The organism is Thalassobacillus devorans MSP14, assembly GCF_000496835.1.
GTDB lineage: Bacteria > Bacillota > Bacilli > Bacillales > Halobacillaceae > Thalassobacillus > Thalassobacillus devorans_B.
The window spans coordinates 1-42,683 of the sequence record NZ_KI543236.1 but is presented as its reverse complement, the minus strand read 5'-3'; the positions used below and the strand labels follow the sequence as shown (position 1 = coordinate 42,683).

Annotated in this window: 40 protein-coding genes, 19 tRNA genes and 1 pseudogene; 4 read left to right on the top strand and 56 right to left on the bottom strand. The window is 42.3% G+C overall.

The annotated features are described in order from the left end of the window. Positions 1-4 precede the first annotated feature (4 nt). From P855_RS0100980 to P855_RS0100795, 38 genes and pseudogenes are all read right to left on the bottom strand, one after another. The gene (locus P855_RS0100980) at positions 5-541 is read right to left on the bottom strand and encodes a methylated-DNA--[protein]-cysteine S-methyltransferase (RefSeq protein WP_028781843.1); all 537 of its coding nucleotides are present in this window, start codon (positions 539-541) and stop codon (positions 5-7) included. A gap of 73 nt (positions 542-614) precedes the next feature. Then, entirely contained in the window at positions 615-1,748 is a 1,134-nt protein-coding gene (gene queG, locus P855_RS0100975; RefSeq protein WP_028781842.1) for a tRNA epoxyqueuosine(34) reductase QueG, read from the bottom strand. A gap of 55 nt (positions 1,749-1,803) precedes the next feature. Further along, on the bottom strand, positions 1,804-3,510 hold the full coding sequence (locus P855_RS0100970) for an ABC-ATPase domain-containing protein (protein ID WP_028781841.1): 1,707 nt from the start codon (positions 3,508-3,510) through the stop codon (positions 1,804-1,806). A 161-nt stretch (positions 3,511-3,671) separates the two neighbouring features. Next, a tRNA-Gly gene (locus P855_RS0100965) sits at positions 3,672-3,742 on the bottom strand. A gap of 410 nt (positions 3,743-4,152) precedes the next feature. Continuing rightward, positions 4,153-4,770 carry a flavin reductase family protein gene (locus tag P855_RS0100960; RefSeq protein ID WP_028781840.1) on the bottom strand — a complete coding sequence of 206 codons (618 nt, stop codon included), beginning with the start codon at positions 4,768-4,770 and terminating at the stop codon, positions 4,153-4,155. Between the two features lie 86 nt (positions 4,771-4,856). Continuing rightward, on the bottom strand, positions 4,857-6,083 hold the full coding sequence (locus P855_RS0100955) for an ABC transporter substrate-binding protein (protein ID WP_028781839.1): 1,227 nt from the start codon (positions 6,081-6,083) through the stop codon (positions 4,857-4,859). 55 nt (positions 6,084-6,138) lie between these two features. Continuing rightward, positions 6,139-6,846, bottom strand: coding sequence for an ABC transporter ATP-binding protein (locus P855_RS0100950; protein ID WP_028781838.1), 708 nt, complete (start codon positions 6,844-6,846; stop codon positions 6,139-6,141). After that, positions 6,839-7,603, bottom strand: coding sequence for an ABC transporter ATP-binding protein (locus P855_RS0100945; protein ID WP_028781837.1), 765 nt, complete (start codon positions 7,601-7,603; stop codon positions 6,839-6,841). The genes P855_RS0100950 and P855_RS0100945 overlap by 8 nt, the downstream gene beginning before the upstream one ends. 3 nt (positions 7,604-7,606) lie before the next feature. After that, the gene (locus P855_RS20190) at positions 7,607-8,644 is read right to left on the bottom strand and encodes a branched-chain amino acid ABC transporter permease (protein ID WP_037985547.1); all 1,038 of its coding nucleotides are present in this window, start codon (positions 8,642-8,644) and stop codon (positions 7,607-7,609) included. After that, positions 8,644-9,507: a branched-chain amino acid ABC transporter permease gene (locus tag P855_RS0100935; protein WP_028781836.1), complete on the bottom strand. Its 864-nt coding sequence runs from the start codon at positions 9,505-9,507 to the stop codon at positions 8,644-8,646. Before P855_RS0100935 ends, P855_RS20190 begins: the two co-directional genes overlap by 1 nt. Positions 9,508-9,558: 51 nt before the next feature. After that, a complete protein-coding gene (locus tag P855_RS0100930) occupies positions 9,559-11,238 on the bottom strand; it encodes a long-chain-fatty-acid--CoA ligase (RefSeq protein WP_037985546.1) in 1,680 nt (559 codons plus the stop codon). A 103-nt stretch (positions 11,239-11,341) separates the two neighbouring features. Then, on the bottom strand, positions 11,342-12,079 hold the full coding sequence (locus P855_RS0100925; RefSeq protein WP_235062623.1) for an enoyl-CoA hydratase/isomerase family protein: 738 nt from the start codon (positions 12,077-12,079) through the stop codon (positions 11,342-11,344). Positions 12,080-12,159: 80 nt separating this feature from the next. Beyond that, positions 12,160-12,945, bottom strand: coding sequence for an SDR family NAD(P)-dependent oxidoreductase (locus tag P855_RS0100920; protein WP_028781833.1), 786 nt, complete (start codon positions 12,943-12,945; stop codon positions 12,160-12,162). 27 nt (positions 12,946-12,972) lie between these two features. Continuing rightward, positions 12,973-13,719: a 2-phosphosulfolactate phosphatase gene (locus P855_RS0100915; RefSeq protein ID WP_037985544.1), complete on the bottom strand. Its 747-nt coding sequence runs from the start codon at positions 13,717-13,719 to the stop codon at positions 12,973-12,975. Between the two features lie 29 nt (positions 13,720-13,748). Next, positions 13,749-14,804 (bottom strand): phosphotransferase family protein, encoded by a 1,056-nt coding sequence (locus P855_RS0100910; RefSeq protein ID WP_028781831.1) that lies wholly within the window; start codon positions 14,802-14,804, stop codon positions 13,749-13,751. A 28-nt stretch (positions 14,805-14,832) separates the two neighbouring features. Beyond that, entirely contained in the window at positions 14,833-15,237 is a 405-nt protein-coding gene (locus tag P855_RS0100905; protein WP_028781830.1) for an acyl-CoA thioesterase, read from the bottom strand. A gap of 87 nt (positions 15,238-15,324) precedes the next feature. Next, positions 15,325-15,894, bottom strand: a complete 570-nt coding sequence (locus tag P855_RS0100900; RefSeq protein WP_028781829.1) for a TetR family transcriptional regulator — start codon at positions 15,892-15,894, stop codon at positions 15,325-15,327. An 89-nt stretch (positions 15,895-15,983) separates the two neighbouring features. Further along, positions 15,984-17,156, bottom strand: a complete 1,173-nt coding sequence (locus P855_RS0100895; RefSeq protein ID WP_028781828.1) for a thiolase family protein — start codon at positions 17,154-17,156, stop codon at positions 15,984-15,986. A 14-nt stretch (positions 17,157-17,170) separates the two neighbouring features. Beyond that, the gene (locus P855_RS0100890; protein ID WP_028781827.1) at positions 17,171-17,944 is read right to left on the bottom strand and encodes an SDR family oxidoreductase; all 774 of its coding nucleotides are present in this window, start codon (positions 17,942-17,944) and stop codon (positions 17,171-17,173) included. A 17-nt stretch (positions 17,945-17,961) separates the two neighbouring features. Continuing rightward, the gene (locus P855_RS0100885) at positions 17,962-19,167 is read right to left on the bottom strand and encodes an acyl-CoA dehydrogenase (RefSeq protein ID WP_028781826.1); all 1,206 of its coding nucleotides are present in this window, start codon (positions 19,165-19,167) and stop codon (positions 17,962-17,964) included. A 12-nt stretch (positions 19,168-19,179) separates the two neighbouring features. After that, positions 19,180-19,584 carry a MaoC/PaaZ C-terminal domain-containing protein gene (locus P855_RS0100880; protein ID WP_028781825.1) on the bottom strand — a complete coding sequence of 135 codons (405 nt, stop codon included), beginning with the start codon at positions 19,582-19,584 and terminating at the stop codon, positions 19,180-19,182. Then, entirely contained in the window at positions 19,581-20,030 is a 450-nt protein-coding gene (locus tag P855_RS0100875; protein ID WP_028781824.1) for a MaoC family dehydratase N-terminal domain-containing protein, read from the bottom strand. The genes P855_RS0100880 and P855_RS0100875 overlap by 4 nt, the downstream gene beginning before the upstream one ends. Positions 20,031-20,047: 17 nt before the next feature. Beyond that, positions 20,048-20,812, bottom strand: a complete 765-nt coding sequence (fabG, locus tag P855_RS0100870; protein ID WP_028781823.1) for a 3-oxoacyl-ACP reductase FabG — start codon at positions 20,810-20,812, stop codon at positions 20,048-20,050. 146 nt (positions 20,813-20,958) lie between these two features. Next, positions 20,959-22,128, bottom strand: coding sequence for an acyl-CoA dehydrogenase family protein (locus P855_RS0100865; RefSeq protein ID WP_028781822.1), 1,170 nt, complete (start codon positions 22,126-22,128; stop codon positions 20,959-20,961). A 142-nt stretch (positions 22,129-22,270) separates the two neighbouring features. After that, on the bottom strand, positions 22,271-23,455 hold the full coding sequence (locus P855_RS0100860) for a thiolase family protein (RefSeq protein WP_028781821.1): 1,185 nt from the start codon (positions 23,453-23,455) through the stop codon (positions 22,271-22,273). Between the two features lie 13 nt (positions 23,456-23,468). Then, entirely contained in the window at positions 23,469-24,617 is a 1,149-nt protein-coding gene (locus tag P855_RS0100855; protein ID WP_028781820.1) for an acyl-CoA dehydrogenase family protein, read from the bottom strand. A 56-nt stretch (positions 24,618-24,673) separates the two neighbouring features. Beyond that, positions 24,674-25,651, bottom strand: coding sequence for an electron transfer flavoprotein subunit alpha/FixB family protein (locus P855_RS0100850; protein ID WP_028781819.1), 978 nt, complete (start codon positions 25,649-25,651; stop codon positions 24,674-24,676). Positions 25,652-25,663: 12 nt separating this feature from the next. Continuing rightward, positions 25,664-26,434, bottom strand: a complete 771-nt coding sequence (locus P855_RS0100845) for an electron transfer flavoprotein subunit beta/FixA family protein (protein ID WP_028781818.1) — start codon at positions 26,432-26,434, stop codon at positions 25,664-25,666. A gap of 24 nt (positions 26,435-26,458) precedes the next feature. After that, complete coding sequence (locus P855_RS0100840) at positions 26,459-26,875, bottom strand: PaaI family thioesterase (RefSeq protein ID WP_037985542.1); 417 nt, start codon at positions 26,873-26,875, stop codon at positions 26,459-26,461. Between the two features lie 9 nt (positions 26,876-26,884). Continuing rightward, on the bottom strand, positions 26,885-28,522 hold the full coding sequence (locus P855_RS0100835) for a long-chain-fatty-acid--CoA ligase (RefSeq protein WP_028781816.1): 1,638 nt from the start codon (positions 28,520-28,522) through the stop codon (positions 26,885-26,887). 56 nt (positions 28,523-28,578) lie between these two features. Then, positions 28,579-29,580 carry a TAXI family TRAP transporter solute-binding subunit gene (locus P855_RS0100830; RefSeq protein WP_028781815.1) on the bottom strand — a complete coding sequence of 334 codons (1,002 nt, stop codon included), beginning with the start codon at positions 29,578-29,580 and terminating at the stop codon, positions 28,579-28,581. Then, complete coding sequence (locus P855_RS20185) at positions 29,577-31,553, bottom strand: TRAP transporter permease (protein WP_051353025.1); 1,977 nt, start codon at positions 31,551-31,553, stop codon at positions 29,577-29,579. Before P855_RS20185 ends, P855_RS0100830 begins: the two co-directional genes overlap by 4 nt. A 94-nt stretch (positions 31,554-31,647) precedes the next feature. Then, positions 31,648-32,795: pseudogene (locus P855_RS20180) on the bottom strand (acyl-CoA dehydrogenase family protein). A 300-nt stretch (positions 32,796-33,095) separates the two neighbouring features. Continuing rightward, on the bottom strand, positions 33,096-33,200 hold the full coding sequence (locus P855_RS21970) for a hypothetical protein (protein WP_152526161.1): 105 nt from the start codon (positions 33,198-33,200) through the stop codon (positions 33,096-33,098). A gap of 141 nt (positions 33,201-33,341) precedes the next feature. Next, positions 33,342-35,003 carry a sigma-54 interaction domain-containing protein gene (locus P855_RS0100810; protein ID WP_235062595.1) on the bottom strand — a complete coding sequence of 554 codons (1,662 nt, stop codon included), beginning with the start codon at positions 35,001-35,003 and terminating at the stop codon, positions 33,342-33,344. 138 nt (positions 35,004-35,141) lie between these two features. Next, entirely contained in the window at positions 35,142-35,831 is a 690-nt protein-coding gene (locus P855_RS0100805; protein ID WP_028781813.1) for a Crp/Fnr family transcriptional regulator, read from the bottom strand. Positions 35,832-35,971: 140 nt separating this feature from the next. After that, a complete protein-coding gene (locus P855_RS0100800) occupies positions 35,972-36,388 on the bottom strand; it encodes a hypothetical protein (protein WP_028781812.1) in 417 nt (138 codons plus the stop codon). 67 nt (positions 36,389-36,455) lie between these two features. Further along, positions 36,456-36,827, bottom strand: coding sequence for a YidH family protein (locus tag P855_RS0100795; RefSeq protein WP_028781811.1), 372 nt, complete (start codon positions 36,825-36,827; stop codon positions 36,456-36,458). 196 nt (positions 36,828-37,023) lie between these two features. Between P855_RS0100795 and P855_RS0100790 the strand changes: the two genes are divergently transcribed. From P855_RS0100790 to P855_RS0100775, 4 genes are read left to right on the top strand one after another with little or no spacing between them, the layout of a single operon-like run. Beyond that, complete coding sequence (locus tag P855_RS0100790) at positions 37,024-37,959, top strand: ornithine cyclodeaminase family protein (protein ID WP_028781810.1); 936 nt, start codon at positions 37,024-37,026, stop codon at positions 37,957-37,959. Between the two features lie 15 nt (positions 37,960-37,974). Next, positions 37,975-38,199 (top strand): hypothetical protein, encoded by a 225-nt coding sequence (locus P855_RS0100785; RefSeq protein ID WP_028781809.1) that lies wholly within the window; start codon positions 37,975-37,977, stop codon positions 38,197-38,199. 14 nt (positions 38,200-38,213) lie between these two features. Next, on the top strand, positions 38,214-39,644 hold the full coding sequence (locus P855_RS0100780) for a sodium:solute symporter family protein (protein ID WP_028781808.1): 1,431 nt from the start codon (positions 38,214-38,216) through the stop codon (positions 39,642-39,644). Positions 39,645-39,657: 13 nt separating this feature from the next. Then, positions 39,658-40,224: a hypothetical protein gene (locus P855_RS0100775; protein ID WP_037985540.1), complete on the top strand. Its 567-nt coding sequence runs from the start codon at positions 39,658-39,660 to the stop codon at positions 40,222-40,224. Between the two features lie 93 nt (positions 40,225-40,317). Here P855_RS0100775 and P855_RS0100770 read toward each other — a convergent pair. From P855_RS0100770 to P855_RS0100685, 18 genes are all read right to left on the bottom strand, one after another. After that, positions 40,318-40,399, bottom strand: a tRNA-Leu gene (locus P855_RS0100770). Between the two features lie 9 nt (positions 40,400-40,408). Continuing rightward, positions 40,409-40,500 (bottom strand) — tRNA-Ser (locus tag P855_RS0100765). 10 nt (positions 40,501-40,510) lie between these two features. Then, positions 40,511-40,594: transfer RNA gene (locus P855_RS0100760), tRNA-Leu, on the bottom strand. A gap of 69 nt (positions 40,595-40,663) precedes the next feature. Then, a tRNA-Leu gene (locus tag P855_RS0100755) sits at positions 40,664-40,745 on the bottom strand. A gap of 9 nt (positions 40,746-40,754) precedes the next feature. Beyond that, positions 40,755-40,828: transfer RNA gene (locus P855_RS0100750), tRNA-Cys, on the bottom strand. A gap of 18 nt (positions 40,829-40,846) precedes the next feature. After that, a tRNA-Gly gene (locus P855_RS0100745) sits at positions 40,847-40,921 on the bottom strand. A 7-nt stretch (positions 40,922-40,928) separates the two neighbouring features. Continuing rightward, positions 40,929-41,003: transfer RNA gene (locus P855_RS0100740), tRNA-Gln, on the bottom strand. Between the two features lie 16 nt (positions 41,004-41,019). Beyond that, positions 41,020-41,095 (bottom strand) — tRNA-His (locus P855_RS0100735). A gap of 5 nt (positions 41,096-41,100) precedes the next feature. Beyond that, positions 41,101-41,174: transfer RNA gene (locus P855_RS0100730), tRNA-Trp, on the bottom strand. A 5-nt stretch (positions 41,175-41,179) separates the two neighbouring features. Beyond that, a tRNA-Tyr gene (locus P855_RS0100725) sits at positions 41,180-41,265 on the bottom strand. Between the two features lie 231 nt (positions 41,266-41,496). After that, positions 41,497-41,572 (bottom strand) — tRNA-Thr (locus tag P855_RS0100720). Between the two features lie 10 nt (positions 41,573-41,582). Then, positions 41,583-41,658, bottom strand: a tRNA-Phe gene (locus P855_RS0100715). 40 nt (positions 41,659-41,698) lie between these two features. Beyond that, positions 41,699-41,775, bottom strand: a tRNA-Asp gene (locus P855_RS0100710). Positions 41,776-41,996: 221 nt separating this feature from the next. Then, positions 41,997-42,073: transfer RNA gene (locus tag P855_RS0100705), tRNA-Met, on the bottom strand. 83 nt (positions 42,074-42,156) lie between these two features. Continuing rightward, a tRNA-Val gene (locus P855_RS0100700) sits at positions 42,157-42,232 on the bottom strand. An 8-nt stretch (positions 42,233-42,240) separates the two neighbouring features. Continuing rightward, a tRNA-Glu gene (locus tag P855_RS0100695) sits at positions 42,241-42,315 on the bottom strand. Positions 42,316-42,324: 9 nt separating this feature from the next. Continuing rightward, a tRNA-Ser gene (locus P855_RS0100690) sits at positions 42,325-42,417 on the bottom strand. A 1-nt stretch (position 42,418) separates the two neighbouring features. Continuing rightward, a tRNA-Asn gene (locus P855_RS0100685) sits at positions 42,419-42,493 on the bottom strand. Positions 42,494-42,683: the final 190 nt, after the last annotated feature.

Here is a 42,683-nt window from a genome sequence, read left to right as displayed (position 1 = left end):
CATATTAAAAGTTGAAAAGCATCTGGGGCATTTCTAATTCTAATAACTTTCTTTTCTTTTCTAATCCACCATTGTAACCCACTAATTTTCCGTTCGTGCCAATTACTCGGTGACATGGAACGATAATCGATAAAGGATTGCGATTTACCGCACCGCCTACAGCACGTATCGCTTTAGGCGCCTGAATCGCTTTTGCAATTTCTTTGTACGATCTTGTTTCCCCATAAGGAATTTCTTCGCACAACGCCTTCCACACTTTTTGCTGAAAAGGGGTTCCATATAATTGATAGTCAAAGGTGAATGCATGCCTGGTTCCCTGAAAGTACTCCTGGAACTCCTGCATGGCTGATTCTAACAACTCATCATCCTGCACAAACTTCGGACAAAGGAAATACTGTCTCGCCCAATTATTATGATGCGTTGCCAGCTCTTGATAGCTACCATAGTCGATCCGGCAGACACCGTCCTTATCTGCGACGAATGTTATCGGACCAAGCGGAGTTTCCAATTCACCATAATAAAGAAAGGAACGTTTAGCCATAAACAACCCCTTCTTTTTTAAAAAGTTTGTTTTATTATACTAGAGAAATGCAAAGATGGGAAGGAGTTTTCTGTCAATTCAACTGAAACCCAAGCCCTTTTTCCATTTCAAACAACACCCGTTCATCCGATTCCCTCTTCATCGCGGCTTCAATCGCTTCGTACACCCCAGGGGATCCAATTTTTCCCAGCGACCAGGCAGCCGTTCCACGGATGACCGGGCGAGGGTCTTCCTTCATCAAACGAATTAAATCGTCCACTGCCGTCTCATCTTTGTAGTGGCCTAAAGCCAGGATAGCATTACGTTGAATCGGCTTTTTGCCACGCCAGGATCCGGCAATCGGACCGAATTGCTCCTTAAACTCCCTGTTCGAAATCGAAAGGAGCGGCTTCAATCGCGGCTTGGTCACTTCTGGATCGGGTTCGAATTCTTCATGCAGATGAAAATCTTTCTTTTTATTTTTCGGACATACAGTCTGACAAGTGTCACAACCATATAGCCGGTTACCGATTTTTATCCGATATTCATCAGCAAGAAAGTCCTTCGTCTGCGTTAAAAATGCGATGCACTTATTGGCATCCAGCTGGCCGCCCTGGACAAGGGCTCCAGTCGGGCAGGCATCGACACAAATATTGCAATCACCGCAACTGTCCTCCACAGGTTCATCGGGTTCGAAAGGAATATTCGTAATCATTTCTCCAAGATATACATAAGAACCAAATTCAGGCGTGATGATGGCACAGTTTTTCCCACTGAAACCGATGCCTGCGCGTTCTGCCACTGCCCGGTCAGCCAGCTCTCCTGTATCCACCATCGACTTGATGCTTACCTCAGGGAATTTCTCTTTTAAGAATTCTCCCAGCTTCTGCAGGCGTTCACGCAGTACATCATGGTAATCCTGTCCCCAGGAAGCACGACAGAAGATACCGCGTCTGTCGCCTTTTTTACTTTTCGGTGCATCTTTCATTTTAGAGGGATAAGCTAAAGCAATCGAAATGATCGACTGTGCTTCAGGTAAGAGCCTGCCTGGTTCTGTACGTTCCTCAACCGTCCCTTTTTCAAAACCCGATTGGTACGCCAGCTCTTCCTGACGTTTCAGACGGGCTTTCAGTTCTCCAAACACATCTACCGAAGCAAATCCGATTTTGTCGATGCCGATTTCCTTACTGTATGCTATAACATCTTCCTTCAATTGCTTGTAATCCATCCTTACCCCTCCTTTCTCTTAAAATTATTGGTTCCCTTGCCCTTTTAAAATTTTTTTATAAAGGATTTACTTTTGCAGTTCGCATCCTGTTTAATGTCGCTGCGATTTCAAACCGTCTAGGCCGGGCCAGTTCGCCAGGGTGCTGGTTTTGGAATGGTGCAAAAGAAGCTAACCCTTGCTCATCCAGTTGATCTTCCACGGCATCAAGCAACTCTTTCATCGACCGGTTCTTTTCCAGCCAGCCTTTTTTATCCAAATGCAACAGCATATCTGCAATCATCCTTGTCTGAGATGCATCTACAAGCTGCTCAACATAGTCCAATGATATTTCTGTGTTTCCTTTTAAAATCAAAGTCTTGCTTTTTGATTGTACTTTAGCTTTCTTCCCCTTTTGAGTCTGCAGGCTGTTTGGAAGAAACCTGCGTGTTGTGATCTCACCAAAGGTGTTTTCCTTATCCGCTTTCCGTTGTTGCGGATATTTATCTGCAATCTCTTTTGCCTTTGAAGTAACATTATAAGGGAGGTACTGGTCCATCATGATAACATTCTCAGCTGCATCAAAATAATCACCGGATCCCCCCATGACGAGTACCGTTGAGACACCCAGTTCATCACTAAGCTGTTTGATTTTATCGATGAATGGAGTAATCGGCTCTTTCTCCTTCACGACAAGTTCCTGCATACGCTCATCTCGTATCATAAAGTTCGTTGCGCTGGTATCTTCATCAATCAACAGTGTAGCAGCGCCTGCTTCGAGAGACTCCACTACATTGGCAGCCTGTGATGTACTACCGCTTGCATTATCCGTCGTAAACGTGTTTGTATCTGTACCATGCGGGAGATTTTTTATGAACGGCGAGATATTTACGGTTGTGACTTTTCTTCCATCCTCCGCCCGGACTTTCACTGCTGCCGGATCAGTCAGGACATACTCACGGCCATCCCCTTTAATATGAGGATACACCCCTCGTTCCATCGCATTCAATAGGGTACTTTTACCATGGTACCCCCCGCCGACAATCAACGTGATCCCTTTTTTCACCGCCATACCTGTCAATGGCTCGTTGCGGTGAGGCAGTTCAATAGTCACACGGTTCTGTTCAGGACTTTCAAATGGAACCGCTCCTTCCATTGGCCGTTCACTGACACCGCTTTTCCGAGGCAATACTGCACCGTCCGCTACAAATGCAACCCAGTCATTCGCCTCCATTTCCCTGCGAATAGCTGCATGCTGATCAGCCAGTTGCACTGCACGTTCAATCTCCTCATCGCTGATACGAAAAACGGAGGTATCAATCAGTTCAGGAAGCACCTGGAAAAATAGCTTCTCAGCCTGCTTTCCATTAATGCGTCTACCATTGGCCGGTAAACCCACGCTTAAGCAGATAATCATATGATCACTATTCAAATATACAGCCGTACGTTCTAATATTTCCTGACCAGGGCGATCGATAGCTACCAGACCACTCTTACCTGATCCTTTCACATTAGGATTTAGCTTCATCAGTTTACGGGCAATATCTCTTGTAATTATATCTTCAGCATAGACCCGACGATTTTTGTCTGTCCGCCACTCGGATTTTATCGGACGCTTGGTGTAAGGTACTTGGATCCTTATTTTAGAAGGAGCCGCAAACGGATCTCCCTGCACATAATCAATCCAAAGCCGGTAGCGATCAAACTGATAGCTGCCTTGTAATTGTTTATAACCCTTATAACTTTTCCCATCTATTTGCTGTAATTGCTGTTGAAGTTTCTTCACACGAATCATCTCCAATCCAACTATCTACTTGGTTTATTTACAATGTTGCCATCTTTACAACATAAAAAACGCAATGCTTCGTTGTCACCTAGAACGAAACACTGCGTTGGTTAACTTGATTGGGGAAATACTAACTCTTGCCGGATGAAACCGGCAATAAGAGCGGGTGATGGGAATCGAACCCACATCATCAGCTTGGAAGGCTGAGGTTTTACCACTAAACTACACCCGCATAATAATAGATGATTGCTTTAAGTCAGGTTCACGAACAATCATGTCTCTTCCTCTGCCAGATAACTCAAGGAAGTAAGATCCGTCGAGACAACTCGTAGCTTATTCGGTGGATGCTTTGCTCGTGGCTGAGGTTTTACCACTAAACTACACCCGCATAATAATAGATGATTGCTTTAAGTCAGGTTCACGTACAATCATGTCTCTTCCTCTGCCAGATAACTCCAGGAAGTTAATCCGTCGAGACAACTCGTAGCTTATTCGGTGGATGCTTCGCTCGTGGCTGAGGTTTTACCACTAAACTACACCCGCATAATGAACATGCCTTTTTGAAATGACAATTATAATTATAACAAGGGTAGTTTAGTGGTGCAATGGAATTTTTAAATTTTTTGTCGAAATCCTTAAAAATTAATCGATTATCTTTTTGGAGTTGAAAGACTTCTCCAAACTAAAAAAGTCATTCAGTTTAGCATAGTTCGGTCCACTGACTCTTGCCAGTGGTTTCAGCTTTTCTACATTAATTTTGAAATTACCAGAATAATACTCGTCTTCAATATGAAAATGCACTACTCTTCCAAGTACCATATGGGAATGATCGCCGATAGGGATAACATTCTCTAATTCACACTCTAATTGGATAGGAGACTCTTTAACTCTCAGGCAATCTACCTTTCGAGCAGGTACTCCTGTCAGCCCTACTTCCTTGAACTCATCTACCTCCGACTTGAAATTTGCCGAGGAATCGTTCATTGGTGCTGCTATCTCTTCTGTTACCACATTGATAACAAACTCTCTCTGGCTTTCGATATTATTCAGAGTATCTTTCTTGGTACCGCCCCTCTCTCCAATTGCAAACATGATAATCGGAGGTGAACTGGTTATAGCGGTGTAAAAACTGAATGGTGCCAAATTATGTACGCCATTTTTATCCTTGGATGAAACAAAAGCTATCGGCCTAGGCACTACTATCCCGGTTAATAGTTTATAGACTTCCCTGGATTTACAGTTTTCTGGTTTAATATCCATTTTTTCACCACCTTTATTGTTATAATCATACAATATATAAGAGGTTGACCCAACAATAGAAGCCAACCTCTAACCACAAGTTACTATTATTCTCCTACCTTGATTGGTACAATTTCCCCGTCTTCAATTGCTGCAACACTTCTCTTGGCTTTAAACCCTCCGTCTTTACCAACTTCATCGATAACATATACTTGTTTTTCTTTAGGAAGCTGGTTTAATCCATCCTGTATATGTGCACGGATCGCTTCTGAATCATCTACTGTGCCTGCTGCTTTCATAGCTTCTACAAAAATATATAGAGATATATAGTGGAAACCTGCTTCCGAACCAGGATCGTTCTTATATTTTTCTTGATAATTTTCTACGAATTGTGGTGTCCCGGGATAGTCCGCATTCACTAACGGCATAACCCCAATCGCTCCTTCAAATAGTTCATAGGAATCTGATTTAGTTACCTTCTTCATCTCATCGAGCTTTGCCTGATCCATGATGATGAACCCACCTTCGAATCCTAGTTCTCTCGCTTGTTTAACTAGTTTTGCCGTAGGTTCAGAGGGACCTCCAATAAATAATACATCAGGGTCTTCTTTCAAAGCATTAGTTACCAGGGTGAAAAAGTCCGTCTCCTTAGAAAAATCAATAGAAGAATCATAGACTACCTCTCCCCCTTGCTCTTTCCAGTAAGGGAGCAAAGTTTCGGACCAATCTTTTCCGTACTGAGTGGATGTCGGCAAGGCAGCGAGTTTTTGGCCAAAACGCTCCATTGTATAGTTTGTAAAAGGCTCAATATAATTATCATATCGAGGAGGGATTCGGACAGTCAGGGAATTTCCTGCTTCCGTTACGTCCGGTTCACTGGTATAAGCGCCAATCAAGAATTTTTCCTGTTCATTGAATACCTGCATGGCCTTAACTCCCCCGCTATGAGGCGTGTAGACGATCGGAGTCTGGTGTTCTTGTACAAGCCTTTTGGCGTTTGCTGCAGCTTCATTTGGCAAGTATTTATCATCAAAAGAAATCAAATTAATTTTATAAGTCTGTCCATCTACTTCGAAACCACCATTTTTATTAATTTCTTCGGCTGCCATCTCCAATCCGCTGAATGACCTTTCCCCATAATAAGCAGCCGGACCACTGAGAGGACCACTGAAACCGATATTGACGAGTTTTTCTCCTTCTTCAGTAGATGGAGTTTCCGTTTCCTTTTCATTTCCTTCGCCAGAGGCTTCATCGGACGGATTTTCTATACACCCTGCTAATACAAATACAATTGACAACACAGACAGGAAAACGATTAACCGGAATTTATTCATTAAATTGCCTCCTTCATAAATTTCTGTAAGACCAAAATTGAAATGATCTCCACATTCATGCTCCGATGTAAGCCTTACGTACAGAATCGTCGGACAGCAATTCTTCTGAAGTTCCCTGAACCACTATGGAACCGCTTTCAAAAACGTAGCCTTTACTTGCGATACCTAGTGCAGCATTGGCATTTTGCTCTGCCAGTAGAATGGTAGTCCCTTCTTCATTAATTTGCTGTATGACTTCAAACATTTGTTCTACAATTAATGGGGCCAGCCCTATGGATGGTTCATCCAGCAGCATCAATTTCGGTTTTGCCATCAAGGCCCGTCCAATAGCAAGCATTTGCTGCTGTCCACCACTTAAAGACCCTGCCGCATTTTCTTTTTTCTCATATAGTATCGGAAATAATTCATAGACATGCTTGATTGATTGTTTAATAGCTTTTTTATTTTTACGGTGAACATAAGCCCCCATGATCAGATTTTCACTGACACTCATTTTTGGAAAAAGTTTTCGGCCTTCTGCACATTGAACGATTCCTGACTCTACAATCCGCCCTGGAGACCTGCTATCGATTGACTTCCCTTCGAAGAGGATTTCACCCTTACGAGGTTTTTCCAACCCGCTTATTGCTTTAAATGTAGTACTCTTCCCTGCTCCATTTGAGCCCAGTAACACGACAATTTCTCCCTTTTGAACAAGGACATCTATACTCTCTATCGCTGTAAAGCTGCCATAGCTAACAGAAAGACCTTTTAACTCAAGCACTGGCGCTCCCTCCTAAATATGCTTCTATGACCATTTGATTGTTCATAATCTCTTCAGGAGTACCTTCAGCAATTTTTTCTCCATAGTTGAGCACCATGATCTTATCAGCCAGCTTCATGATCATCTGCATTTTGTGCTCAATCAGACAAACGGTAATCCCTCTATCCACCATCTTCTTCATCAGTTCTGCCAAGCCTTCCGTTTCATCTGGATTGATGCCTGCTGCCGGTTCATCCAGAAAAACAACTTCAGGGTCCGTAGCGAGTGCGAGTGCAAAGGCAACACGCTTTTTTTCTTCTTGTGTGATATTGGCAGCCAGCTGATCACTCACATCTGTCAAACCGACAAAGTCGAGTACCTCTATAGCTTTTTCTCTGCATTTTCTTTCCTCCTTTTTAAACCGTTTTGTTCTGAGGACAGCATCCAGTAACGTTGAATTTGTACGAAGACGATGTCCCACTTTCACATTATCCAGCACGGTCGATTGTTCAAAAAGATTGGTAGTTTGAAAGGTTCTTGCTATTCCCAACTCTGCGATTTTATTAGGCGGGAGTTTCGTTATATTTTGGTCTTTGAATATTACTTGCCCCGAAGTTGGTGTATGTGATCCGCTCACAAGGTTAAAAAAAGTTGATTTCCCAGCTCCATTTGGACCTATGATTGCATTAATTTTACCTTTTTCCAGTGAAAAGCTCACATCATTTACGGCAATGAGACCACCGAATTTCTTCGTCAATTCTTTCGTTTTCAGGAACAATGGTCACCCCTCCTTGACCTTTTTGTCAGGAACGGAATTGGCAGTTGGAAATTCCGCATCCTTATGATTCTTTATTAAAGCTCTCATTCGCTTTTTTTCTTGCCGCTTTATTTTCCACTCATAAAAGGCCCCTATAATACCTCTGGGGTAAAAAATAATTAGTAAAGTGAGAAGCGGACCAAAAATCAGCATACGATAGTCTTGTAGAAATTGCAGGGATTGGGATACCCATACAATCAGCAAAGTGCCTACAATAGGCCCAGCTAACGTTCCGATTCCTCCCACCAACAAATACATCAGCAGATCAAAAGTTATCGTAATGTATCCTATATCGGGCCCGATGAATCGAATGAATGATGCATACAACACACCAGCTAATCCGGCAAACAATGTGGATAGCACAAAAACCATCAGCTTATTTTTCATGGTAGCGATCCCTAAGGTCTTTGCCAGCTCCTCGCTATTACGGATAGCAATGAATGTCCGTCCTGACAAAGAATGAACAATTCGATATACCATGAGTACGGTTAGCAGGAGAAAAAATAAAATCAGATAGTACTGGGATAGCGGCTTCTCAAATGAAAGCGGACCGAAACCAGCAGGGACCGGAATACCGATCAGGCCACGCACTCCCCCTGTCAAACCGTCCCATTTATCGATGACCAGATAAATGATATACCCTACACACAAAGTATAAATCGCAAAGAAATGTTCTTTTGTCCTTAAGGCTATTAAGCCGATTAATAAGCCTAAAATACAAGTGATTATCAGAGAGGATAGAAAAGCCAGCCAATAATTCATGCCAACTTTGACTGTCAGTATTCCTAAAGAGTAGGCTCCTATAGCAAAAAAACCAGCATGGGCTAGTGAAAGATATCCAGTGTAACCAGCCAGCAAATTCAGCCCATAGACAGCAATCATCCAAATAAATGCCAGTGTCAATATATGGAGCACATAACTGTTTTTGGTCAGGAAAGGAAAAACGAGTGCCAAAAGAATGAAGCCTGATATGACGGTCCGCCTGTTTAATAAAGCAGCCATTAAAATCCCTCCCTGGCAAACAACCCTTTAGGTCTGAATGATAGTATGATTACTAAAAGTAAAAACGCAATGATATCTTTGTAATCATTAGAAAGATAAGTAGCTCCAAGACTTTCACTGAATCCAAGAATATATCCTCCCAGAATAGCCCCCGGTATGCTGCCCATCCCACCCAGAATGATAATGACAAAGGCTTTCAGTATCACTAAGTGGCCCATTCCAGGAAAGACAAGGTTGATCGGCGCAGCAAGCGATGCAGCAATTGCGGCCAATCCACCTGATATCAGGAAGGTCAGCATAGCTACTTTATTTGTATTGATTCCCACTAAATGTGCGCCCTCGCGATTTTGCGCCATAGCTATAATCGTAGAGCCGACCATTGTTTTCTTTAAGAATAGATATAGCAAAAGCATAACCACTACCGCGCCCACATTAATGAGTATACGCTGCATCGTTACGGTCAAGCCGAAGAGGTTAATTACTTCACCATAAGGTGTACCCATAGAACGATAGTCTGCTCCCCAGATCAATTGCGCCAGTGCTTCAAGAAATAGTAAAATACCGATTGCTGCTATTTTGTCATGAATTGGCGGTGCATTCCTTAAAGGATGAAAAACCAGCCTTTCCATCAGAACACTCAGCAAGCCGACAACCAACACTGATATAGCCATAGCCAGCCAATAGTGGAGCCCCCACAGAAGCATCATCGTCAATGTTACATAAGCACCCAGCATATACATAGCACCATGGGCAAAGTTCGGTATATGCAATATCCCGTAAACCAACGTCAGACCTAGAGCAACCAGACTATATACACTTCCTATCGTAAGCCCATTAAATAACTGCTGCGATAATATATCCATATAACTACCCCTTTAGCGGATGATTTTTACCCCCCAGATGCTGACATTCTCCTACCTATTAACCCTCTCCACCTTTTCCTTTTCTTCTTCCTGGAGCTTCCTCCATAATATTTTTCCGCTGTTCGTTGTTGGAAATTTTTGCCTAAACTCCACTTGCCGAGGATATTTATAAGCAGCCATATGCTGCCTGGCCCATTCTACAATCTCTTCTTCGGTTACTTTTCCTTGATAATCCTCATTTAAAATTACATAGGCCTTAATATCTTCGCCCTTGCGTGGATGAGGCACACCGACTACGCACGCTTGTTGAATTGCTTCATGGTTATATAGATGAGACTCAACTTCTGTCGGCCAGACGTTATAGCCAGAAGCATTGATCATCCGTTTCACCCGATCCACAATGAAAAAATATCCTTCGTCATCACGTCGGGCAATATCTCCAGTGCGGAAAAAAGACTTGCCATCAATATCAATAAAAGCGTTCCTATTTTCATCTTCTCTATTGAAATAGCCGACCATCACTTGGGGACCGTTGACCACAATTTCTCCTATCTCTCCAGCTTCCGCCTCTTCATTGGTAACTGGATCGATAATTCTGGCATCTACATCAAAAGCAGGGATTCCTAAACATTGTCTTTTAGGACGGTCAGGCGGATTGAAATGCGTTTGAGCAATCGTTTCCGATAATCCATATCCTTCTATGAATTCTAATCCTGTCAACTGGTAAAGCTTTTCTCCGACAGCTTTCGGAACCGCAGCTCCTCCACCGGAAATGGAAATCAGGGAAGTAAGTTCTTCAGGTTTCAAATCCGGATTTGCAAGAAAATCGATCAGCATGGTACTGATCGTTACCCAATGGGTGCATTGCTGTTCTTTTATCAGTTTCTGTGCAGTTTCCCGATTCCATCTGGTCATGATCACCATCGTACTGCCGGCATATATCGGCATATGCATACTGTGTACCATTCCGGTTACATGGAACAATGGAAGGGTCATCAAATTCCTGGAGTTGGTTGTAGTACGCGACCAATAATAAGCCCCAGTCGTATTTGCCTGAACCGTCCGGTTGGTATGCATACAGCCTTTCGGCAGCCCAGTTGTCCCTGACGTATAAGGGATGACAGCCAAGTCATCGGCCGTACTTACCTTTTTCCCAGGACGACTTCCTGACTGAATCGCATCGACCCATAAATAATGATCAGCTTCCTTATAGACTTTACGTGGAGTATTCACTTCTTGTGGAAGCACTCCGTCGAAGTTGTCTCCTTTATAGTCGGAATAAGCTGCAATGATAACTTTCTGAAGGTGAGTGGATTCTAATAATGGCTTTACTTCATCCATTAATTCCTGCCCAACGATTCCGTTTTGAATGTCACCGTCTTTTATATAAAATTCCAGTTCATTAGGTTTCAACATCGGATTGATAGGAACGACTACAGCGTCTGCATGTAATATCGCATAATAAGCGATTACAAACTGGGGAGAATTTTGCATAAACAGTAATACTTTATCCCCTTTGGAAACCCCAAGCTTCTGTTGCAAATAACCTGCCAAGGACTCCACTTCTTCCATGAGCTCACGATATTTTATCGAGTTACCATAATAAAAAATTGCCTCATGAGCGGGAAAACGACTAGCTGAAACAATTAAATTATCAACTAGCGTCGTTTCAGGAACAGTAAGCGATTTGGTCAATTTCGGCCAGTTAGCAAAGTGATCAGTACGGCTCACATTACTCTCTCCTTTCAGAAGCACCTTTGTAAGCGTTGTCATTTTGAATGGTGTTTTTTTGAATATGATAAATATTCAGTTAATTAAGCTGGCAGATAGATGCTTATTTTCCTTGGAAGTCAGGATGTCGCTTTTCTTTAAAAGCTTTTACTCCTTTACGATGATCTTCGGTGGTAATCACTGTGGCTTGTGTAATTCTTTCTGCTTCGAGGATTTCGTCTAAACTGGAGGACAGAGAACGGTCAGTTAATTTTTTAATGAATCCATAGGCTCTTGATGGGCCGGAAGCGAGTTTTTCCGCGTAGCGCTCGACATCAATATTAAAGGTATCAGTCGGATAAATTTGATTGACAATACCAAGAGATTTCGCTTCCGTGGCATTGATAGGAGAGGCATGGAACATTAACTCTTTCGCTCGATGTATTCCAATTAATCTAGGCAGGAAATATGAACCGCCTCCATCTGAAACCAGGCCTACTTTCGAAAAGCTTAAGACGAAATCACTATCTTCTGCAGCCAATATAATGTCACAGGCTAAGGCCAAATTAAAACCTGCTCCAGCAGCAAAGCCATGTACCGCAGCAATTACCGGCTTTTCCAGGTCTTTTATCGCTAAAATCAGTTCGTTCAGCTTACCGATATGTTTATAAGCGTCAATCGGTTCATTCGTACCCATTGTCTTGACATCACCGCCGGCACTAAATGAACGACCGGCACCAGATAAGATTACTACCCGAATGTTCTCATCCTGTTTCGCCTGTTTAATCGATTCCTTTAACTCAGCAATCATCGCCGGGCTGAACGCATTCAATGATTCCGGACGATTCAACGTCAAATTCATAACAGTCCCTTCAACTTGGACAAGCAAGTCTTTCGTATCTGATTTTTGCAAACTGATTCCTCCTTTGTTTTCATTTCTATCTACTTTACCAGCCATCCGCCGTCTACTAATAAATCAGAGCCAGTCATATAAGATGCTTCTTCAGAAGCTGCAAAAGCTATTACATTAGCGATCTCGTCCGGCTTGCCCACTCTTTCTAATGCTGTGTTTCGCCGGATGGCATCTTCAAACCGCTTATTTTGCAAACCTCTTTCTGTCAGCGGGGTTTCTGTAAATCCTGGTGATACAGAATTGACACGGATACCATAGGGTGCAAACTCGGCTGCCAGTGCCTTAGTAAAATTGATTACCGCCGCTTTAGAAGAGCTGTAATGAGGAATTTGAGCCCCTGCTTTGTGACCCGATAATGAAGCGACATTGACAATCGAACGATCACTGGCTGTTTCCTCGTCAGCATCTCGGCTGCTATCTATCATCATTTTGCCAAGTATTTTAGATACGAGAAAAACGCTTTTTAAATTCGTCGCTTGAATCCGGTCCCACTCTTCGGCTTCCAAATCGAGAATAGTAGACTTCCCAGAAACTCCAGCGTTATTTACCAATACATGAATGGTTCCATATTTTTGGTGAATGAATTTCTTTAATTCTTCCATTTCATCTTCCTTGGTTACATCGGCGGAAAATACCGTTGTATCTGCTTCTTTCAGAGAGCTCTTGATTCTTTCAGCAGTATTTTCAAGCTTAGAGGAAGTCCGTCCAATCAAAATAACCCTGGCCCCTTCACCAGCTAATCTTGCAGCCGTTTCTCCTCCAATGCCACTGCCTGCTCCTGTCACTACCGCTACTTTCCCATTGAATCTACTCACGTAGCTACCACATCCTTTTCATCACTGTTATTTTTTAATTTCTAAATGCTGGTGATTAATGATTCTCCCGTTATCGGCCAACTTGGGTATCACTTGAAATAAGTTGCTACTCGCAACGAAGTCTACTTCTCTTTCAAATCCGCGGCTAATCAGCATCCGGCCAATACGAGATACCTTGAGGAGTTCAGGTCCTTTTTGCATGTTGCCTTTGTAAAAGTGGAAAGCAGCATTTGCCGCATCTGTTAAATCTATTTCTTCTTTCACGTTTGCCATTAAACACTCAATAAAATAACCTGCACCATAAAAGTCCTCTATATTGAACTCGCCAGACGACCCTGCACAAACGAGCACAATCGTTTCATTTGAAAATCGTTTCCTTATATCTTCTGCTACTGTCTTGCTGTTCAATAACGACACAGCATAGATAATTTTTGCCGGGAAAGAATTTTTCAGTGCGACAGTTCCATTGGTGGTTGACAAAATAACGCTCTTTCCTAAAACTTTTTCTTTCAAGTCCAAAGGGTTAGGAGCTAAAAAACCTTCAATCGTTGCCCCTTCATATTCACCAACAAGGACATAACTCCCGTCAGCTCTCCCGCTAGCTTCCTTTTGAGCATCAGAACCGTTCAATACTGGAACAACTTCCTTAGCTCCAAACGCTAACGCTGCAGTTATTGTAGATGTAGCAAGCAGCACATCAAATACCACTGTAACCTTTTCCTGCATCTTTTCTGGATCGATTTCTTCCTTCTTTAACAGAAGGTGAATTTTCATTGTTTTACACCTCAAGTCAGGAATCAGATTTATCTTTCCGCATTATAAGCTGCATATTGAATCAGGTTGTCAACAAAATGATTTAGTTCAGCGAACCGGTCATCCTGTGTTTGTCCTTTTTTCCAACGGTAGTAGATTTGCTGGCAAATGACAGCCAATTTAAAATAAGCAAAGGTCATGTAGAAGTTCATTTCTGAAAGATCTCTGTCACTTTTTCTGGCATAGGCATCCAGGAATTCATCCCTTGTCATAAAACCGGGTAATGTGGTGATCGGCTCTTCCCCTAACCCTCTTTTTAACAAGTCGGAATCGTCAGCTTCTATCCAATAGCTCATTGCCACCCCTAAGTCTGCTAACGGGTCGCCAACTGTTGTCATTTCCCAGTCGAACAACCCATTCATCCCACTTAAATCATCATGGAACATGGCATTGTTCAATTTGTAATCATAATGAATGATTGTCGGTTTCTGAGATTTTGGAATATGAGTGACCAGCCAGTTTTTCAGGGAAGAGACACCTGAAATATCATCCGTCTGTGACCGCTCATAGCGTTTGATCCACCCATGGACCTGTCTTTCCATAAACCCGTCAGGCTTTGTCATTTCTTTCAACTTGGTTTTGGTAAAATCAATGCTATGTAGAGAAACAAGTGAATCAACCATTATTTCTGAGATGTCCTTACATAACTGATCGGTCACTTCTACACCTTCCGGAAACTTTGTATCTAATACGGCTCCGTGCTTTCTTTCCATGATAATGAACGGACTGCCAATCACTCTTTCATCAGCAAATAAATAAGGCTCAGGTGCCTGTGGAAAATAAGGGTGTATTTCCTGCAGTATTTTAAACTCCCTTTCCATATCATGAGCCTTGGGAGCGACAGGTCCTAACGGCGGCCGTCTTAATACCGCTTCCCATCCCTCACCCATGTTCAATTGATAGGTCAGGTTGGATCGTCCGGCACTGAATTGTTTGATGGTCAATGCTTGATCCGGCAAATTCTTGAGTTGGCTTCTTAAGTAGGCTTCAATGGCAGGAAGGTCCAACTCTTCCCCTTTACGAACTGGTATCGTCTGTGAACTCATTGGATTCACTCCTTACCTAAGATAGTTGCTAATTCATGACAAGGTATCCTTCAAGCACTTCTCTCAGTGTCGATGAAATTTCCTCCGTTTTTTGTTTCTCATAATTGAAACACACGATAGTGGCTTCCGCAGTAGCGACCAATTCATTAGTTTCAGCTGCTTTAATCGCATGATGGAAGCTGAAACTCTTTGATCCGATTTTTGAGATGGATGTTGAAATAATCAACCTTTGTTTGAAGTATGCTTGGCTCACAAAATCACACTTCGTGGAAGCGATGATGAACCCTTCAAATACTTCTGACCGATTTGGCTGAATTTCTTCAAAAAACTTCCCACGCGCTTCCTCAAGATAAATAAAGTAACTGGTGTTGTTGACGTGCCCTGCTGCATCTGTCTCACAAAACCTTACCCACACCTCTGTTTCATGTCTCATTATTAGACCTCCTGCACCTGGATAACAACCTATCTACCAACTAGTCAGTATGTGAGTGGCATAGAAGGGCGTGCCCCTTGCTATCCGTTACTCTTTTTTATTGATTCCATTGAAGATCATATTGGTATATATGTCTGTAAGCTCACCTGCAGAGACGTCTCCTTCAGGATTAAACCAGTAATAACTCCAGTTCGTGATTCCGAGAATACCACGAGTTATCATGTCTGCATTCAAATTTTCTTCGAAGTTGCCTGCACGGATTCCCTCTTCAATGACTTTTTGGACATTTTCACGAAAAAGATCCCTTTGTTGCATATTCTGCGCCAGATATTCCTGCTGTAGATTGCGCATCTCGCGGAAGAAGATTCTGGCACTTCTTCTTCGTTCCTGAATACTTTGGATAATCATATAAATAATCTCTCTGATTTTCGTTCTGCTGTCTTTATTAGCATCATTGATGATTTCTTCTTGCTGCTTCACTAAATATTCAATGTAATAAAGATGAATATCTCTTAATAATTCCTGCTTACTTTTATAGTAATAATAGAAAGTACCCTTCGTAACGTTGAGGCCCTCGACGATATCCTGGACAGATGTTTCGGTGAACCCTTTTTCATCAAATAATTGGATGCTGTAATCAATAATTTTTTGTTTCATATTCCATTTCCTCTCGCTTAGATATGATAGGAAAATTATATCATACCTAACCTTTCTCGAAACTTTTCCTTATTGAAAACAGCCAGTTGTCATACGCGCTCCAGGATAGTTGCTATACCCTGCCCCCCGCCTATACAGGCTGTAATCAGCGCATATTTCCCATTTGACCGCTGCAACTCATATATAGCTTTTGTAGCCAATATCGCTCCAGTCGCTCCAAGTGGATGCCCATGAGCTATCGCCCCGCCATTTACATTTACTTTTTCTAAGTCCATCTCCAGTTCCCGGTTACAAGCAAGGACCTGTGCCGCAAAAGCTTCATTGATTTCAATGACGTCCATATCTTTAAGATTAAGTCCAGCTTTGTGTAATACTTTTTTCGTTGCAGGCACCGGACCGATCCCCATGATATTTGGATCAACGCCTGCTACGGCTTGGGCACGCACTACTGCCAGAGGTTTCAAATTAAGTCCGTCAGCTTTTTCGCCAGACATTACTACCAGTGCTGAAGCCGCATCATTCAAACCTGAACTATTCCCAGCTGTTACGGTTCCATTTTCAAGGAAAGCCGGGCTTAACTTCGAGAGCGCATCGATTGTGGTTTGCGGACGGGGATGTTCATCAATCTTAAAATCTATCGAATCCTTTTTCCGGACCGGAACTTCGAAAGGAACTATTTGCTCATTAAACCTTCCCTCTTCCATTGCTCTCGCCATCTTGCGTTGACTGCTTAAGGCGAACTCATCCTGTTCCTCCCGACTGATTTCATATTTTTCCGCCAGTTTTTCAGCAGTGATACCCATCGGAGGATCTCCTATTTCTTTTGGGGATAACGGAGATTTTCTGAATTTAGGAGGAACCGGGCTATAAGGCCTTTCCGGGCGATCCATCAGATAAGGAGCACGACTCATACTTTCAGTCCCGCCAGCAATATAAACATCTCCATCCCCAGCTCTAATAGCTTGTGCTGCCAGATTCACCGCATTTAATCCTGAGCCGCATTGACGATCTACTGTCAATCCTGGCAGGCTGATAGATAAACCTGTTTCCAATGCTGTTAACCTGGCAATATTTCCTCCTCCACTTAATACGTTGCCAAAAATAACATCCTCGATCTGTTCGGGCTGGACACCTGCACGCTGAACAGCTGCTTTAATGACCTCTGCTCCTAACACATGAGCTGGCACCGTAGCTAACGTTCCTCCTTGCCGTCCGATCGCTGTTCGGACAGCTGAAACGATAACAGCTTCTCTATTGGCCATCACCTTCACTCCCTTCACATAGCATGAGAGCCACCATCTACAACTAACGTTTCACCTGTTACATAGTTTGATGCAGCAGATGCCAGGAATACTGCCGCTCCTTTCAGATCATCTTCTGTTCCAAATTTTCTTAGAGGAGTGCCACCAAGGAAAGCATCTTCTCCTTTTTCAATCAGCACTTTGGACATTTTCGTCGGGAAAAATCCAGGAGCTATCGCATTGACATGAATACCCTTTGGGCCCCATTTGACAGCGAGGTCTTTCGTAAAAGTTATCACTGCCCCTTTACTGGAGTTATACCCAATCGTATCCATATATTTTGGGTCAGAACCTTTCAGTCCAGCAACAGAGGCAATGTTGATGATCTTCCCTGTCTTCTGTTCAAGCATCACTTTACCTACGGCCTGTGACATCATGAATGTGCCGGTGACATTGACGTTGATTACTTTCTGCCATGCTTCAAGCGGCATTTCTTCTACGGGAGCTCCCCATGTCGCACCACTGTTATTTACCAAGATGTCAATTTTTCCGAAGCGTTCCATTGTCTGATCAACTACATTCTGGATGTCTTCCGGATTGGTGATATCACATTTCAAAGCAAAAGACTCAACACCCATTTTTTCCAGGTTTTCGCTTACTTCTTCACAGGCTTCTACTTTTCTTGAACAAACAACTACATTTGCTCCAGACTCTGCGAATCCTTCCGCAATCTGCTTCCCTAACCCTCTGCCGCCGCCAGTTACGATGGCGGTCTTTCCTGTTAAATCAAACAGCTCTTTAACATGCATGTATGTGCCTCCCAGATTCAGTGATTTTTTCTTAATTCATATTTGGCAATGGCTCTCCGGTGTACTTCATCAGGTCCATCAGCCAGGCGCAGCGTCCGTATATTTGCCCATTTCGCGGCTAGAGAGTAATCATCACTGACACCGGCTGCTCCAAATGCCTGTACTGCCCGGTCAATAACTTTCAGTGCCATATTAGGGGCTACTACTTTAATCATCGCAATTTCAGCCTTGGCCTCTTTGTTTCCTACCGTATCCATCATATAGGCAGCTTTCAATGTTAATAGGCGAGCCTGCTCAATTTCAATTCGAGAATCGGCAATCCATTCCTGGATGACACCTTGATCAGAAAGCCTCTTTCCGAAAGCCTCCCGTTCTTTGACACGCTTACACATATCCTCAAGCGCTCTTTCTGCTGCACCGATCGTCCGCATGCAATGATGGATTCTTCCTGGCCCCAGTCTTCCTTGTGCAATCGCAAACCCTTTTCCTTCTCCCCAGATTAGGTTCGATGCAGGAACACGGACATTATCGTATTCTATTTCTGCATGACCGTGGGGCGCATGGTCATAACCATAAACAGGCAGTACCCGCTTTATATGCACTCCAGGAGTGTCGAGAGGAACAAGGATCATCGACTGCTGTTCGTGTTTAGGGGCTTCCGGGTCGTTCTTCCCCATCACGATTGCTATTTTACAGCGGGGATCTCCCGCCCCTGAAGACCACCATTTCGTTCCATTGATGACATACTCATCACCATCCCTCACAATACTGGTCCTGATGTTAGTAGCATCAGAAGAAGCTACATCCGGCTCTGTCATAGAAAAACAGGAGCGAATCTCCCCATCCAATAACGGTTTCAGCCATTTCTCTTTTTGTTCCTCAGACCCATAACGCTCCAATACCTCCATGTTCCCCGTGTCAGGAGCTGCGCAGTTGAAAACTTCTGGTGCTATATGGGAGCGTCCCATAATTTCACATAATGGTGCATATTCCATATTTGACAGTCCGGCACCATACTCGCTCTCAGGCAAAAACAAATTCCATAACCCTTTTTCTTTTGCCTTCTGCTTCAACTCTTCCATGATAGGCGGAACAGTTGAAAACCGATCCTCTTTATTCAATTGCTCCTCATATATGGATTCATTCGGATAAATATTTTCCTCCATGAAAGCTTTCAATCTATGCTGCAACTCCTGAACTTTTTCCGTATACTCAAAGTTCATAAGTCATCTCCTTTATTCATACTGACTAAATACAACTGTACCCTTGATAACATCCTTGCCCTCTTGATTCGATGCAGCAACGTCGAAATGTAAATGTTGATCCGTTTTATTAGCTAAGGTCGCCTGTAAGGTGATGACATCATCGAGTCGAACCATACCTTGAAACCTTATTTTATAATCCTGGATAAACCCTTCCTCATAATAAGGAGTGAATAATTTAGCAAGATTACCCATCGTCCACATGCCATGTGCGATAATTCCAGGGAGGCCAGCCTTTATTGCTTCTTCATCAATAGTATGGATCGGATTGTAATCACCTGATGCTCCCGCGTATTTGATCAAATCCAGTCTGGAAACCGGAGATAGCGTGACGTTCTCCAGTGATTCCCCTGCTTCTAACAAAGTTAACTGATTCACACCATCATCTCCTTCCGAACCGCTTCTGTAATGATGACTACCTGCTCTTCTGTGAAAATCAGATTACCCTCAAGGTCTTCACCATATCTTTTTAATAGCAAAAAGCCCATTTCTCCACTTTTTCCTTTTCTTTCATAGTAATCTTTCACTTCCGCATAGCAGTTGATTTCTTCTCCCACTATCAAAGGCCTTTCATAATGAAACGTCTCTTCCCCGTGAATCAACCCTTTTGCAGGTAATTCCAATTCCTCAATAGTGCCGTAATCAAAAACTCTCGGAAAAGTCGGGGGAGCGATGTTATTGTTATACATGGACTGCTTCCCTGTCTCCTCACATGTGAAAATCGGATGCAAGTCACCGATAGATTCTGCAAACTTCTTGACAGCTCCTCTTTCCACAACATTCTTAACGGGCTTCGATTTCTTTCCGATAACATGTGCCAACATAAATGATCCCTCCCTGATTAATCTTTTGGTCCGCCAGCTACATATAGTACCTGCCCATTGACGAAGGATGATTGTTCATCTGCATAAAAAGCAACCGCATTTGCAATATCCTCTGGTTTGCCGCTTCTTCCTACAGGAATATTGGAGACACTGGCTTCCACCAATTCTTCGAAGGAAATACCGATTCTTGCCGCTGTCTGCTTAGTCATATCAGTCTCAATGAACCCGGGAGCTACCGCATTTGCTGTTATACCGAAGCGGCCAAGCTCAATCGCCAATGTCTTTGTAAAGCCCTGCAGCCCGGCTTTAGCTGTAGCATAGTTTGCCTGTCCACGATTACCCAAGGCAGAAGTCGATGAGATGTTGATGATACGTCCGTATTTATTTTCGACCATGTATTTTTGGGCAGCACGAGCGGCGTTGAAAGACCCTTTCAGATGGACTCCCATCACAGTATCCCAATCGGAATCAGTCATTTTGAAAAGCATATTATCCTTGATTACACCAGCATTGTTGACAAGAATGTCCACTGAACCATATTTCTCATACACTTCTTTCATGGCATTCTCTACCTGTTCAGCTTCCGTCACATTGGCAACCTTCGTAAATATTTCATAACCTCTTTCGTTGAACTCATTTGCTGCTTCTGAAAGCGCCTCTTCGTTGATATCAATGATAGCTACTTTCGCTCCCCCTTCCGCGAATTTCTGAACAATTCCTTTTCCAATTCCGCGGCTTCCACCTGTGACGAATGCTACTTTTCCATCAAATCTACCTGACATAATCGATTCCTCCAATATTAAAATCTTGGTACCAATGTTCCTGCGCTCGTAAAAAGGTCAGCCTCTTGAATTTTACTGATACAAGCGCTTAATTTTATTCCACCATCTGTAATAAACTTCGATTTTAACCCTTACTAGATTAAGAGTTATCCTACCTTCACATGACCTTTTAATAGGTTCCTGGAAATAATCAAACGCTGTATCTCATCGGTTCCATCATAGATTCTCCATAGCCTTGCTTCACGGTACCACCGTTCAATAGGAAGTTCCCTGGTATATCCCATACCGCCGTGGATTTGAAGGACACGGTCGACCACACGATTTCCCATATTCGAGCCGTATAACTTTGCCATCGAGGCAGCATGACGGTTGTCCTCTCCCTGATCCAACGTGAAAGCGGCGTTAAGCACAAGCCATTTAGCTGCCTCAATTTCCACTGCTGAATCTGCAATCTGCCATTGAATCGCTTGGCGGGTACCAATCGGTTTTCCGAATGTTTCCCGTTCATTGGCGTAATCGATAGCCATTTTCAATAACCGTTCAGCTGATCCGACTGCACGTGCACCGACGATCCACCTCGCAAACCCGATCCATTCCAGCCCCAAGTCGTAGCCTCCATCCACTTCACCTAACACGTTTTCATCCGGTACACGGACATTTTCAAAAATCAAACTGGCCGGGCCCCATTCTCCCATTGTATCGATATATTCGGATTTCCATCCCATCGAACGGTCCGCGATGAAACAAGTGACACCTTTACGGCCTCCGGAGGATTGATGGAGTTCTTTATCGGTGATGGCAATAACCATGACAAAATCCGCTTCGTTGCCACCTGTAATGAACGTCTTTTCCCCGTTCAATATCCATTCATCGCCATCTTTCACAGCAGTCATACGAATATTCCTGGTATCAGAACCGGCGCCTGGCTCTGTCATGGCAAAGCAAGATTTCTTATCGCCATTGATGGTAGGAAGTAGATATTTTTCCTTCTGTTTTTCATTTCCGTAATAGAGGATGTTATCAGCAGAACCTCCGAATTGGAAGGGAACAAATGTCTTAGCAACTTCTATCTGGACAATTGCCAGCATCATTTGTCCTAAGTCTGCTCCTCCATATTCTTCCGGTGTATTGATTCCCCAAAATCCAGCTTCTTTCGCTTTCATCTGAAGCTCGTGCATTTTTTCAGCAGAAAGGCTCGGTTTGCCCTCCCGTTCATTACGCAACACATCGTTTTCTAGTGGCATGAGCTCTTTTTCTACAAACTTTCGAATCGTTTTCTGTACCATTTGCTGCTCATCAGTAAGACGTAAATGCATATCACTATCCCCAATCCTCTAAGTAATGTAAAAGATATCCTACGCCCTAACATACCAACCGGTTAGTAGGTTATAATTCTATATTATTTTGAAATTTCAGAAAAAACAACCCTTTACGGACAACTTTTGCTAGAAAAGTAACTTACATTCTTTCCAACAACATCGCCATTCCCTGGCCCCCACCTACACAAAGTGTTGCTATACCGGTCTTTTCCCCACTCCGCTTCATTTCATGAACAAGTGTGGTTAACAACCTGGCTCCAGTCGCGCCCAGAGGATGGCCAAGAGCAATTGCACCTCCATTGATATTAACTTTTTTTGGATCAAGTCCAAGTTTTCGTATAACAGCAAGTGACTGGGAAGCAAAAGCCTCATTTAATTCAATCAGTCCAATATCATCCAGTTTTCGCCCAGTGCGTTCCAATAATTTGTGGACTGCAGGAACAGGTCCAATACCCATCACTTCAGGTGAAACACCTGCAGCTGTCCAATCTGTTATTCTAGCAAGCGGCTTTAGGCTTAATTCTTTCGCTTTTTCTTCCTTCATTATCACTAAAGCTGCCGCTCCATCATTACGACCGCAGGCATTTCCTGCAGTTACAGAGCCTCCCTCCTTAAAAACGGGTTTGAGTTGATTAAGCTTTTCAAGTGTTGTCTGCGGTCTCGGATGTTCGTCTTTATCAAAAGTTTTCGTTTGTTTTTTCTGTCTAACTTCAACCGGAACGATTTCTTCCTGGAATACATTATTTTCGATGGCTTCAGCAGCTTTACGCTGACTGTCTAATGCAAAGGCATCCTGGTCTTCTTTTGAAATGTAATACCTCTCTGCGACATTTTCAGCAGTCATTCCCATACCGAGGTTTTTACCATACATTTCAATTGGCTGCTGACCTGCTTCAAGATTGGAATCAACAAGCATGGTGCGGTCTCCACCAAATCGGCTATTACGTAAATAAATTGGTGCATTGCTTAAGCTTTCTGTTCCGCCTGCAATAACTACTTCAGCCTGGTCGGATATGATCTGCTGTACACCGGAAGCTACTGCCTGCATCCCTGATGCACATAGTCGGTTAATTGTGAATGCAGGAGATGATTCCGGAACACCAGCTCTTAAAGCAGCGACTCTTGCAACATTGGATGACTCTGTAGTCTGCCTTACCTCCCCTAGAATCACTTCATCAATTAGTTCAGGCGAGAGCCCTGTCCTTCTTAGTGCTGACTCAATTACTATGGAAGCCAATTCACCAGAATTAATATTTTTTAATGTACCTCCATACCGTCCAACTGGTGTTCGGACAGCTTCAACAATGACGATACTCTCTTTCATTTTCATTCCTCCTTCAGCTGTATTCTTTACGGAGCTGTCCGGCAATGATATTTTTTTGAATTTCTGACGTACCTTCATAAATCCGGGTAATTCGGGCATCCCGAAAATATCTCTCAATCGGATAATCGGAAATATATCCCACCCCGCCATGGATTTGCAAGGCTTTATCAGCAACACGATTGTATACTTCAGAGCCATACAGTTTTAACATCGCTGCTTCTTTAATTAATTTCTCACCCTGGTCAACCATCCAGGCGACACGGTATGTGAAGGACCTTAGAGCCTCTGTCTCTACTCCTATTTCTGCAATCATATGAGCAACTGCCTGGTGTTCAATAATCGGCACACCAAACTGTTTTCTTTCCTGTGCATATTCCAAACTCATATCAAGCAGTTTTTGACACGATCCTAAATTCCTGGCAGCCAGCCCTGCACGGCCGTTCGTTAATATTTTTAAAGCATTAACATATCCCTTTCCAACTTCACCCAGGACATTCTCTTCAGGTACTTCACATTCTTCTAAAATCAGCTCAGCGGAATGGGAGCCTTTCAGCCCCATTTTCTCTTCAATTGCCCCAACTTGAAAACCTGGAAAATCCTTTTCCACAATAAACGACGTGATGCCTTTCGCTCCCTTTGAGGAATCCGTAACCGCCATAACAGTGAATACATCCGCTTCTGTTGCATTAGTAATATAATGCTTTGTGCCATTCAAAATGTACTTATCACCTTTTTTTACAGCAGTCGTTTTGAGATTAGCTGCATTGGAACCTGCCTCCGGTTCAGTCAATGCAAATGCCCCGATTTTTTTACCGCTCGCCATGTCAGGGAGGTATTTTTGTTTTTGTTCTTCGTTTCCAAGCTCTACGATCCCTACTGTACCGATTCCAGTATGAGCACCAATTAATGTCGTAAATCCATTATGGGTTTTACCAAGTTCTTCATATAACGCACATTTTCCGACCATGCCGATGCCCAGTCCACCATATTCTTCTGGAATACTCAATCCGAATAAACCCATCTCTTTAGCCATTTCAATCGTGCGTTCTGGTATTTTATCTTCTTTTTCAATTTGCATGGCTACTTTTTCCACTTCGTTTTCTACAAAGTTGCGTATATTGTTTTTTAAGAATTGAATATCTTCATCGAGTTGAAAATCCAAAGTGAATCCTCCTGTCAGTAATAATGTGATCGATTTATATAAGTATTACAGCTAAATCAGACTCCAACCTTCATGTGTCTGATTTCCTCCGTCAACAACGGTACGACTTCAAACAGATCGCCTACGATGCCATAATCAGCCACATTAAAAATATTTGCTTCCGGATCTTTGTTGATAGCAACAATCACTTTGGAGTTGGACATTCCGGCTAAGTGCTGGATTGCTCCTGAAATTCCACAAGCTATATATAATTCTGGTGTGACGACCTTCCCGGTTTGACCAATCTGCAGGGAATAGTCACAATACTCTGCATCACATGCACCTCGGGAGGCACCAACAGTCCCTCCTAATTCTTCTGCAAGCTCTTCCAGTGGTTTAAAACCTCCTGCGCTTTTGACACCTCTGCCTCCAGCCACAATCACTTTAGCTTCGGATAGATCCACACCGGAAGCTGTCTTTTTCACAATATCTTTTAAAATGGTTCGCAAATCAGTGATAGTAACTTGTTCAAATTCAACCTGACCTGTTCTTGCTGAGTCCTTATCAAGCGAAGCGATGTTATTCGGACGAATTGTTGCAAAAATAGTTCCTGATTTCACCCGTTTTTTTTCAAAAGCTTTTCCTGAATAAATAGGCCTTGTGAAAATTACCTCATCCTCTTCCACTTCAAAGTCTGTGACATCAGAAATGAGTCCAAGGTTCAGCCTCGCTGCCAAGCGGGGAGACAAATCTTTGCCAAGTGAAGTGTGGCCTGACAAAATCACATCAGGACTCACGGAATCAACTACCTGTAAATAAGCCTGAAAATAACCGTCATTAGTGTAATCGGACAGTACTTCATGTTCAGCAGAAATGACCCTATCCGCCCCATAATGAAAAAGTTCTTCAGCCAGATGATGGTTGTCCGCTCCGACAATTGCGCCAATTACTTTTCCGCCATTTGCAATTTCTCTTGCTGCGCCGAGTGCTTCAAAAGATACATTTCTCAATTCATCGTCTCGTGCTTCAGCAAATACAAGTACATTTTTACTCATCCATTGTCCCTCCTATAATATTTTTGTTTCCTTATGCAGATAGGTGACCAGTTCTTTGACTTGATCAGCTGTTTCCCCCTGCAGAATCTTCCCAGCCTGCTTTTCCGGCGGTAAAAAAACTGTCACAGTTTCCGTCAAGGATTCGATGTCATCTTCGTCGATATCGAGTTCGTCATAGTCGATTTCTTCAAGAGGTTTTCTCTTCGCTTTCATGATTCCAGGAAGCGACGGGTAGCGCGGCTCATTCAAACCTTGCTGTGCTGTAGCCAGCAGAGGAATACTGGTCTTCAGAATTTCTGTATCCCCTTCTGCATCACGCTCCACTGTCACAGTATCTCCTTCTATTTCAATATCGGTTATTGTCGTTACACAAGGAATATTTAATTGCTCAGCCAATCTAGGTCCCACCTGACCGGTGCTGTTATCGTTTGAGACATTTCCTCCGAGAATCAAATCGTACGCTTTGTCCTCAAAAAATGCAGCAAGAATTGAAGCAGTGGTATGTTGATCTTTTTCTTCCACTTCTTCAGTGTTGATAAGAATCGCATTGTCAGCACCCATAGCAAGAGCAGTACGGAGTTCTTTTTCATTATCCTCATCTCCGACACTGACTACGGTGACTTCCCCGCCATGCTTATCCCGGAGCAGAATCGCTTCCTCAACAGCAAACTCATCATAAGGATTGATGATAAATTCAGCACCATCATCACTGATCTTTCCATTTTGTATGGCAATTTTCTCTTCTGTATCAAACGTGCGCTTTAAAATCACATAAATATTCATACAATCCTCTCCCCCTCTATCAAGTCATCCCTCTTTTATCACTTTAAAAGTTCCATAACCTTTGGCCAGAAGATTTCCTTCATAATCAAACACTTCTGCATCTCCCATTTTTATTTTTCTTCCATTCCCATAGACATTTGCTCTGGCAGAAATCGTACCGCCACTTACAGGTGCAATGTATTGCGTATGAAGATCAATGGTTATTACCGGCTGACCGAAAACCGCTCTCATTTTCATACCGATAATATTGTCGATGATTGTTGCATACACGCCACCGTGAAGATTTCCATACGTGTTATACAGTTTCTTTTCTATGGGCAGTTCCAAAAGTACGTCATCCTCACTTACCTCTACCAAATTGAATCCCAACAACTGAAAAAATGGACTGGTTTCAAAATCAAAACGAATCTGCTCATGCCATCCTTCTAATTTCGCTTCCATAACAATTGTTCACCTCGCTTCCGTGTTTCTGTTCTGTTTCTCATTTGTCTCTTCTTTAACAAGGTGACGCTTCAGCAGTTTACCTACGGAATTTCGAGGAAGCGAATCACGTATTTCAATCTCCTTTGGTACTTTGTAGCGGGTCAGTCTTTCCTGGCAAAAATTCTTCAATTCTCCACTTGTTGTTTTTGCTCCTTCATTGAGCACAACATACGCTTTGACACGTTCCCCGCTATAATCATCAGGAATACCGATGGCAGCAGCTTCCTTTACCTCCGGATGTTCATATAGAACACCCTCAATTTCCTGAGGATATACATTGAACCCGCCAGAGATAATTAGCTCTTTTTTTCGCCCCACTATATAAAAATAACCATCCTCATCCATCGTGGCTAAATCACCAGTATGAACCCATCCATTTTTAAGAGACTTAGCTGTTTCTTCGGGACTTTTCCAATATCCCTTCATGACCTGAGGGCCATGTATAATCAGTTCTCCGACACTACCTGGCGGCAACTCTTTTCCCTCCACATCGACTACCTTGCTATCAGTTCCTGGAAAAGGAATACCGATGCTGCCTATCTTCCTTACTCCTTTAGTAGGATTCCGATGTGTAGATGGGGAAGTTTCCGACATGCCATATCCTTCCCCTATGGTCGCTCCAGTTACTTTTTCAAACCGATGAATGACATCTATAGGAAGCGGAGCAGATCCACTCGAACAGAACTTCAAACAGTTTAAACCATAGGATTCTACGTCTGGATGATTAATGAATGCATTGTACATTGTTGGAACCCCGGGGAAGAAAGTAGGTCTGTATGTTTGAATTATCTCCAACACTCTATCAACCTGGAATTTTGGCACAAGAATGTTACTTGCTCCTAAATAGATACTGAGATTCATACCACTGGTCATAGCATATACGTGGTAAAGGGGCGTACATGTCAACGTAACCTCTTTCCCTTTTTTCATTTCCTCGCCGTACATCAAGTAACTTTGCATTACATTGGCAACAAGATTATAATGAGTGAGCATTGCCCCTTTCATTTTTCCCGTGGTGCCACCAGTAAATTGAATCACGGCTATATCTTCTTTTGGGGTGATAACATCCGGTTCCAATTGCTTACTTAGTTGAGACTGAATTAATGAAGGGATGGATTGCACTTCGACATTTTGCCTTTTCTCGTCATCAATAACGAAAACATGCTTAAAAGGATTTGTTTCAGCAGCCTGAGCCACCTTTTCCAAATACTTGCTTTCCGTAACTAAATACCTGGTGTCTACGGTGTTAGTGATATATTTTATTTCTCTGGATGTATACATTGGATTCATTTGAACCACAATGGCTCCAAGCTTTTGAGCGGCATAAAAAGCATACACATAGAACGGACAGTTAGAAACCATTAAGCCTATTCTGTCACCTTTGCCGATCCCTAGCTTGTCCCATGCATTTGCCAATCGATCCACTTTATCCATCATGTTTTGATAGGATATCTGTTCTCCCTGATATATAAGTGCTGTTTGTTCGCCAAAAACTTTTACACTATTTTCAAGCATTTGGTATAGAGAACACTCAGGAAAATCTAAATGACGCTCTATTCCATCGGGATAAGCACTGTACCAGGGACGTTCAATCAGATTTTCCAAGCAAATCATCCCTTTCGATTTTTTAATGGAATCTATCAGATCTAAATGGGAGACTTTTATTTATCCAGTACACCTTCTTCTTTGTAAAACTTCTTCGCTCCAGGATGCAGGGTATCCGGGTTTATACCGTCAAGTACTGTATCCAATGTGAAATTCTTAGCTCTTTCTGGTATTTGGGATTCAAAAGCATCCTGGTTCTCCCAGAATATTTTTGTCAAATTATAAACATAACTTTCTTCGAGATCTTTTCTGACACTGAACATTGCTACAAGCGTATAAGTAGGTATCTCCTTATCCAGACCCTCATAAGTTCCTGCAGGGAGGTTATCATATGAAATCCCAAGGCCCTTTTCGCTTATACTTTTCAATTTTTCCTCATCCAATGGAATCACTTTAATAGGTTTTGTAACTTCTATTTCCTGTAAAGAAGTGACTTGTGGCGCCCCGCCTCCGACAAAAACATCTACCACACCATCTTTCAGCATAGAAGCCCCATCATTGTAATTACCGTAAGAGACTTCTCCTCCAGCTTCTTCAATTTTCTGAGGATCAATTCCGTATTCCTCCATCATTCTCCAAAATGCCACTGGTCCACCGCCGCCTTTAGGTCCAAGAAAGATATGTTTGTCCACAATATCTTCTACACTATTGATCTCATCATTTTCTGCTAACGTAGCAATCGTCTGGTAAACAGGATATAAAGATCCAAGAGCCGCTACCTGATCCATCTTTTTGTCGAAGCTTCCCGTTCCTTTTAGGGCATCTGCATAATCAGAAGTGTAATGGATGCCATATTGAATATCACCAATTTGCAGTGCCTTCAGGTTGGATGTCGACCCACCTTCAACTTGAGAGACGTTGAGACCTGCGAATTCATCCATATAAACTTCAGACAGAGCAGTTGTTATGGGATACCATCCAGACCCCATCGGTCCAGACCCAATCTTCAAAAACTTATCCGGAGCTTCTACTCCGTCATCAGATGCACCGCTACTGCTACATGCAGTGAAAATCAACAATAAAGTCAAAAGAACCCCGCTGATAGATAACTTTCTCATAAAATTCCTCCTTTTACGCTCGTGTCTTCTGTATTACTTGCTGTCTGTGATCGTTGTAATAGGAAGACAAACAACAGCAATCCAACTCCAACTATATCTCCGGTCACTCCGGGAACGACAAGCAAGACTGCACCAGCAAATAGTAAAATACGCTTAAGCTTAGTTAACTCACCAAACCAATAACCCTCTATTGCTCCAGCAAACAACACACAGCTGATAATAGCACTGATTAATGTCAGCACAATCGCAGCTATATCATCCCCTTGTAAAAGAAGCTCAGGATTATAAACAAAGATAAACGGAATAAAAAAGCCTCCGAGTGCGATCCTGATTGCGTAAAGGGCAGTTGCAGAAGGATTAGATCCTGCAATACCTGCTGTAGTATAAGCCGTGATTGCCACAGGAGGCGTTAAACCGGACATTACACCGAAGTAGAATACAAACATATGTGCAGCAACCAAATTCACATTCATTTCCACTAATGCTGGTACCCCAAGGACTGCAAGAATCACATATGCGGACACAGTCGGCATCCCCATGCCGAGGATTATAGAAGCAACAGCCAGCATGATAAGCAGGATAAAGAGGTTACCTCCCGCGACATCAATCATAAATCTCGAAAAAGTAAGGCCTAGTCCGGTAAGTGATACTGCTCCGACGATTATTCCAGCAGTTGCACAAGCAGCTATTACAGTAAGAGCGCTTTTCGCCCCATTTTCAAGCGAGGCAAGTATATCAAGCAGGTTCATTCTCGTCATCTTCCGTATCCAACTTAAAATGACTGTAGAGATAATTCCGTAGAATCCTGCCTTCATCGGACTATAGCCGTCGATCATAAGATAGATGATTAATAGAATTGGTAAAAATAAATATCCTTGTTTCAATAGCACCATTTTAGTATCCGGCAATTGCTCTTTTGGAATTCCCTCAAGCTGTAACTTTCGGGAATGATAGTAAACGATGAATCCAGCAATCAGAAAATAAATGGTTGCGGGTATCAATGCATATAAAGCAAGGGTAATGTAAGAGATTCCGGTGGTCTCTGCCATAATAAAGACAGATGCCCCCATAATCGGCGGCATAATCTGCCCGCCTTGTGATGCTACCGCTTCTACCGCTGCTGCAAATCGTTTACTATATCCCAACTTTTTCATTAAAGGGATGGTAAATGACCCTGTTACCGCTGCATTTGCAGCTCCATTTCCAGTAATCGTCGCCACCATGGCACTAGTCCCAACTGCCGACAGAGCTGGTCCGCCTGCACGATGACCTAGCGCCCCAAAAGCGAAATTAGTGAAAAACTGTCCCCCACCGGACCTCATTAAAAAGGAGCCAAAAATTACAAAGAGGATCAGTACCGTTGAACTTATATAAATCGGTGCGCTGAAAATGCCAAGCGTTCCGTTGAACATTTGATCAACCATTTTCCCGTATCGTACACCCGGATGTGCAAGGGCTCCTGGAAAGTAGGGTCCAAGGAAAATATAGGCAAGGAAGAATAAGCCAATACCCGCCATTAATATACCGTTTGTTCTCCTTGTCCCTTCAAGGACCAACGCAATGAATATTGTTCCTACAATATAATCTGTCATATTCGGATTCCCCTGGCGACTCTGAATAGCTTCCCCCTGGAATAAAATGAACCAGACCTCCACTAGAGTGATTAAAACTAAAAACACATCAACCAATCCGAACTTTTTCCCTTTTTTGAAAGGGAATATTAGAAAAATGAGTAGTAACGCCCACACGACATGAATACTCCTTTGCTGCCAGGAAGACAATGTACCAAAGCCAGCGGTGTAGATGTGGAAAATAGAAAGTCCTATTGCAAGAAGAGAAGTGAGTAATATAATCAACCTGGAAAGGTTCCATCTTCCTTTCTTAGCCACCCAAAGTTCTTCTATCAATGCCGGCTTTTCTTTTATGCTTGTGTCAATTTTCTTAACGTTTGCTGCACTTTCATTCTTTTTCAACTTTTCAACTCCTTCCCTTTCCTTGTGACAACGCTTTCATTTCGGGTAATAACTTAAAAGGTATTTTATTTTTTGGCCCCACTCACATCAAGCTTCAGTTCTCGTCTAAAATGTGACGTGAAATCAACATTCTTTGAACCTCACTTGTACCCTCATAAATTTTCGTGATCCTTGCATCACGATAAAAGCGTTCTACGGGATAATCAGCTACATACCCATACCACCGTGAATTTGAACCGCTTTATCGGCCACTCGATTAAACACTTCTGATGCAAAAAGTTTTGCCATGGAAGCTTCTTTAATGACTTTTTTTCCTTCATCTATTTTTTTAGCTGCACTAACTGTCAAAGTTTTTGCTGCTTCCGTATCTGTAGCCATATCTGCAAGCATCCATTGAATTGCTTGATTTGAAGCGATCGGTTTTCCAAATTGGACTCTTTCTTTAGCATAACTTGCAGACATTTCAATTAATTTTTCACATGAGCCAACTGCTCTTGCGGCCAGCCCCACTCTTCCCTCGCCAAGTATTTTAAGTGCAGATACATAGCCCATACCGACTTCTCCAATAACGTTTTCCTCTGGTACCACACAATCTTCGAAAATAATTTGACTGGTGTATGAACCTCTAAGTCCCATTTTCTTATCTCGTTTACCAACCACAAGCCCTGGAAAGTCTTTTTCTACCAAAAAAGCTGTTATGCCGCCTTTCGCACCTTTTGATTTATCTGTCGAGGCAATAACAGTAAACACATCAGCGACAGGACCATTGGTAATAAAATGCTTCATCCCATTCAATATCCACTTATCCCCAGATTTGACCGCATTTGTTGAGAGATTGGTGGCATCAGATCCAGCCCCCGGTTCGGATAAGGCGAATGCAGCAATTTTATTTCCAGCTGCCATATCAGGCAAATATTTTTCCTTCAACCGCTCAGAACCCAATTTTACAAGTCCAGTGCTTCCTATCCCTGTATGGGCACTTATCAGCGAAACATAACCGTTATGTGTTCTTCCCAACTGCTCCAGTACTACCGCTTTTCCTACTGCGTTTAATCCGATGCCTCCATATTCTTCTGGAATACTTATCCCAAATAATCCTAACTCTTTTGCTTTTTCGATAAGATGTTGTGGGATCATATCTTCCTCTTCAATTTGCTGAGCATATGGTTCAACTTCATTTTCTACAAAATTACGTATCATTGTTTTCATCTGATCCAATTCCGTCAACATAGCTTCTGACATCGTTTAATTTCCCCCTTTTTTGTTTCACATATATACATTGCAATTACCATGCCAAATTTTATAATATTCAGAAAAAACAACATAAAAAAACTATTGTGAAAGGTTTTTAAAATTATGTGCAGGTGGTTTTTTATACAAATCATGGTGTTGATTCGTTATTTTTTGATCCAAAATTGCATTATTCGATTCATTTTTGTATCACTATAATAGTGCACAAGCTAGGTGGTTTTTTTAGTATTTTCTTCTTTTTTTGATTCAGGTATGAATTATTACCTTTCTATTGAGCTGTGTAATTCTGCTTCATGTTTCGTGTGGTGTTTCGATGTATAATCCATTTCTTTTCATTTTATTTAAATGATCTCCTCTGGCAAGATAGATAACATCATGGCCTGCTAAATCCAACATTCCACCAAAGTACCCCCCCTACTGCACCGGCTCCTGCAACTCCTATTTTCATAGTTTTACCTCCTTTTGCTTTTTCTATTGGATGCAAAATTCATACCAAAATAAAAAGGACTGCTACACGCCAGTCCCCAAATTAGTACTTTATTTCATTTCTATCCTATATTTTTTCATCTTCCGTACAATTGTCGGTTGACTTGTTTGTAGCGCCTCTGCAATTTGGTAGGTAGATTTATATCGCTGAACAGCTAGAGATATCACTTGCTTTTCAGCAAGTTCTGCAGCTTGGTTTAATGGAATGATGTCATTTATCTGCATATCTTGTTCATCATTACGATATTCCGGGGGTAAATGTTCGATAGAAATTTTGGAAGATGATGTGGTCAATACTAACCGCTCCATCAAATTAGCCATTTCTCTCACATTGCCCTCCCATTCCCAATCATATAAAAATCCTTTCAATTCATCGGTTAACACTTTATCCAAACCATATTTATTGTTGATCTTATCTAGAAAAAACTGTAGTAACGCTAAGATATCATCTCTTCTTTCCCGTAGGGGCGGGATTGTGAAGGGGATGACATTCAAACGATAAAATAAATCTTCGCGAAAGGTTCCTTCTTTTATCATTTCCCGTAGATTCCTATTAGTAGCAGCAATAATCCTTACGTCCACTTTCTTTGATTTTGTTGCTCCTACTCGCTGTACCATTCCATCCTGAATAACCTGTAATAATTTCACCTGCATCTTTAATGGCAGCTCTCCTATTTCATCGAGAAAGATTACTCCATTATCAGCTAATTCGAACATACCAGGCTTGCCTTTTTTGGTCGCCCCGGTAAAGGCTCCTCCTTCATAACCGAATAGTTCAGATTCTAATAACTCAGGAGGAATTGCCCCGCAATTTACTTTTATGAATTCGCCTTTTTCTGCTCTTTTGCCAGACCGGTAGATATAACGTGCCAGTACGTCTTTACCTACACCCGTCTCCCCCAATATAAGTACTGTAGCATCAAAGTCGGCAATCCTATCAGCCATTTCATATAATTCAGTCATCGTTTGACTTTCGATGATGATGCCTTGATTTGAATAACCTTTTAATTTCTTTAATTCTCTTTCATATTCATCACTTCGTTTTTGGACTGCGTTTAGTTCATCAAGCAAGTTATTCAACTCAGATAAATCGCGGATATTTGTAATTACTTTTTCAATGTCTCCTTTTTCATTCATGACCGGGCTGCCGGTGATCAATGTTTCTTTATTTTGATAATTATTTTGGACGACAGACACGGTACGCCTTTGTTTTAATACTTTAGGTGTTACTGAGTTCTTAAGAATGCCCCTTTTCATCAGCTTGTCCACGGTCTTGCCAATGTAGTATTCTTTTGGTATCCCCGTTATACGTTCAATAGCATCATTGGTTTTTAAAGTGACACCTTTGTTATCTGTAATATATATCCCGTCATAGGAGCTGTTTATAATCGAATCAAGCTCCCGGTTAAGCCTCTTCAGTTCGATTACTTTTTGATTAAGCTCCTGAAGAAAAGCTGTCTCCTTTCCGATATATAAGAAATTATCATTGATTTTTTGGCGAAGAAATAAAAATTGCCGCTTTTCTATGACAGCTGACATGAATGCTCCTTCTTCATACATTTCAATATATTCAAAAATCTGGTTTATGTGGTTACTTTCTACTGTTTTTATTGATTTTGTGAATTGGCTGTTTAATTGAATAATTACATCATCATCTGTTGTAATAAAAGCCGGAACTGGAAAAGAATCAATATAGGCTCCGAGTGAAATCAATACATCCACCTCGTTAGTTTAAGTATCGTTATCCCACTGTTTCTACTTACATCAATCCATATCCTGCTTTTTTTCTACAAAATACGCACAACCAATCCAATAAAAAAAGAGGCTTTTCAGCCCCTGGTTACTAATTATTTATAATGTACAATTTTGAACGCCGCATTGATCACACATCAATAAGGTCCGGAAATATTCAATATCATTAATGAAGAATTTTTTTGCTTCATTATCAATGAGCCCCTGGTCTTTCCATTTACTGATCACTCTACTGGCGGTTTCCCTGGTAATCCCCACGTACTTCGCAATATCCTGGACAACAATTGGTTCAGTAATTTCCACCCCTCTTGGAGTTTCTTTCCCATACATATGACTTAACCGGATAAAAATGGATGCGACTGCGCCTTCTGATCCGAACACTAAATAGTCTCTCAGTTTGGCTTTACTGGCTTCGAGCGATTCTGCCAGCCATTTTGTAATACCTAAAGCTAAACGTCCATTTTGCGCCATCAAGGTTTCCATATCGTTTTTGGAAATATACAACAAAGAAGCATCTGTCAAAGCAACTGCAGAACAAGAGTAAATTTCCCCTGAGAATATTCCTATTTCACCGAATGAATCATTGTTCTTACGTAAAAATATAGTTACTTCTTTATTTTGTTTCATCTGCTTATGGACACGCACCGTACCTTTGAGAATGAAGTACAAATAGGAAGCCTCTGACCCCTCTTCAAATATAACTTCTCCACGTTTGACTTGTGTTTCTTTTGAATTAGCGAGCAATAGATCTTTTTCATTCTGTTCCAATCTATCTAGTAAAGGCTTCATCATGCCTACCTCCTGAACGATGAATATACCTTAATGATATATGGCTGTAACCTGAAAGTCTGTGATTTTTATCACGTTTCCACTATTATTATATTAAAATCAAAAAGAGACACTGCCCAACAGTGCCTCACACTTATGTATTATTCAATGGCATCGACTTTTGTTTCTTCCTTATCTAATAAAAAGTCTTTTTTACGTAGACGAATATTAATATGGTGCAGCTGCTGCACTATTTCTCCTAATCCTAAAGCAAGGATGAACGATACTACTCCGCCCCCCACCATCCAGAAAAAAACCAGGAACTCTTCATTAATCAGGAAAAACAAGCCTGCAAAGAAGCATGTCACTAAACATACATACCCGACTAATTTCAACCAGGCAGCAATCCGGTTGTCACGCTCAAAATAAATGGCAGCTGTATCGGGGGAATCGATTTGCGATTCGTTCGTTTCCCAACGATGGACCGGGATAGGCTCATCGTCTGTATTAGTGTTAGCAATGTACCCTAATATTCCGATTAAAAGGGTAACCCCGATAACCGTTAAAAAAACAACCATATTATACCTCCCCTGTACGCAATCACTATATCACTCATTGTAATATAGCCAGGGAAATTTTTACACACTAGCTTTCCAAGTATAAAAAGTAAAACAGTATGAAAATCAAAATAACAATCATTAATGAAGATACTAATGTCACAGATGTATTAGAAGGATTGAACGTTTCGTCATTCATGATTTGTTTCTTTTTCTTGAAATAAGCGACGGTCGCTAAAATTATGATAATAAAACCAAGAACAACTGCAAACACACCTAAAGAAAGGCTGATCATATCAATTGTACTGTTGCGCTGCACCCCTATAGTGAAATGGAGACTGGTATTCAAAAACCCGATGCCTACAATAGCAATAACCGTACGAATCCAGGCCAGGTAAGTCCTTTCATTCGCAAGGTGTTGCTGCGCATATTTCAACTGGTTCTTTTCTTCCTTTTTCATAACATCACTCGCCTATCTATCCTATACGAATTAGGTTGTCTTTCTTTATCTTAATCATACGATTTCAATTAGGAAAAAGCCAACTCCCTGATTTGTTCCTTATATTGTTTTTTGCTGCCGAACAGAACTTGTAAACGGTTTTATTTTTCAGAATAATTTGGTAATATTTTTTAGTATACAGAAAGGAGAATGATATATGGAAGTGATTACAGCAGAAGAAATCAAACAGAATTTTTCCATGAAAGAAACAATGGAAGCGATTGAGAATTTCTACAAACAAAAAGAAGGAGACTACATTTCGCCTGACCGTATGCATATTGAAGATGGAGACAATACTGCTCTGCTAATGCCAGCATTTTACGGTGATTATTATGCAACGAAGTTAGTCGGAGTTGCTCCGAATAACACGAATCTGGACAAAGACACGATTCATGGGTTAATGATTTTATATGATCGTAAAACCATGGAACCATTATTCATGTGTGACGCCATCGCCATTACTTCGTTACGTACAGGTGCTCTTGGAGGTTTAGGCATGAAGTATTTGGCGAAAGAAGATGCGGAAACCTTAGGAATCATCGGTACAGGGACACAAGGATGGAGTCATTTGCAATCAGGGCTTGTCGCACGGGATATTAACGAAGTACATATCTTTAACCGTACAGAAGAGAAAGCACTTGCATATAAAAAGCAGGCAGAAAAAGCATTTCCTCACATCACCTTTTTTGTGTCTTCCGTAGAGGAGCTGGTGAAGAAGTCAGATATCATCGTAACGACCACCACCTCATCTAAGCCGGTATTACCTGAACTGGAGCCATCTGAATGGAAAGGAAAACAAATTGTCGGCGTAGGATCCTTTCGACCTTCGATGCAAGAACTTTCGGATCAGGTAATGCAGGAGGCAGATGAGATATATGTAGATGCTTCAAGTGCTTTACGGGAATCAGGGGATATGATCCGAGCTGCAGAGTTACGGAACGATTTAGAGAATACGTGGGACCTTGAAAAAATAATCAGAGAAAACCATAGTCCTGCTGATACCCATAATAAAACAATTATTTTCAAGTCTGTCGGTGCCTCTATTTTTGATTTAGTAACTGCAAAATCCTTGTATGAAAAGTATTACAAATAGAAAGGTGGGAGAACGATGCGAAAACTGACAAGGAAAAAGTGGAAAGACCCGGGAATCGTCATGGTTATCATTTTATCTATTATATCTTTAATCGTTTGGATATGGTGGCCGACAGACACATTTGTAGGGGGAATATCCTTAGCAGGATGGGCCATGTTTGTATGCTTTTTCATTTGGTTAGCGTTAACAGTCGCCTATGTCGTATGGATGGAGAGACTGGAAAAGAAAGAAATGGAATAAAGGAGTGAGTAATCATGCAAGTAATGGAAGCAATTATTTTAGCTATTTATTTAATCCTGATGACCATAATAGGAGTTTGGTTCGCAAAGCGGGCCCACTCATCTGAAGGCGATTATTGGACAGCTGGCGGGCAGATTAATAGCTTTGTTGGGTCTTTTGCATTTTTTGCAGCGGTAGCGAGTTCCAGCTCACTGATGGGTGCTGTAGGTTCCGGAGTAGCATTAGGTGTTCCTTTTCTATTAGCCTACGGTTTTGGCGCAGTCGCTATCCCTTCGTTTGCTATGTTTTTAATCGCTGGGCAAATTAGAAGAACAGGAGTAAAGACTTTGCCTGAATTTTTCAAGCACAGGTATGGAAAGTCGGTTCAGATCGTTTCAGCTATTTTAGTCGTACTGAGTATGACTTTTTATATGATACCCCAGCTGACGGCATCGGGTCTTATCGGTTCTTATGTACTTGGTATTGATTATATAACTGCTGTAATTATTTTAGGACTAGGATTCACCCTTTATGCTGCGTTAGGTGGAATGTGGGCGATTACTTATACAGACTTGATTCAGGGTGCTGTCATGGTTATCGGTATGTGCATTCTTGCTATCATTATCTTAATGGACCATGGAGGAATCAGTCCGCTTATTCAGGATGCCTTGGCGGTTGATCCTCAATTCGGATCAATCACCCAGCCTTGGATGTCTTACTTCGGTCTATTTGTAGCTTTTCTATGGTTTGGGGTAGTTTCACCCTCTGCAGTCATGAGGAACTTTGCTGCACGTGATGCGAAAACAGCCCGGCGTTCAGCACTAGGAGCTTGTTTTCTGTATGTTACCGTGTTTTTATTCGGCTTTGTCATTGCTTCTGCAGGGGCCAGTCTAGGAATAGCTGATTCACTGGAGAATCAGGATATGATTTTTATTTCAGTCATTGAACATTATATGCCTTCCTTACTCGCCGGAGTGATGCTGGCGGGTTTATTAGCCGCAATCATGTCATCAGCGGACGCGATGCTTCTGGCCGTATCAGCAGGAATCGCCCATGATATTTACAAAGAATATATTAATAAAAATGCTTCTGAAAAAAGAGTCACTCGTCTAGGACTGATCGTTATGATTTTAGCAAGTGTGGTCGGGATTATCTTCGCAATCGATCCCCCTCAGTTGATCGCTGTCATGGTAGGATGGGTAAGTGGCGCAATGCTCTCGGCTTTTGGTTTTCCACTGGTCTTAGGACTTTGGTGGAAGCGTACAAATACAACAGGAGCTTTAGCTGGAATGATTGGAGGAACGGTAGTTTTCATCATCATGGCATTATTACCGTTTGCGCTTGTCTCAGAGCACTTAGTCTCTGCCCCTGTTTCAGCAATTCTTACGATTGTAGTAAGCTTAATGACAGCCCCACCATCCGAAAAGATACAACAAGAAGTAGACAGCTATCACATGGAAGCATAAGCAGGTGAAAAAAATGAAACTGAATGTTTTAGGAGAAGATTCTATCCAGGAACATGAACTTCCCATGTATATGTATAAAAGCTTGAAGCCTACCTTGAAACTGAATAAGAAACTTGATGAGAAGGTGATTGCCAAGGGTATCGTTAAAAGCGAAAAAATCTATCAGCCAATGTGGACAGTGAAGATGCTGGTCATAGCTGATAGAAAACCATTCCCACCAAAAATAAAACCGAACATGGTTTTTGTAGATGCCATTTCAGGTTACCGGGGGTTATTTCCGAATATACCTCCTGTCACCCAGCAGGAAGTAACTTCTTCAAAAGTTAAAAACGTTACTATAACCAAGCAAGAACTACTAGAAAAATACTTGATAAATATTCAGGAAAAGCAAATCAATCGTAACTATGTATTAAAAAAACCAAGATATGAGGTTGAAGAAGCAGAGGTAGTTTACTTGCCTTTATGGCTGATAGAAGTAGACACTGATTTCTTCACTAAAACTTTCCTGATCAATGCCAACACGGGGGAGTCGGAGGATTTATTGAAGAAACTATGGAAATCGAATGAGTGGAAATTATGAAAAAAAGGTGCTTGCCTATTTGCAAGCACCTTTTGTATATAAAGAAAAAAGATCTCAACCTTGTTTAAGGTCTTATTTCATTTTCTATTCGAATACCGGTGGCCGGGGTCGAACCGGCACTCCCGAAGGAACACGATTTTGAGTCGTGCGCGTCTGCCAATTCCGCCACACCGGCATGTGAAAATGGCGGAGAAGGTGAGATTCGAACTCACGCGACGGTTACCCGCCCTAGCGCATTTCGAGTGCGCCCCCTTACAGCCACTTGGGTACTTCTCCAAAAAGATGATGCGGATGAAGGGATTCGAACCCCCACGGTGTTGCCACCACTAGACCCTGAACCTAGCGCGTCTGCCTGTTCCGCCACATCCGCAAAATATCAAAAGTGAAAAGTAATAAGAAAAAGACTCTTTCATTATGAAAGAATCCATTTTCTAAGTAGTACCGGTGGCCGGGGTCGAACCGGCACTCCCGAAGGAACACGATTTTGAGTCGTGCGCGTCTGCCAATTCCGCCACACCGGCATATTTGTTTGGAGGCGGCAACCGGATTTGAACCGGTGATAAAGGTTTTGCAGACCTCTGCCTTACCACTTGGCTATGCCGCCTCGTGATATATAAATAAATGGAGCGAGAGACGGGATTCGAACCCGCGACCCCCACCTTGGCAAGGTGGTGTTCTACCACTGAACTACTCTCGCAATAAAATGGCTGGCCCAGCTGGATTCGAACCAGCGCATGACGGAATCAAAATCCGCTGCCTTACCGCTTGGCTATGGGCCAACAGGCAAAGTAATGATGGGGCGACCGATGGGAATCGAACCCATGAATGCCGGAGCCACAATCCGGTGCGTTAACCCCTTCGCCACGGCCGCCATAATGGCAGGGGTAGTAGGAATCGAACCCACATCAAAGGTTTTGGAGACCTTCGTTTTACCATTAAACTATACCCCTATATATGGTGGAGGGAGTAGGACTCGAACCTACGAACCCGATGGGAGCGGATTTACAGTCCGCCGCGTTTGGCCAACTTCGCTATCCCTCCATTGTTATGAAGAAAACTTTCAATGGTGCACTTACAGCACACGGTCGTTTTCCAACAGGAAGCTTATTCGACGTAGCAGGAAAACTTTCAATGGTGCACTTTGCAGTACTACTATCGTTCCCTAGCTTTGAAGATTATTCAACGCAGTAAGGGAACTATGCAATGGTGCACTTACAGCACACGGTTGTTTTCCAGCAAGAAGTTTATTCGACGTTGCAGGAAAACCTACAATGGTGCCGGCCAGAGGACTTGAACCCCCAACCTACTGATTACAAGTCAGTTGCTCTACCAATTGAGCTAGACCGGCTAATCAGAAATGGTGGCTTGGGACGGAATCGAACCGCCGACACACGGATTTTCAGTCCGTTGCTCTACCGACTGAGCTACCAAGCCTAAGTATTAAAAAGATTATAAAACTATGTAAAAGTAATAATGGCGGTCCGGACGGGACTCGAACCCGCGACCTCCTGCGTGACAGGCAGGCATTCTAACCAACTGAACTACCGGACCATAATCTGGTTGCACTTTACAGTACTACTATCTTTCACTAGCAACGATGATTGATCGACGATGCAAGTGAAAATAATTTGGTTGCACTTTGCAGCACACGATCTTCAACTAGCTAAGAAGATCATTCGACGTTGCAAGTGAAAATTAATTGGTTGCACTTTACAGTACTACTATCTTTCACTGGCAAGGATGCTTAATCGACGTTGCAAGTGAAAATTAATTGGTTGCGGGGGCAAGATTTGAACTTGCGACCTTCGGGTTATGAGCCCGACGAGCTACCAGACTGCTCCACCCCGCGATAGTGTAAATGCATTAATTTAAGCACTTACGATAGTTTAAGACATTATATCTTACGATATTCACTTGAAAATGTGAATAATATGGTGGAGGATGCAGGGTTCGAACCTGCGACCCCTTGCTTGTAAGGCAAGTGCTCTCCCAGCTGAGCTAATCCTCCTATGTAAGTGGTGACCCGTACGGGATTCGAACCCGTGTTACCGCCGTGAAAGGGCGGTGTCTTAACCACTTGACCAACGGGCCAATATGTTATGGCGGAGAGCGAGGGATTCGAACCCTCGAGACCGCGGTAACGGTCTACACGAATTCCAATCGTGCTCCTTCGGCCAACTCGGACAGCTCTCCATGGCTCCACCGGTAGGATTCGAACCTACGACCAATCGGTTAACAGCCGATTGCTCTACCACTGAGCTACGGTGGAATAATGTGATTATATATATCATTGAGCTACAATCTTAGTTTTATGCTCGTCGTTCAACACTATTGTTCAACCTACTGGCTGAATAAATACTGTTGAACTTCTCGCAAAGCTTGCTCTGTAGATTACTCGAAGAGGTTAGCTTCGCTACGGTGGAATAATGTGATGCGTAAACCATTGATGGAATAAAATC

Excerpts from the sequence above, each read along its gene's own strand:
- P855_RS0100900 (WP_028781829.1), bottom strand. The coding sequence starts at position 15,894 with ATGAAACAAAAAATTATTGATTACAGCATCCAATTATTTGATGAAAAA.
- P855_RS0100775 (WP_037985540.1), top strand. The coding sequence starts at position 39,658 with ATGAAACTGAATGTTTTAGGAGAAGATTCTATCCAGGAACATGAACTT.
- P855_RS0100790 (WP_028781810.1), top strand. The coding sequence starts at position 37,024 with ATGGAAGTGATTACAGCAGAAGAAATCAAACAGAATTTTTCCATGAAA.
- P855_RS0100805 (WP_028781813.1), bottom strand. The coding sequence starts at position 35,831 with ATGAAGCCTTTACTAGATAGATTGGAACAGAATGAAAAAGATCTATTG.
- P855_RS0100845 (WP_028781818.1), bottom strand. The coding sequence starts at position 26,434 with ATGAATATTTATGTGATTTTAAAGCGCACGTTTGATACAGAAGAGAAA.
- P855_RS0100860 (WP_028781821.1), bottom strand. The coding sequence starts at position 23,455 with ATGAAAGAGAGTATCGTCATTGTTGAAGCTGTCCGAACACCAGTTGGA.
- P855_RS21970 (WP_152526161.1), bottom strand. The coding sequence starts at position 33,200 with ATGTTGGATTTAGCAGGCCATGATGTTATCTATCTTGCCAGAGGAGAT.
- P855_RS0100875 (WP_028781824.1), bottom strand. The coding sequence starts at position 20,030 with ATGTTGGCACATGTTATCGGAAAGAAATCGAAGCCCGTTAAGAATGTT.
- P855_RS0100890 (WP_028781827.1), bottom strand. The coding sequence starts at position 17,944 with ATGCATGTTAAAGAGCTGTTTGATTTAACAGGAAAGACCGCCATCGTA.
- P855_RS0100905 (WP_028781830.1), bottom strand. The coding sequence starts at position 15,237 with ATGAGACATGAAACAGAGGTGTGGGTAAGGTTTTGTGAGACAGATGCA.
- P855_RS0100800 (WP_028781812.1), bottom strand. The coding sequence starts at position 36,388 with ATGGTTGTTTTTTTAACGGTTATCGGGGTTACCCTTTTAATCGGAATA.
- queG (WP_028781842.1), bottom strand. The coding sequence starts at position 1,748 with ATGGATTACAAGCAATTGAAGGAAGATGTTATAGCATACAGTAAGGAA.
- P855_RS0100865 (WP_028781822.1), bottom strand. The coding sequence starts at position 22,128 with ATGCATTTACGTCTTACTGATGAGCAGCAAATGGTACAGAAAACGATT.
- P855_RS0100960 (WP_028781840.1), bottom strand. The coding sequence starts at position 4,770 with ATGGATATTAAACCAGAAAACTGTAAATCCAGGGAAGTCTATAAACTA.
- fabG (WP_028781823.1), bottom strand. The coding sequence starts at position 20,812 with ATGTCAGGTAGATTTGATGGAAAAGTAGCATTCGTCACAGGTGGAAGC.
- P855_RS20190 (WP_037985547.1), bottom strand. The coding sequence starts at position 8,644 with ATGGCTGCTTTATTAAACAGGCGGACCGTCATATCAGGCTTCATTCTT.
- P855_RS0100980 (WP_028781843.1), bottom strand. The coding sequence starts at position 541 with ATGGCTAAACGTTCCTTTCTTTATTATGGTGAATTGGAAACTCCGCTT.
- P855_RS0100850 (WP_028781819.1), bottom strand. The coding sequence starts at position 25,651 with ATGAGTAAAAATGTACTTGTATTTGCTGAAGCACGAGACGATGAATTG.
- P855_RS0100795 (WP_028781811.1), bottom strand. The coding sequence starts at position 36,827 with ATGAAAAAGGAAGAAAAGAACCAGTTGAAATATGCGCAGCAACACCTT.
- P855_RS0100885 (WP_028781826.1), bottom strand. The coding sequence starts at position 19,167 with ATGAACTTTGAGTATACGGAAAAAGTTCAGGAGTTGCAGCATAGATTG.
- P855_RS0100840 (WP_037985542.1), bottom strand. The coding sequence starts at position 26,875 with ATGGAAGCGAAATTAGAAGGATGGCATGAGCAGATTCGTTTTGATTTT.
- P855_RS0100830 (WP_028781815.1), bottom strand. The coding sequence starts at position 29,580 with ATGAGAAAGTTATCTATCAGCGGGGTTCTTTTGACTTTATTGTTGATT.
- P855_RS0100955 (WP_028781839.1), bottom strand. The coding sequence starts at position 6,083 with ATGAATAAATTCCGGTTAATCGTTTTCCTGTCTGTGTTGTCAATTGTA.
- P855_RS0100935 (WP_028781836.1), bottom strand. The coding sequence starts at position 9,507 with ATGGATATATTATCGCAGCAGTTATTTAATGGGCTTACGATAGGAAGT.
- P855_RS0100925 (WP_235062623.1), bottom strand. The coding sequence starts at position 12,079 with ATGAATTTGACGTTGAATCGTCCGGAATCATTGAATGCGTTCAGCCCG.
- P855_RS0100785 (WP_028781809.1), top strand. The coding sequence starts at position 37,975 with ATGCGAAAACTGACAAGGAAAAAGTGGAAAGACCCGGGAATCGTCATG.
- P855_RS0100780 (WP_028781808.1), top strand. The coding sequence starts at position 38,214 with ATGCAAGTAATGGAAGCAATTATTTTAGCTATTTATTTAATCCTGATG.
- P855_RS0100910 (WP_028781831.1), bottom strand. The coding sequence starts at position 14,804 with ATGAGTTCACAGACGATACCAGTTCGTAAAGGGGAAGAGTTGGACCTT.
- P855_RS0100895 (WP_028781828.1), bottom strand. The coding sequence starts at position 17,156 with ATGGCCAATAGAGAAGCTGTTATCGTTTCAGCTGTCCGAACAGCGATC.
- P855_RS0100915 (WP_037985544.1), bottom strand. The coding sequence starts at position 13,719 with ATGAAAATTCACCTTCTGTTAAAGAAGGAAGAAATCGATCCAGAAAAG.